Genomic DNA, 55,458 nt, shown 5'->3' with positions numbered 1-55,458 from the left:
CCTTTCTGCCGATGGCGGCTGTGAACGCTGCAGGACAGACGGCACAACCCGAGACGGATAACACGGTCACTCGGATTCATGTCTATCCGAACGGGTCGGCGCAGTGGACGATTCAGATTCGAACTCGGCTCGACAGCGACGACCGCGTCACCGAGTACGAAGCGTTCCAGTCGCGCTTCCGAGAGAACACATCGCGCTATCTCGACCCGTTCCGCCAGCGGATGCAGGGTGTCGTCGCCAATGCGGCCAACGCGACCGGCCGCGAGATGCGTGCCGTGAACTTCACTGCCTCGACGAGCATCCAGGAGGTTCCTCGTCGCTGGGGGATCGTCACCTACCAGTTCACCTGGACGGGCTTCGCCGCCCAGCAGAACGACTCGCTCGTCGTTGGAGACGTGTTCCAGGGCGGTTTCTTCCTGGCAGCGAACGATACGCTCGAAATCGAGGCACCGACTGAGTACGAAATCACCCGCGTAGAACCGACGCCCAACAGCCGGGACGATGGGGTCGTGACGTGGGTCGGTCGCGAGGACTTTGCTAACCGCCACCCTCACGTGGTGTTCAACCCCACCACTGAACCACAACAAACCGGTGGGCAGTCATCGACGCCGAACGGGGCGACGTCGTCGCCGTTCAGTGATACCGGACCGGGAATGGTCCTGGGCGGGGTACTCCTGGTGGCCCTCGTCGGCATCGGTGCGTACATCGGCTGGCGCCGCCGCGACGATGCGAGCGGCAGCGAACCCCCTGAGCCGGTGAACGAGGCTGTGGATACAGATGGTCCGGCGCAGGCACCGACAGGTGATGAGGTGCCGGCAGATGACACGGCAACAGGCGGGGCGGTCATGACCGATCCCGAACGCGTCCAGGAACTACTCGAAGCGAACGGTGGACGCATGCGCCAAGCCGCCATCGCCGACGAGTTTGACTGGTCGGCCTCGAAAACGTCACGCGTCATCGGGAATATGGTCGACGAGGGAACGATTGAGAAACTCCAGCTAGGCCGCGAGAACCTGATCGAGATCGCCGACGCTGACGAGTGACGCGGTCGGGAATTCGTCCCCGTCAACCCCTAGGTCAAGTGGAAGACGTCTGCAGGTTCCTCGACGTCGTCGCAGCTTGCAGTGTCGCCATGTCTGGACTTCACGGGGTCGCCCCCGCACCCCTGTCGGGGGCGATAAACCGACGTGAGAGGTGCCTCCCGAGGCGTGGCCGGCGACTCCCGTTAGGAGTCTGCGTGGGCGTCCGCCCCGGCTCCGTCGCCCGGCCGCGTGAGAAGGCTCACCTCCTCCAGGAGGTCTCTCGCGGTCTCGACTCGCTCTCGATCCGCGGCGTCCAATCGGTCGACGTCGAGTCGGTTGAGATTGCTGAGTATACGATGCATCCGGTAGCCCTGTTTGAACTCTTGCTCCATCGGAAGCGCCTCACCGCTCGCCGGCGCGGAAAGAACACCATCGAGACTGGCGTCGGGCTTTCAGGAGATCCTAGTCTTAACCAACGAACCTCGACGGTACTCGCAGGCTGTTGGTTAATCGATGTCCAGCACTGGCCTTACTCGAGATTGGGGCCGTAGCGAGCCGAGCCACACACCCGGCACTCCCAGATCGGTTGCCCCGTCCACGCCGCATCCGGGACCGACTCGTGGGTCTTGAACCGATGGTCGGTCGCCCGTCCACAGTTTTGACAGTCGAGTTTCTGAGTCGTCGGTACCGACGACGCCTGGCGATCAGCCGCAGCTTCACCAGTAGATTTGGTCAGCGCCATCGCTGGAACCAGCCACACCGCGTCGTCGGCGTCGTCGATGACCATGTCGAGACGCGACGCGTCGCGGATGCCGTCCCCACGCTGGTCGTAGAGCCGCGTCGGGGCCTGCTCCTGACGCTCCGACGCTTCCTGCCCGTGCCACCCAGTCCGGTCACTGGCAGCACTGAGAAGCCGCTCTCCCTCCACTGACGCCACCTGTACCGCGTCAGGGAGTGAGGGCCATTCCTCGGCCAGCTGGCGTGCCGGCGCCTCGTCGAGATCGTAGAGGAGTGTGTAGTCGTCGACGGCCGGCTCCGCCTCGTTGGCGGAGAGGAGGTTCGCCGCGGCGCCGCCCTTCGCGACGGCGCCGTAGAACGTGGTCGACTCGACGACCAGGTGGACGATGCCGACGAGGGTCTGTTCTGGAGCGTCGTTCGCGTTGACTGAGGAAGTGCCGTCAACGTGGTTGGTGAGGCAAAATCGGCACTTCGTCTGCGTCGCCGGAATGGATGACCCACAGGACCGGCATTCGTTCTCCGTAGCTGCCTGGTTGGGATATCCTCTACTGCTCGATGCTACTCGCTGTTGATGGGCTTCTTCCCCTCCGCCGTCGTCTAGGGTATCGTCTGGGATGTGGGAGGCTTCGCCGGTCGGTCGGAGTTCCTTGAAATCAGCGTAGTGGCCGTCCATAGTTCGATCTGCCGAGAATTTGGCTCGTCTTCCGGTTTAAATTATAGCACCGCTCCAAGCGGCCTGTACGTGCTACAGAGTGGTTCTCGATCGTCGAATACTGCCTGCGTCTACGCTACTGGTTCGATGAGTCCGCTCGAATGCGGATCTCGATCTCATCAGGATCGTGAACAACGACTCCCTCATCCGTTTCGGTGGATGGAATATCACCGGCTACGAGCCGCTCCCGAACTGCTTCGAGTGAGTCGTCGTCTGGCAGGAGCACTTCGAACCACGACAGTCCGCGTCCGCTGACCGGTCCCGTTCTGTGGTGCCACGTGTTCGCCCCGAGATGGTGGTGGTAGCCGCCAGCCCCGACGAAGAGGGCGGCTGGCACTTCTGTTTGGATCTCGAACCCGAGTGTGTCCACGTAGAAATCGCGGAACGCCTCCAGCGAGGACACTTCGAGATGAACGTGCCCCACGTCCGTTCCGGCAGGAAGTCCTGACGCTTCTGCGGCTGCGGTTTCCAATGGGCCGAGATCGAGAGGATACGTACCCATACGGATGCGCCCGTTGTCAGCGCGGGGCCAGTCTTCACGGGGGTAATCGCGGTAGATCTCGATGCCGTTGCCTTCTGGGTCGGTCAGGTACAGCGCCTCACTGACGCCGTGGTCGGACGCGCCGCCGAGCTGCCAGTGTTCCTGAATGCGGGCTAACGCGTCACCTAATGCCGCACGCGAGGGGACTCTGAATGCGTTGTGAAAGAGACCCGCTGCCGATTGGTGTCGTCCGAGTGCGTCTGCATCACCCTCTAAGACGAGGAGCGGCGTGTCATCGACACCCAGTACTGACTCGGTGTCGGTTCGGCGAAGCACGCTGAGGCCGACGACATCCTGGTAGAACCCGGTCAGCTCTTCGAGGTCGTTGACGCGAAGCGCGGTCCGCCCGATGTGTGCCTCCTGGGGGAGTACGTCTGGATTTGTTTGCGTTGTCATGGGAGACATCTCAGAGCCCGATGTTGAGCGCGTACGGCCAGGCGGTGCTACTGAATGCTGCGAGAACGAGCGCAGCGCCGAAGAGCGTGGCGTTCTTCAGGAAGTTCGTCATCTCAGACTGCCGCTGTTCGGGGTCATCGACCGTCCAGAAGTCGTGCATGACCGGCGTCACGCCCAGGAAGAATAGCGCGATAACCGCTGCTCCGACCAGTGGGTAGACGCCAAGCGCGATGGCAAGTCCGCCAGCGATGAGCATGAGGCCAGACAGGATGACGGCGAGCCGCGGGGCGGGAACGCCCTTGGCTTCGGCGTAGCCACTCATTCCGTCGAGCCCCGTGAAGTGACCGAGCCCCATGAACCCGAGCAGGACGCCGAAGACGACGCGGCCCACCAGAAACGCGAGCCCACCAGCTGCAGTCTCCAGCGCCATCAGTCCTCGACCCCCGGCTGCCCACCGGTCAGCTGGACGATCTGCCCCGTAACACCCGCGTTCGAAAGCAGGTGAACAACTTCGTCGACGACGGCCTCCGGTGCCGTCCACTCCGAGAAATCGGCGTCGGGCATCGCTTCGCGGTTCCCCGGGACATCGATGAGGAACGGAGCCACGGCGTTGACGCGGGCCTCAAGTTCGACATCGAGCGACTCGGTCAGCGTTCGAACCGCGCCCTTGCCGACGTCGTACGCGAGCGTCCCGCCGACGGGGGTGATGGCGCGGTCAGAGCTGAACAGAACGACTCCGCTGCGCTCGTCGAGGTGCTCCGCGAAGGCCTTAACGGTCAGGAACGCCGTCGTCGCGTGGCGATTCAACGCGGCCTGGAACGCATCGGCGTCGGTATCGCTGACGCCGCCCATCGAGAACCCACCAGCGAGGCCAACGATGTGATCGACCGATCCGTGGTCATCGACAACCGTCTCGGCGAAGGCGTCGACCGCCGCCTGATCGGTTAGATCGACCTGGTAGTACGATACTGCATCGGCGTGTTCAGCGCGGGTCGCTACTTCATCTCTCGCCGTTTCGGTGACGTAGGTACCGACGACGTCGGCGCCGCTCTCGATCAGCGAATCAGTCACGTACGGGCCCATGTTGCCGGTTGCGCCGGTCACGAGCACCGTCGAGTGTTGTAGTTCCATTACATTACCTAGTTTGCTCCCAAACCTATATATAGCTCAGGCAACAATAGTGTGACCAAGTAATGGCGACCCAACCACCTGAGGCTGACACGGGCGAAGACACCGAGGTCGAACAGCGGAATGCGGACGTCTGCAACGTCGTCGGAGCGGTCGAGGAGATGGGGGCGAAGTGGAAGCTCATCGTCCTGAACGACCTGCGCGACGGTGAAAAGCGATTCAACGAACTCAAACGTTCGACGGGCGCGAGTTCCTACACGCTCTCGCGGGTGCTTGACGACTTAGCGGAGGAAGGGTTCATCGAGAACCGGAAGGAGTTCGAGTCACCGGTGGCGAGTTACTACACGCTGACTGAGAAGGGAAACGCCCTCTGTCCAGTGTTCGAGTCGCTCGACGCTTGGGGTGAGGACTGGCTCTGAATGCTGTCAGACCGACGGTAGTCCGTCGGTGATGATCGGCCGCTCGGGGAACAGGAACGCCGATAACCTCCGCTCTCTCTGTCTTCATCTCCGTGGCCCCTGAGGCGCTACTCTCGTGTTAGTCCCAGTACCTGTGCAGTCGGAAGTGACCAGCCGTAGATAAGTGCCGCAATTCGTGTGCCTACAACCATCGCTGCGCACACCGCTGCAGCGGTTCCGGTCGCCCCTCCGACAGCGACGATCATCCAGTATGCACTCCCACCCAGTACCGCACAGCTGGCGTAGAAATCGTCGAGCAGGATAAATGGCGAGCGATCCAGCAGGATATCGGCCACAGCACCACCCCCGACCGCGTTGATCGTCGCAATCGCGACGACGCCGAAGGCGGGGATTCCGGCCTGCGTCGCGACGATAGCGCCTGTCGTTGTAAACGCGGCGAGCCCGATTGCATCCGAGAGCTGTGTCACTGGATGCGTGTCGGCTGACTCGAGGACGGCGCTCACTCCAACCGCTAGTCCGACACCGAGCAAACCGAGGGCGATCTCGGTGGGTGTACTGAGCGCGAGCGGAATCCGATTGACAAGGAGATCACGGGTCATCCCGCCTGCAAATGCCGTAGCGAGGCCGACCACCGTGACACCGAATAGATCGAACTCCTCGCGGATCGCCTTGGTGGCCCCGACAAGGGCGAACGCGACGAGCCCAATCGTGTTCATGACGGCGAATGGATCCACGGACAGTGCGTCGACGAACTCCTGCGTCACTAGTTCAAGACAGGATAACGGGTCTGATGAGCGCTTCGCCTCCGATCTTTCCCGCCTCGCTACGGCGTTACCGGTCACACGATGGACATGCGACGACGGGAGTACTCGATCACCTCCTGCTCACGGCAGGCCTGCTCCTCAGAACTGACGAGATCTTTTGAATACGATGAATCAGGTGGCCAACTCGCGCAGTACGTCTTGATGCGACCGGATGGTTGGTGCAGTGACGCTCGCCGCCGCAGCGACTTCCGCCTGTGTCAGCCATCGTCCCTCTTCGCGACCCGCCTTGTACAGACAGGCAGCTGCGAATCCTGATGGTTTGACGCCCGACGCTACTCCTGTCGATTCCGACTGTTCGGCCAGCCTCCGAGCTCGCTGTCGGATGTACGCTGGAATATCAAGTTCCGACGCAAGCCGGGGGATGAATTCGCTCGGTCGAACAGGCTGGGTCGGCAGTCCAAGTTCTGTATTCAGCGTCTTGTACGCATTTGCGACTCTCGATTGTTCGACGCGTGCTGCGTCGACGACATCGTCGAGTAACCGCGGGTGGCCGTTACAACGACAGGCCCCGTACACGCTAGCTGCAGCTATCGCTTCGATTGATCGGCCTCGAAGCAGGTCTTCATTCTGAGCATTCCGGAACAGTTGGCACGCCTGATCACGGACCGAACCTGAGAGTTCGAGGACGCTCGCGATTCTTCGAACTTCACCCAGGCCGTGTGCGAGATTTCGCTCGGCTTTCGACTGGAACCGACCACGAGTCTGTTCACGCCGCATTCGGGATAGCCGCTGGCGCTTTCGTCCAGAGAGTTCGTTCCCGTTTGCATCTTTCCCGCGACCGATCTCGGTCGACAGCCCTCGGTCATGCCGTGCCGTAGTCAGTGGAGCGCCCGTCCGCTTTCGCTGGTCCTGATCGTGAGTTCTCCATTCAGGACCGTGGTCGATTCGTTGTTCGTCAATAACGAGTCCACAGTCTTCACAGATAGTTTCGACCGAGTTAGTAGTGACTCGGCCATCGCACTCCGGACATGGGTTCGTGCTGGAGTTTGTCTGGACGTCCTCGTCGAAGCTTGTTTCGTAGATATCTCTCGTCGCCATGTGTCTCACCAATTATCGAGATTCGCCCGTACGGCGAACCCTTCACCCATTAAGGGGAAAATAAACGTACGAGGGCTGGCGACGTTTGGTCTTGAGCCAGTGCCACGTTATGAGAGGAGGCTCCACGACACGGTTAGATAGGTAACTGGACGATAGAGGCCCGAATTGAAGAGGTCACCACGCATATTGTCTCTTATGTACCAACAGATTCTGATTCCAACTGACGGGAGCGCGGGAGCGACGAAAGCAATCCATGAAGGCGTTCGATTAGCTGACCTCACGGGAGCAACTGTTCGCGGACTCTACGTCGTCGATACGCGGGATTACAACACACTTCCCGAGTCGAAGTGGCTCACGCTGGCAGACGAGCTCGAGGCTACCGGTGAAACAGCGCTCGAAGCCATCCAGACCGAGGCCGAAGCTGTCGGTGTGCCGAGTGAGACGGCCATTCGAAAGGGCATACCGCACGAGGAAATCCTACGGTACGTAGCCGACCACGACATTGACCTGATCGTTATGGGAACCCACGGGCGAACTGGATTCAATCGGTTCCTCATCGGGAGTGTCACCGAGAAAATCATCCGTCAGACTCCAATCCCCGTTCATATCGTTCGAATCAACGAAGACGACTGACCCTCCTCAACCGAGTAGTTGGACGAGTCCCCACGCTAACCCAATTGCGAGCCCTGCGCCAAACAGATTGCCTCCAGCGTTGCCTACCGCCCGAGTTCGTTCTCCTGTCTCCCAGAGACGGACTGTCTCGAAGGAGAATGATGAGAAGGTCGTAAACGACCCACAGACACCGGTTCCGAACAGCAATAGGAGCGTCGTGTCCGCACCGAGGAACGTGATGAAGCCGAGTGCAAAGCTTCCGAGGACGTTCACGGTGAACGTCCCCGTCGGGAACTCTTCGACATCGACGAGCTGGCTCACGTAGTGACGAAGCAGCGCACCGACCGCTCCTCCGGTGCCGACGACGTGTGCAGGGTCGAACTCGATCATTCGGACCACCGCCGATCGACGCACTGTGCGAGGTATCGTCCGAGCAGTACACCTGTAAATCCGAGTGTATAGTTGGCGGCGATATTCACGACCAACCAGAGGGGTGGTGCCTGACTCGATTGCAATGCAAACGTACTGTATGTGGTGAACGACGAGAGAAACCCGGTGGAGACGACAGCACGAGTTTCCTGGGCTAAGACGCCCGAGTAGAGCGTTTCGTACAGAACGAACCCCAATGCGAAACTTCCGAGCGCGTTGACGGCGAGTGTGCCGTACATCCCCGGCAAGAGAAATCCGGCGAAATACCGGAGGTTCGACCCGGCAAAGCCACCGATTGCAATGAGTGCCAATGATTCGACGCGAACGAGTGGGTGTGCGGTTTTCTCTGCCATGACTCTGTCCTCATGAACAGGAGTCATCAGCCGACGGATTCGGCGGTTGGATTAGGCGGACCCCATCGCCTATTCTATCAGTAGAACGTTCTGCTCGTCACTTATGCCCTCTGGAATCGAGAACTGTCCATCACTATTGAACACGCTTCAATTACGGTCTTCTACCGGTCACGACCTCTCTTAGCTGTCTCTTCAGAGAACGTACGCAAGGATACCGAGTAGGACTGAATATGGGAGTGCGGTCTCTATTGCGATGCGGAAGGTCTCTCCAGTCACGTAGGAAAATACAATCCATCCAATAAGCCAGCAAATTGAGAATATGATCGCCCATCGCAGTGCCGAGGCTCTATCAGACGGTTCAGGTGCGTGGTTCGTATCTAGTGTATCCTGTTGTCCCATCGTGGTGACCTCCACCTTGGGGAGTGTGGAAACAGGAGTCATCAGCCGACGGATTCGGCGGTTGGGGTAAGGCGGACTCCATCGCCACGAGTATCTCGGAATTTGCGTCCCAATACCATAATAACAGGGGCGAGCAGACCCCACGACAGAATAATCCATCTTCAATCTGAGATGTTGCTGTACATATGAACGTCTACGTCACGTCTCAATATGTAACTACGTTCCGCCGGGAGGGTCTCAAGAGTGGTTCGCTGATCGAGGTCTCGATTGGAGTCCATTAAGTGAACGGTGGACTCAGTACACAGTATGAGCGAGGACGACGGAATCGAGTACGAGCCGGTCAGCGTTAAGGAGGTACTCGGAGAGATGAAAGATATCGCCGAGTTGCTCATCGACCTCTCGTATTCGTCGGTCCTCTTCGAAAACGCGGCACTCGCAGAGGAAGTCCTCGCCCTCGAAGACGAGATGGATCTCCTCCAGTTGCAGGCCCGAATGAGTCTCGTGATGGCCGGCCGCCGTCCCGAAGAGGCCGAAGCTCTCGCCCCCGTGTTCGGAATCGTCGGGGCCGCCGAGAAAATCAGTGACGCTGCAGGCGACATCGCGAAGGTCGTCCTCGATGACATCGGACTGCCACCGGCACTCCGTGGCGTGCTCCCCGACGCTGTCGAGACACTCGCCCGCGCGACCGTCAGCGCAGACTCACCGTACGCCGACCGAACGCTCGGCGACATCAATCTGGAGACGGAGACGGGCGTCCGCGTGCTCGCACTCAGGCGCGACGACGACTGGCTCCTCAATCCGGATCGTGAGACACGTCTCCAAGCCGAAGATATCTTGTTCTGTCGGGGAACGGAGGAGGGACTGGCACGCGTCTACGCGACGATCACGGACGAGCCGTTTACGACACCTGAGATGGCCGAACAGCCACTCGAGGATCTCGACCGGGCCGTCGAGACGGTCGCACTCATGAAGAACATGAGCGAACTGGCCGTCGATCTCGCGTACGGGAGCGTGCTCTTCGACAGCCCGGATCTCGCTGAAGAGGTTCGCGAACTCGAAGTCGAGGTCGATGCACTCCAGTCGCGGTTCGAGGTCTGGGCGCTTCGTGCAGCCAAGACGGTCGACGACCCAGTGTCGATCCGAGGATTGCTTCACATCGCGGCCAGTACAGAGGTCATCAGTGACGCGGCCCTCGAGATCAGCGAAGGCGTGCTTCGTGGCGTCGGAAGCCATCCCGTCGTCGAAGCCGCCGTCCAGGAATCCGACGAGATCATCGACCGAACGACTGTCGCGTCTGGGAGTCGCCTCGACGGGACGACGATCAGTGACGCCGAAGTGAAGACGCGAACGGGGATGCACATCGTGGCGATCCGCCGAGAATCGGCAGCGACCGACGGCCGAACGAAGTACCAGATCTCGCCGCCGCCGGACACGGCGCTTCGTGCTGGCGACGTGCTCATTACGAAAGGAACGCGAGCAGGAGCCAACCGACTCGCAGACTGGGCGGCGTGACGATGGTCGACCACTGGTCAGTCCGGTCGATTACGCGAGCGCTCTTGCCGATCCTGCTCGTGCTGACTGTTCTGGAACTCGTTGGCGGCCTCACACTGGGCTCGTTCGAGGCGACGCTCCTCCAGTACCCGACGCTTCTGGTGTTGGTCCCGGTGATGATCGGAACGGCCGGGAATCTCGGCAGTATCCTGTCCGCCCGGCTGTCGACGGCGTTCCATCTCGGGATGCTCTCGTTCGACCCGACCGACGACCGACTCCTCGGAAACACGATCACGACTGTGTTGCTTGCCGTGAGCGTGTTCCCCATCGTCGGCGCTGGTGGATGGGGCATCGTCGCAGTGACCGGTGACCCCCAACTGTCGATCGGGATGGTCGTGAGTGTCGCCCTCGCGAGTGGACTCATCCTCGCGTTCCTCGCGATTCTGGTGACCGTCGTCGCGACGTACACGGCCTATCGCTTCGAACTGGACCCCGACGACGTCGTCATTCCCGTCGTCACGAACGTCTGTGACGTCCTCGGCGTGCTCGTCCTCTTCGCCGTCGTGCAACTCCTCGTCCCATGAACCCGATATCCACTCGACTGAAAGCGAGCAGCTTTTTCAGCCAGAATTTCGTGTCCCAATACAGAACGGGAGCTGTTCAGCCCCCGACCGAATAGTCATGTCTGTCGTCTCAGTCGTCACAAACTCGTATCGAAGCGCCCTTCCGACGGTACTGGTGAGTGCGTTCGGCGGGTTGCTCGCAGGGACGATCCTCGGGGGAATGGACGCCGAACTCAAAGCGGTTCAGGGCTTGCTCGTGATGGTGCCGGCGTTTCTGGCGATTCGTGGGAGCGTCTACGGGTCGCTGGGGTCTCGGTTGTCGAGTGCCCTCCACCAGGGGTTGCTCGATCCGGTGTTCGAACCGGACGACCGCCTCGTGAACGCCGTCGTGGCGGCGCTGCTCAACGGACTGACCGCGAGCGTGTTCGCCGCCATTCTCACCTTCGCGATTCTCTCGGTAATTGGTCACGCCGTCGCACCGCTCTGGGTACTCGTCTTCATTGCCTTTGTTGGCGGTGTGCTCGCTGGGTTCGTGTTGACCGCCGTCATCGTCGTCGTGGTGTTCGTGGGGTATCGTCGGGGAATGAACCCCGACGATCTCGTCGGGCCAGCGATGACGACCGCCGGTGACATCTTCGGGATGGCGTCGTTATTCGTTGCAACAAAACTCGTGCTTGCAGTACTGTGAATTCCCGTCAGGTGAGGACCGATATCGAGATAGTCTGAGCTGAAGGGGATGCTTCAGATCCAATCCTGGCGACGGAAGTGGACGAGCATCATCCCTGAGAGAACTCCCATCCCGATCATGACCGCTGGATAGCCATACGTCCAGTAGAGTTCCGGCATCGCGAACGGCGTGTCGGTGAAGTTCATCCCGTAGACCCCGACGACGAACGTGAGCGGGATGAAGATGGTCGCGACGACCGTGAGCGTCTTCATCACCTCGTTCGTCGACTGCGAGACAGCGTTCAGGTAGATGTCCCTCGACCCACCGGTGAGATCACGGTACGTCTCGATCAGGTCGACGACCTGGACGAGATGGTCGTACACGTCCCGGAAGTACTTCTCGTTCCGATCGGCAACCTCTGGGATGTCCCCCCGCGATAGGTACGACATCGCTTCGCGAGCGGGCCAGGCGATCTTGCGAAACGCGAGGAGATCCCGTCGAACGTCGTTCAAGTCTTCGAGCATCTGGGGGTCCGGTTCGTCGAGGACGCGCTCTTCGACCGCTTCGATGTCGTCCTCGATCTCGTCGAGGAGGTCGAAGTAGTCGTCGACGATGGCGTCCATGATCCGGTAGGCGAGAAAATCCGTGCCACGGTTCACGAATCGTCGTCCGTTTTTCGTCCACTGCGACGCTGACGGGTCGACGACGTCGATCTCCGTCGTCGACATCGTGACCAACCAGTCCTCGCCGATGAAGAAGCCCACTGGGTGCGTTCGAACTTCTTTGTGGAACTCGACATCGTCGCGCTGGCTCAGACGTGCTGTCTTCATCAGCACGAACGTGTGGGTGTCGTACTCTTCGGTTTTCGGCCGCGTTTCTTCGTGCAGCACGTCTTCGACAGCCAACTGATGGATAGTAAAGCGGTCTCTGAGTGCTTTCATCTCGGTTGGTTCGACGTCGTTTGCATGGATCCACGTCTCACCGGGTGCTTCGAGCGCAGTGTCGAGATCGTCGTGACGCTCGACGCCATCAGCCGTATACACCATCGCGTGAAGACTCATGCGCCTCCCCTCGTGGCAGATTGTTGTGCGATTGCGACGAGTGCGATGCCGACCATGAGTACGGTAATCGAAAAGGCCCGGCCGGGATAGGCGACGTATATCCCGGCGACGTACCCAATGAGTCCTATGAGGGAGAGGACGATTCCAGCGATTGTACTTCGATCCATGTGGGCGTGGAATATTCCCACCTAAAAGAACGTGCGGTGAGGACGTCTCGATATGCTCTTCTGCCGGTGTCTGTTGCCCGACCACGCGATCATGCGTGAGAGAGGACCGTCAGGTAGCGGAACTGGTCGGTCAGAGACACTGCGCTGTCAAAGGTAGGAGTTCTCGCTGAAACTGACGACCGATACCTTCTACCCACACACCGAGTTTTTTCAAGTATGAGTCTGGTGACCTCTCTGCTCGTAGGGGCTGCAAACGAGCTCATCTACGTTGTTCCACTATCTCTCATCGTTGGGTGGCTACTGGGCTATCGAGTAGATGCGTTTCAGGTGTTTACCACCGTGGTCGTCGCCATCGCCGTTTCCTACGGCTTCGGCCTGTTTTTCGCACATCCTGCACCCTACCAGGTCCAGCAGACGATCGTGTCCGATACACCCGTTAACAGCTTTCCAAGCCAGCACACGACCGTCCTGTTTGCCTTCGCGCTCGCTGCACTCTGGCAGAAACACTATGCGGTTGGTACAGCCTTCGTGGCTCTGGCGGTAATCGTGGGCGCAGCACGAGTGGCGGTCGGCTATCATTGGCCGATCGACATCATCGGTGCACTCGCTGCCACCATCGTCGCTATCGCGTTTGTCGCTACTATCGAGGCGTCTGTAGAACAGCTCGCCGAGAACGTAATTGAGGTTGAATACCGTGTTCGATCGGCAGTCAGTACCGAGTAATGACTGGCGGTTCCGTCTCTCTCTGTCCTTCGGCGATGTCTATCGGATCGAACAGTGTATCTGTCGAATCCACCGCACCACCCGGATATCTCCCTCACGTTCTCAAGCGGAATGAGCGCCGAAGGCGTCTTCCAGCAACGGGACGACTTGCTTCTTCCGGGACATCACTCCCGGGAGGAACGATTCGTGGTCCGTGAACGTCGTGTCTAACCCCGTTTCGACGAGTTCGATTTCTGGACCAGCGACGAGTGCAGTCGAATCTTCTTCGAGCAGATCCGTAACGAGGAGCAAAAACACCGCGTTGTCGCGTTCAGTAACGACCTCGTTCATGGCCTCAACGACGGCCTCTTGTTGATCCAATACGGCCGACGGCTCTACCGTTTCGATCTGTCCAATGCCGACGTGTTGTCCGTCGAAGTCGAACTCTTTGAAATCGCTGAGCACCATCTCTCGGGGACTCTTCTCCCCGATTTTGCTCTTCTGCGAGAGGAGATCCGTTCCGTACGCTTCGTAGTCCACACCAGCAATATCGGCAAGTCGCCCGGCTACAGTCCGGTCTCGGTCGGTCGTCGTTGGAGACCGGAGCACAACAGTATCACTGAGAATTCCGCTCAGCAACAGCCCCGCGGTCTGCGTGGTGATCGTCTCGTTCGCGTCGTCAAACAGCTGTGTGAGAATCGTCGCAGTCGACCCGACAGGTTCGTTTCGGAACAGAATGGGTTCGCTCGTTTCGATGCCGCCGAGACGATGGTGGTCGATAATCTCGACGATCTCTGCTTTTTCCGCTCCGGCCACCGTTTGGCTGTACTCGTTGTGATCGACGAGAATCAATTGTTCGCCTGCGGCATCGTCGAGACGTGCCGGTACTTCGACATCCCATCGGTCGACGACGAACTGTGTTTCTGGGTTGAGAGGTCCTGCTCGTGCAGGAACGACGTCTGCACCCTGTTTCTTCTTCAACCGTGCATAAGCTATCGCTGAGCAAATCGTGTCGGTATCAGGTTGTTGGTGGCCAACGACGTAGATCGGTTCAGACATAGTGGTGCAAATGGGGTCTCGATTCAAGAGTACTGCTCTTCATGAATGGGTCGTGAACGGTGATCTAACCTCAGTTTTCTCTCTCAGTGATTCGTTCTCGTCGTCGGTGTCAAAGGTCGTGGCTGCGCGCGCAGCGTAGCGAGCACGGAGCGGAGGGTGGGGAGGCGGGGTCAGGGTCGGTCCGGCACGTAGCAAAAAAAGAAGACCGCGACGACCGGCTACTCCCACCACCGACCGCGCTCAGGGAAATGCAGGGTCGTCCACCCAGTGACGGCCAGTGAGACGCGTCCTTCGTACCAGTTCCGTGCCGCCCCGTGAATGCGCACCTGCTCGCCTTCCTCGATCCACGGAGCATTCGATTTCTCCCAGATCGTCACCCGCGTTTGGCCACTGTCGTCCGCGATGAGTCCGACCTGGGCGATGCTCGGATGTGAGGGATCCCACAACGTCTCGACCTGACCTTCGATGCTCACCTCTTTGCGATTGACGTCCTCGAGCTTCCCGATGGGAACCACTGTCCCAGGAGCCGTCTGCAACTCCTCGAACACCCCGACGACCGCACTCATCAGGTCTTTCCCACCGACCACGGCCTCACCCAGCCGCCGACCAATCGCCGCTCGCGACCAGCCATCCAGTTTCTCCGCCAGCCGCATCGACTGCTTGTTCACCGCCGCCAACTGCTCCTGCGTGAGTTCTGCACGGGGATCGCCTCGTTCCGGGTCCGCCATCGGGTTCACGCTCGCCGCCCGCTTCTGAAACTCAGCACGCTGCTCAGCGCTCCGTTTCGCCGCGATCTCTCGCGTCCGCTTTGCCCGACCTTCTTGCGTCCCCATCTCTGCTTGGGCACTGATGCGCTCCAGCTCAGCCTCCCGCGCCCGAATGCGCTCTTCCTGCTCGAGGGTCGCCCCATAGATCCGCTCGTCACTGGTGTCGACCATCCCGTCCGGGTGGTTCGCATCGACCTTTGCCTGCACCTCCATCTGCACCGTCGCCTGGAACTCCGGGGTCTCATCGACGACCTCGAAGCCCTCTTCATCGACCGCCGCTTCGTCCGCTTTTTCGAATGCCTGTTCATCGACCGAAACTACATTACTGGTAGCGTTGTTACTTGACATTGGATCTCACTGATCCGAAGGCGCTCACGCGCCCGACACCGCGATGCTCCTACATCGCGGTTTTCCGACGACAACGACCGACAGAACCATCTGCGCGCTCTCGCTCGCGCCTTCGCGAGCGCCCCTTGGGGCGCGAGCGAGAGCGCGCCAAAGGAAGGTCACCCAACCAGCACCGCGCGCCGACCCGCCCGGAGCGAGCGGCCAGCTTTAAGCCGTTTCTCGTGTCCGGCCCGGACTGCGAGTCCGTGTCCAGGGCGACGGTCGTGAGCACGGCGAGTCGTGGTATGACTCGCCGCGCGGAACGGCCCAAAGCGCTGGAACGCGAAAGCCCGCGAGGGGCGCAACCGAAAACGCGCTTAATGCTGGCGTCGAGACCAGATTCACTTTAGCCCGGAACGCCGAGCTTGCTCGGCGCAGCCCGGAATGGTCGGTCGCGAGCGACGCGGAGGGCGGAATGCGGCGCGCGGTGCGTGCCGTATAGTACCACACCAGTCAACCGATGGGGATCACGAGCCTAGCAACAGACTCCGGGCGGGACTGAAAGGGGCCGGACGCCCGACGTGCCCCGACGACGCAAGCACTGCAGGAACGAGGCGCACAGCGAGTCACGGCCGGCGAGCGTCCGGGGGCTTTCGAGGTGACCGCACCAAACGCTAGCAGCTGTTTGTCCCTCCAGAAGACGTTTGACACAGTGTTGTCCACTGTTCATATGGTCTCGCTGACGCGTCGGCACCTCCTCCGACAGACTGTGGCTGGCGGAAGTGTGCTGGCTCTGGCCGGGTGTACCGCCCCGAACGTCCCCGGCCTCTCAGGTGGGGAGTCGGTGCCGAAGCCGTTCACGAACGACGCGTACATCGCGAGCTACACGACGTCTGGTCGTTGGCTGATGGAGGGACACGATGGCGGCCGAACCGGCTACGCGGCCTCCACAGTCCCACACGGCGACGTCGACGTCGCTTGGCTTCGGCGGCCGGGGAACGACCCACATGGCGCAACGGCCCCGGTCGTCGGCCCGGAGCGTGTCTACCTCGCCTATGTCGAGTCACCGGATGACGCTGAGCATTCGGTCGTCTACCTTGCAGGGTTCGATGCTGAATCCGGCGAGCAGCAACTAGATGTGCAACTTGAAACGGGCCGTGCAGTCGGACTCGCACTCGCGGACGACACACTCCTGGCCGTCACGCGTGGTCCGGACTACGAGCAGGCGGCCTTGACTGCCCTCGCCCGCGACGACGGGTCGATCCAGTGGACGGAGACGATTCCGGACGTGACTGGCTCGCCAGCAGTCGTGGACAGAACCTGTTACTTGGCGACGCGAGACGAGGACAACGCGGTGTACGCCTACACGCTGGATGGCACCCAACAGTGGCGCACACCTATCGACGGGGAGTGCTACACAGCGATCTGTGCGGACCACGACGGCGTCTACGTCGGATTAACTGACGGACGTATTGCAGCACTTGATGCGACGACCAGTGAGAGACAGTGGAGCAAACAGATCGCCACACCTGACGAGTGTTGTCCGGATATTCAGGGCACACCGACGGTCGCCGAGGGCCGTCTGTACGTCCCGGGCATTGCCGAGGAACTCGTCGCCGCCGATACCGCTGATGGAACCGTACTGTGGCGGACAACCGTCGTCGACGAGGACTACGGGAACGCGATACCCTCACCAGCGGTCACAGGAGATACTGCGTACGTGAATACGTATCACGGAGGGCTCGTTGCAATCGATATCTCGGACGGGGCGATTCGCTGGCGGTCGGCCGAGAGTGGGGACAACCAACCCCCTGCCGCCGGTGACGGTGGCGTGGTCGTGCCGCGGAACGACTCCGTCGTTGCCTACGAGACGAGTGACAGTCCTGTGTGGGCCATCGATATCACGGTCCCAGACATCGGGATGGCGGGCTACATCATGGACACAGAGGTCGCATTGGCGCACGGGATGTGCTACGTCGGGATCGCTGATGGGCGGATCTACGCTATCGGGAGCAGCGAGTAAGAGTACACTTCTATAGAACGACAGAAGTTCTATCAGGAGAGAAGAGCAGAATCCGGTAGAGATAGATCTGTTGTATATCGTCGCAATCATCATATTCAACTGCCTCATAGGATTGCATAGATGTCCCGCCTGAATCGCAAATTATCAGCCCTCCGTACCAGCGACTCGATCAAAGACAAGTGGTGGGTTACTTTGGTAGTCCCATATCTGGTACTCGGAATCCAGTTGCTTGCTATAGTGATACTGGGACCTTCGGACTACCCTTCTTCGAGCGCGTATGTCTGGGTGGCTCGATTCCTCTTTGTGGGCTTTTTCATTACCCTCGCACTTGCCATCGTGGGACTGTACTTTGACATAATTTACGTCGCAGAATCTTCTGATTGGAAACCATCGATGTGGTACTCGTTGATGTTCTTCGCGCCTGTTCTCGGCGTGGTTATCGGTCTGCACTACCTCTACAAGCGGAGCCGATATGTAGGGTTATCTCTGGCTCCTTCTCCGCAGGCATAGGTGTAGATTCGCCACCTATCCAACCGCTGCTCCAGCGGGAAGATGTCCAGAAAATAGAATTTCAACAGAGCCAGTGAAGAGTAATGTTCGGGCAAGTACAAGAGTGCAGTATGCCGGCCCTCCATCGGTGGTTCTCGGCGTCGGAAACATGGGAGCGTCCCCTCGCCATCAGCATTGCAGTCAGCGTCCTCTATTCACTCGGTGTGTTCGCGTATAGCCTCCTTCCAACCTCGAATGTTTCAATCTCAGGAACACTTTGGGACGCGCTTGCATTATCTATGGCGTTTGGGTTGGTAACGATAGGGATTCCCGTTTTGCTCTGGCTTCGCTATGAAATCCGTAGCCCGGGGGCGCTGTTGATAGGCATCCTCGTTTTCTGGCATATACTCGTGTATATCCCGCCAATTGGAAGTGGACAAGGGGATTCGCCCGGGTTCCTCTTCGTGTTTGTGTGGGCACCATTTTATCTCGTTGCCTACGGTATTCTGGCGGCGATAGAATACTGGCTCCGTGGTCGTAAATTCTCGCAGACTAATACGATTGACTGATTGGGAGATATACGTGATCTCCCTTTAGACCAACCTCGGAGGGGGCCATGTTGTGTCGCTGATGGCGATAAATCTTGCTGGCGAACAGAAGGAGGACGCTCCAAAACAGGTTTAGAATACTCGTTTGACTAAACGACCACAAAGGTGTGCGACAGTCCCAATCGCAAGGAGGACTCCGGCAAAGGCGAGGAATATGAGCCACGTCGGAGAGTCAGTACTCGGGGGCAAAACGAGGTGGTACCCGATTAAATACACGAAAAGTCCCCCAACCGGCCCTAACGAGAGGAGAACTGCCGTTCCGATGTCTTTACCGTTTACTGATGCGTAGAAGGCACTCACCCCGACGACGAGTAGGACACCGCCCATCACGTACGCCGGTACTTCTCCAAGTGATTGACCAGCCGTTTCGTACAGGAATCGGTCAATCCCGAACGTTGCTAGCGTTACAACACCCAATAGCGCAGCGAGGCCGCGATAGCCAACTCGAGGGGGTTTATCTGCCATGTGGAGGCTTTTCAGGGCGTTCATATACCGAATATTCCACTCATTTGATTATATGCCTTCGGGTCATCCAGGCTGAATCCTCAAGGCCGCCGGTTTAGTCATTCCACTAAATATTGATGCCACCCTTCCGTCAAAGAACCAAACTTCGACCTTTGTGGAGCGCTATCGGACAGGACAATGCGTCGTTCCCGAGGTGGCCAGTATCACGCGCTTGCGGCTCGTTGTTTACGACGAAATTCCAGTCTCCCTGTGAAACCCGCAAGAGCGACGACGCCGACCCAAAGTAGGATATACAGAGCGAATGGTGTCGGCACAGCAGATGGTGGACGAACTGGCCCCGCCAGCCACGAGCCGAATCCTGAAAGGAGCAGGAATACAGCGACGATGATGGCGGGCGATCTGACTTTCTCACCTACATAAAACAGAACTGGAACGAATCCAAGGAGAAACATTCCAAGGACGATATACGCTCCATTGAGTGGTTTGGTCATGAGCAGTTCCCACAGGTTATCGAACCAACGATTCCAGAGCAAAACAGCCACACCTGCGTGGACCAGTCCACCAACCAAGCCGCCGATAATCGAGGTTCTTGTTACGATCGATTGCGTTGAGGTACGTGACATACACGTCAGTTGACCACCAGGGCCCTTAGTACGATGTTTGGGCCAAAATTAATTTTGACAGACGAGGATGTCGACCATCTATCTGTTCCGGGCCCACCACAGGACGACCAGTCCAAGGACGAACAGTCCCCCGAGGAGGAACTCAAGGCCCGGGAATGAGAGGAGTTCTAGTATCGTCGGCGCATCACCTGCACCACCGGGCTGTCCAAATGCCTGAAAGACGAACAGGAAGGCAGAGACGAGAAACAAGAGCCCCGTCGCGCCGACGAGCCGCTTCAGTAGGTCGAGGAGTCCCGTTTTACGTTCCGTGGTGCCGACGAAGACGACGACGGGGTCGTCTGCGGGTGCATACACGTTCATCTCTTTGCCCTTCTCTGAGTACCGGGTATGGGCCACACGGACCACGCCTGCCTCTTCGAGATTGTCGAGGTGGTAGGAGACGTTCTGCAGGGACAGATCGAGTCGGGTAGCAAGTTCAGATGGAGGTGCCGGATCGTCGTAAATTGCAGTCAGGATACGCCGCGCCGTTTCCGACGAAAGGGCCTCAAACACGTTTGCTGTCTCATCTTCCTCCACACCGAGAACTCGTATGTCGCCCTCTTGCTCGGCAGTCACGTCGTCAGTGGAGGGCAACAGAGACATGCTCTCTTGTCCATCTCGTACTGTCATAAGTCCATTGTGTCCGCGTGATACAGCCTTCTCTAGTCAGTAGCCTTATTCTGGAGATAGAGCTGTACTTGGAGTACGTCCGAGTAATGCAAGCGTCCAGCGGGTCGACATCCACTCCACACAATGGAAGCGTCCGCTCGCTAGCGTCAAGGACGCTACGGCGGCACCTCGCGGGTCTGTGCGCTATTCGTTGGGCGACACTGCGGCACCCTCAACGGGAAACCACTGGTGATCGTCCCACTGGAACCGCACGGGCCGTGCCGTCGGCCTGACTGTTGTGTTCGTTGCTCGTTCGAGTAATGTTCTCGAAGCAACGAGGTCGGCGTGGCCGTCGAAACCACACGGACAGGTGAGCGTCTCTCGATGCCGGCGTGTTCGGTCCCGTTCGCCACATTCTGGACAGGTCTGGGACGTCCACGCCTCCGAGATTGCTTCTACGTCGATTCCATACTCTTCACAGACTGATCCGAGTCTATCAATACACTGCCGATGCGCCCAGAAGGTCCGTGCTTTGAGATTCGCCTCCACCGACCAGTACTCACCGAGCACTCCGGTGAGATCGCCGTGGTAGAGCGTTGTAACACCAGCTTCGTCTAACCGTTCAACTACGTCACGGAGGAGCGCGTTCACCGCATGATCGCGCCGTCGAGAGCGCTTGCGATAGAGACGCTTGATTCGCTGACTGGAGTGTTGTCCGTCGGGGAGTTTCGCTTGGGCGTTGGCGATAGCGTTAGTCGTCTCTCGGAACCGATCGAACGGGGTTTGTCCACTGTAGAGATACTGCTCCCCGGTTGTCGTCGTACAGGCCACGAGTACGTTTGCACCGAGATCGAGCGCGGCTACCTCAGAGTCATCTGAGTCACTTCTTTCGACGTCGTCGACGGTTACGGACTGGTGGACACGATACGTCTCTTCGACTGAATCGTACGAGATTTCGAGCCGACCACTATCTCCTCGCCATTTCGGCTTCCCGCGAACTGGTAACCGAAGTCGGTCATACATCCCGAACCCGTACTCGTCTTTGAGGTCCATTCCGATGGGTATCTCCAGTCGTGAGCGCTCGTTCCACTGGAGCGTGTATGCGTCGTTTCGAATGTAGGTCCGGAGTTCTCGACCGTCGTCACGATTTCCCCAGTAGCCGGGTGGACTCGGGTCGTATTCTGGCTCGTCGAGAAGCTCGAAGAAGGAGCGCCACGCGGTATCGTTCACGCGAGCAATCTGTTGGGTCGTCGCACCGCCGAGCACGTCGACATACTCGTCGTAGTAGCCATCGCATTCCCAGACACTCTCTCCTTCGAAGAACTGCTGTCGGCGGTCGTAGGTGAGTGTGTTCCAGAGGCTTGCCGAGGCGTCTAGCACCCGTACGAGGATCTCTTCTGCCGTCTCGGAGTGCGGGACGACATCGAAGGTATTCGTTCGTCTCATGTGTAATCCTCTCTGGTGGAGGCCCGATCACGTCGCGCCTCCGCCCATCGCGGGCGCGAAAAAACAACGGCGAGTCGAACGGGACTCACATCACCGCTTGCTGTTGCCCCACATCCGTGGGACGTAGCCAAGGTCCTCGACGTCGTCCGCGTAGTCACGGAGGAGACCGACGAGGACGAGTTCGGGAACACCGGCCTCTGACTGTTCGACTAACCACTCTTCGAGGTCGACCTCTGCTTGCTCGATCTCGTTGAGGTCAACCGACATTGATCCGGTTCACCTCACGTCGTTGGATACGCTGGTTCATTTTGCGTCACTGAAGTTGCGTCACAGGCCTGTTGAGACACCTGCACCCCTGACTGGCGAAAAGCAACTCTCTATCGGCGAGATTGGAGTAAGTGGTTCTGTAGGTTATCCTCAAATTATGACACGAACCTCGTGCTGAATATAGAGGCTGAGTGTAGTACCTAAGGAAGTCTGCTCACTCGATTATAGCGGAACCAACCAGCAAGTGTGCCTGTATCGCCGTTGAGAGGCGACGAAGTTGACAGAAGACGGTCGATTCAGCCCGCGTTTCGCTCTCTGACTCGACACGACAGCCAGCAGTCGGACGGGGGTAGCTTAGTGGTGGGACGTGTCACGTCTCTGCACCGAAAAATTGAAATTCCAATCATTCAACGCTGCTACACATGCCGCAGGGTTCTCAGTCACTGTACGTTCGAATCATCAGTATATTCGCACGTATTGCGCTGGTTGGGCTGTTTTGTCTGGGACTCGCCATCATCGGCTTTGGAATCTACTCGGCCGCAAGCGGTCGTATGGTGGGCCTCGTCGTCTCAGCAATCGGTATTCCATTCACAGCTATCGGTGGGTACTTTTTGTGGGCGAACTACCTCGCGGACATCGATTGGAGTGAGCACTCGACTGACAATACGATTACTGGTCTTGACGGCCCGGACGATGATTTTTGAGAGTTGAAGAGATCGAATCTCTTGATTGCGTCGTCGGCAGTAACCACCGTGCGAGAGACGTGCTCTGTATTCAGCACGGCTGTCAAAAGCTGTCGCCAACTTGGCGATTACATCGAACCCTCCACGAATGGTCGGTCGCGAGCGACGCGGAGGGCGGCAGCGGCGAGCGGGGCGCGCCGCTACGTACACACCTGTCCAGCCGGCGACGTCGCTCGGTGAGCCATCTACCGTCCTGGCGGACTCAGAAAGGGCGAGGGCGCCTCGGCCGTCCCCCGACCCCGCAAGCACCGCAGGGACGAGGCGCGCAGCGGCGGTCGCGGGACGTCGAGCGGCCGAGGGCTTTCAAAGACGCCTACGGGTCCGTGTTCAGTTCACGGAGAACCTGCGTTGCGACAGTTCCGATCCGAACACCATCCAGTGCCGCCACATCGTGATCTGCAGCGGCCGTCCGAAACGGGACGCCGTCGACGAGGATTCGACGGATGACCGCCTGGACGACTGCGTCCCCGTATCGATCGACAACCGTGGCCATCGTTTCATCGAGATGTGCATCCGGGTGATCCGTTCGCGGAGTAGCCGCACGGTCGAGCAGCCGCTCACAAACCCTGTCGACAGATGGATGCGCGGGATTGCCAGTTCGTTCTTGAACGTCGTACACGGTCGTGTGATCGGTCAGTCCTCGGTCGGTGATTCGAGATACGCTTCGAGTGCGTCGACGACGGTCAGGACGAACGACTCCTCGAGGCGGCCCTGGCGTCGAACAATCGCGGCGTGCTTCGGCGACGCGACGGCCCACGGCGAGGCGTAACTCTGCCGAGGCATCCCGCCCTCGACCCAGTCGGTGTCGTCGAGGGGAATCCCCTCGTCGTGGGGTGTCGTCGTTAGTGTGACCGTCATATACTCCTCTTCACCGAATGGATGCGTGTCGTTGTTGAGAATCAGCCACGGACGAGGGTTCTCTCCCGACTTGAACGGGTCAGGTCCCCAGACGACATCCCCACGCTGATAGCTCATTCAGTCGCCTCGTCCTCGTCGTCGACAGCGTGCTCCAACCATTCGTCTATGTCCTCTTCACCGAAACGGTCGTTGGCCGCTCGCGTACTCTCGAGCATGCTGGCGTACGCGGCGACATCATCGACCTCACCGAGCGCCCAGTAATTGCCCTTGTGCCGGACGAGCCCTCGGTCTTCGAGGCGGGAGAGGACGACACTGATGCTCCCTGCTTTGACGTCAGTTGCGTCGCGAATCTCGCTCTGCGTGAACGCCTGGTCAGGGTGCGCAGCGAGGAAGCGCATCACGCGGTCCGCGTTCGTCTCCCCGGAGCGCTGGAGGTGGTCCTCGGGGGAGGCTTCGAAGGTCTCGATGTCGATGGGCATATGTATTTCTTTGTCGGTGAGTGTATTAGGTGTATCGGCGTATTTCAACGTGATGGTGCGCGGGGCTATCGGGTGAGAAGCCAACTACTGCTCAACCATATGTTCCTCGAGGTCGCGCGTCCAGTACGTCGCGAGCCCGCCCGGACTACAGCGGGCGCACAGCTGCAACGGGCCTTCGAGGTGCCCGAGCTCGACCCAGAACCGGGTGAGCGCCGCAAGCGTGTCGACGACCAGGCCACAGCCGTCACAGGCGACGTGATCGCGCTCGTCGGGATCCGGCTCCGTCTGAATCGCGCAGTCGACGCAGATCGGGTGGGTGACCCGCTCGTCCTGTCCCCAGGTGTGGGCCTCACCAGTCTCGGTGCCGGGTGGGGCGTCGCAGAACGCACAGCCGACGAGGGTCTGCTGCATCACTCGTCCTCCGCGTCGGCGTCGCGGCCGGCCGCCCAACCACGGTGGAAGGCGGCCAACTGTGTCGTCGAGTCGAACGTGGTGCCGCTCGGCTCGTGAACCAGAACGTGGTCCGCGGGAACCGGAGTGACGACGTCCGCGTCGATGAGCTCGTTGACCAAGTTCTCGGCCGTTGCGTCGTCGACGTCCGCCGTGTCGATGCCGGCGGCGTCGCGGTCCTGAGCGAGCTGTGCTTTCTCGAACCGTTCGTAGTCGCGACTCGTGTCGTCGTGAGGATCGGGACCAGGCATAGTGAGTCACGCCGCGCACGCTGTCGCGCGCTGCACGCCTCCCGGCGCCGACAAACAGTCAGGAGGAACAGCGTCAGTCCGGTCGGGGGTCGCGATAGCCGATGACGGCGACGTCGTCGATGAACAGGACGCCCTTCATGAAATCGAGTTTGGTCAGGCTGTGCTGGTAGAGGTTATGCCGGCCGAGATAGTTCACCGGCACCACCAGACAGCCGAACTCGATCTTCGGCCGGCCGCCCTTCTGGGTGCGGTATCCCTTCTGGAACTTGAGGAGGTCGTCGCTGACGTTCTTCCGCTCGCTCTTCTCGACCTCGATGGCGATGCGGACGTCGGCGTCGTAGAGGTCGACGCTGTAGTTAAACCCCTGATGCGACCAGAGCTTACAGTTCGGGTTGTAGCCGCCGGCGGCGTCCCCTTCGTACTCGTACTGCGAGAGCCCATCAGCGATTGCGGCATCGAACGCCCCGACCTCCGTGTGCTTCGTCGAGCCCTCGAAGACGCTTGCTGGGACGGCTTCGACGGCCGCCCGAATCGACGCCAGCGCATCGTCCGGAAACGCCTCAGACGAGGTTTGAGTGCGGCGCGCGCTCAGTTTGGTGACCTCCTCGACGACGACCATACTCGCTCTCGACGAACAGTGGCCCGATAAAACCCGTCACACGACCGTTTGGACCGACTGGTCGTCAGGTCTTCACTCGAGGATCAGGGCGGAGGGCGGGGGCGAGGGTGTGGCTCCGGCCCCATCGTTAACCAACACAGTGTCGATATCGATTCGAAGTGTTGGTTAACTCTTGCCGCTACGGTGTTCGGAGCTCTCGAACTGGCTTCACGGTGAAGGTATCTGGCTTGCTGGCTGCTCCCTCACCTGGCCGTTCCGCCGTCGCCGAGGGCGACCGTGTGAGTTGGGCGATGAGCTCGTCGCGAACGATTCGTCGAGGGACGGTGGTCTCGTGCCAGCCCAGCCGGTCGTCGAAGTGCCGCTTCTGGAACTGCTCGCCGACGTCGTCGGCGGCGACGTACTGCGTCCGCGTCGACCGCCCAACCTGCCGGGAGACGAAGACGGCGCCCACGGCCTCGTGCGTGAGTTCGACGAGAGCACACTCCACGAGGGCAACGACCGACGTGTGATCTCGCTCGGTCGGGACCACCACCTGGAGGTCTGCCCACGGCGCCTGGCCGTCCGGGGTACTTGCCGCTTGATGCGCTGATCGTGTCTCGCTGCGTCGTTCCGAAGCCATCGTCTATCCGGGGGCACATGATGTGCCCCGCCACCCCCTCGTGGGGGCGACAGACACCATCGAAACGCATCCATTCACCCTATGCGCTACATCTGATAAGTTCCAGATTCCAATCTCTGGGTGACGGCCCCTCGGCCTGAGAGAGCCGGCGGCCTTCGCACACTGCATATCGCCTCTTTCTTTGGACGAAAACCGCGATATGCAAGACGCTATGACGGGCTCTAATCGAAGAAGAAACCCGTCGGGCCGATTTGAAGTCGTAGAAAATACCTCGACGAGTTCGGAACTAATACTGGAGTCCCAAAATTTGCTCGACGAGAGGGTAATGATGGTGATCCCGGGCGTATCAAAATTTCACCGGGCCGCCGCTTCACCTGTTCTGAGTCTCCCGAGGCCCCCCGACTCGACACTTCCAATCGTGAAACACCCCGATTCACTCGAATCTGGTTGTGTTAGCCGCTGAATATTGCTCGACGGGGATTCTGAAAGGACTGGCTTCGGTCTGCAACACAATTCTCAAAAATCTGAGGGAAGTCTATTACTTAGAATTGCTCAGTAGGCCCAGCTGATTCCTCGTCCACCTGCTCGTACATCTCATCCGGGAACGGAAGGCTGCCCCAGATCGAGTAGGGACACTGGTCCTGGCCGATGCAGTAGCGCTGCAGATCGTCGTTATCGCAGTTCATCGGCAACGGCGTGTCGCCGTCGATGGTGTTCGAGAACTCGTAGCGGACCTGGTATTCGGTCTCCTGCTCGTCGTACCACGGCCATCGCGAGAAGACGTCCTTGAGGTCTGCGACAATCTCGTCGAGGCTACTGTCCTGGTACTGGGGGAGCCACATCACCATTCGTGCAAAGTTGTAGAGATCCTTCCGCACCGGCTTTTTCTCGTGGAGCCGTTCCTCCATATTCGCCATACAGGGGAGTTCGAAAAGATCCTCGATTTCTCGCACCTCAATCTGTTCGGCGCCGGTTCCGGCTCGCCCGATTCGATACGTATTGACGCGCCCGTCGCGATCGATCGTGACGGCCGAGTGTGACTCGTGGTCGGCCAGCGTCTTCGCGAGACTGCTCGGACTCGAGATCCAGTCCGTTACAGAGGATTCCCAGTCATCTTCAGCGTCGTACGCCGCAACCGCTCGATAGAGTTCTTTTGCCGTGTGGAACTCACCCTTTTGGGCAACGTCGTCGGGCGCGTCACTCAGAGCCCGTCGGAGGACGCGGATCGTCCGTTCGCCACGGTCCCAGTTCCGCCAGATGCGCTCGTGATGGCCGGTCTCGAGGAAGCGGTCGATCCGCTCCGTTATCGCGGACTCGTTCGTCGTCAGCCACGTCAGCTGGTCGTCGGAGAGCCCGTCTTCTTGCACCCGCAGGAGCTTCTTGAACGCCCGCTCAGCATAGTCCCGATACTTGCTGTCGAAATCACCGACCGGGACGTACAGCTTGTTGTCTTTCACTCGCGTCAGTATCTCTCTGCCATCGTCACTCCCCGTCGACCCCTGGTCCTCCCGTACGAGACATTTGCGTGACGCTGCGGCCATCGGGATTTCGAGGAAGAGACCATTCCCGAACTCCGGCATCTCCGTGATGCCCGTACAGACTCGACCAGGGTGTGGGCCATCCTCACCGGGCTCCTTGCTGTACAGCACGTCGGCGATGTCCTGCTGGAGCGATCCATCACCGTGGGCGCGGATGAGTGAGGCGAGATTGTTGACGTACAGCTCCCGGATATCGTAGAGCACCTGGATGTTCCGGGGCGACGCGTGTTCGAACTTCGGGTGCTCCTTTACACAGATCGCACTCAGCGTTGCAAGCACGGCGAGCGTTCCCGGCTCGTCGACGAACGGCTCCTCGGCGGCGTCGGCACGAACCTGCTCTTTGAACGCCGCCGTGCCGAACCGCTCGAGATCGTTCACGAGGTCCTCGGGCTGGTCCTCGCCGTCGACGACGTATCGGTTGTAGCCACGCGTAAACAGCTGATTGATTCGGGTCTCGCCGTACTCCAGCGGGAGTGCCGCAACTCGATACGCTGTGTCCTCGTCGTCGGTGGGCGTACTGGAGCTCATTCGTCGATCACCTCGGGCGTCGCCGACCGAACGTCGAACGCCGGGCTTTCGATTGGTTGGACAATGCTGCAGACGTCGGCGTGGAGTGAGTAGGGGAGGCGAGCAACACGCCGGCGGTCGGCCGTCACGACCGGATCGATGGGGATGTCGTACGTCTCGAGGAGGAGGTCGTTCAACACCTCGCGACTCTGCTCGTCGTACCGGTGAGCCGGGTCGGTATCCAGCAGGTAGAAGTGGACGCCCTGCCCGCTGTACACGACCATCGTCTCCTCGGCACCGAAATCGTCCTCGAAGATGTCGCGCACCTCGAACCCGTACTCGATGGCTTGGTCGACGTCCTCGAAGGCGTACGGATATCCGGTTGGCTCGGCGTCGAGGATGCCGGCGGCGTCAAGAAGCGCCTCGTCATTTCGATCGTCGACGTCGTCCGAGACGGCATCCGCGGCTCGTTCTCGAGCGATCTCCTTGGCGTCGATATCGACGAGGAGGACCCACGGCCGCTCCCAGTGATCGAGTGCGTAGTAGACGGCGTCGGGGCGTGGATCCGGTTGCTCCAAGACTTCTGGATCAGCGAGTGCGAATTCGCTTCGGCCAAGCGGGTCGTTCCGTGCGGGGTGGCGAATGAACTCACCGACGTCCTCGAAGCTGCTGAACTCCGCCGTCGTTCGATCTCCGGATGGATCCGTTTGCCACGTATCCCGCCGGATGAAGTCCTTGTCCGGCACTTCGTCTTTGCGAACCGGGTGGGCCTCGCGGAAGGCGACGGCGTACTGCTTCGGGCCCGTCGCCGAGATGAAGTCCGGCAGGTCATCGACATAGCGGGGAAACTCCTCGGCGTAGTAGGCGTAAATCTCCTCACGAGTTGCCTGTCGCCACGTCATGACTCGAGTTCCTCTTTGAGATTTTTGAACCCTCGAACGGTGGTCAGGCCGTCAGCATCGAATTCGTCGACGGCGTCTCTGATGTTCGCGAACGACCGCGCCGACCGCCCACTGACAGGCTCGTCGATCCTGTCGGCGTCGGCCAGCGCGTCAAGCACGTCGATGGCCGTCTCCCGAGTGTTGAACGCCCAGACTGCGTCGCCGTCAACGGCGCTGAGCTTGTCGTAATCCTCGACCGGGGCGTGTCTGTTGTTACTCGCGAGCTCCGCTTCACCTGCCCAGACCAGATTGCCCTCATCGTCGAACCCGGCTACATCCAACACCGTTCCATCGTCGTATTCGTAGTACGGTTCGACGCGAACGACGTCGTCCTGCTGCTGGAGCCACGACTCGAGGAGCCGGACGCCGACCTTGTGCGGGGTTTTTTCGCCGAGGTCACCCTCGCCGGGGCCGGCGTTCAGTTCCCTGCCGAGGAGGTCACGCCCGTCCGGAAGGACGCTGTAGTACTTGCGCCCAGCGGCTGATCCCTCGTCCAGTAGCTCCTGTTCCGTGAGCCGCTCCAGATGAAGGTCCTCGTAGTCGTCTCGCAGCTGGCGCATACTTTTCAAGAGCGTGTACTCGTCGTCCTCTCTGTTCATGACGTCGAGGACTCGGTTCAGGAATCGCACGTCATCGCGACTGAGCCCGCGGTCTCGAAGCTCGTTATCGGGAACGGGAATGCCGCTGTCCTGAACGGGCGTTGACCCGTTCGCCGGTTGCTCTGGCTGGTCGCCAGCGGGGTCCTCGTCGCTATCAATGGGTTCCCCGAACAACGAACTGACCTCCCCGTGGTCGCCATCGGACTCGCTGTCCGTCTCGGGTTGAGTCGTCGACGTCGACCCGTCCTCGCTCGTCGCGTGGCTGATGAAAGCGGATTGGTTCGGGTCGCCCCCCGTATCTCCATCAACCGACGAGACCGCCGGGTCGGCTCCTGAACTTCCCCAGCCCGTCTCCTCCGGAGCAGGGCTCGATTCAGTCGTCGCTGTCAGCCCGTACTGGGCCGCTGTGCGCTCAACCATCCGCGGCCGGGTCACGGACTCGAAATGGTCTTCCTGCGGCTCTGTGAGTGGCTGGTCGCTTTCTGGATGCCCCGGCGCAATTGGGAGCGGCTTCAGCGAGAACGGCGGCGGCCCAGTCTCCCCGAACGACGGGCTCGGGAGCTGAGCGATCCACTCCCCACTCGGGAGCGTGTTGATCCGGTTGCGGAGTTCGGTCGGGCTGAGGTCCTCGTGGGCGAGCGACTCCGCGAGGTCGCGCTCGATCGAGATGTTCCCGACGAGCTTCGTCTTGATGTTGTTCAACACCTCGTCGTAGGCCCGCTCGTTCCGGTTCCGCACCTGCTCGGGGAACTGCATCACGAGCCCCATACTCAGGCCGAACGACCGGCCTTGGGGCAGTAGCTGCTCGGTGACGAGCTTCGTCGACGCGACCGGCGCCGCCTCCTCGATGATGAGGTTCGTGAGCTTCTCGTAGTCGGTCTGGCCATCGCGACGGCGCACCTGCACGGCGTCCCAGAGGTTGCTCAACAGCAGGAGTGTGATCGCCCGCTGTGCCTCCGGCCGCAGGTCGCCGAGGTCGAAGATGATGGTCGCGTCTTCATCGAGGAACTCGCGGAAGTCGAAGCGGTTGTCGACGTACTCGCCGGCGTCGTTCTGCTCAGGGTCGTGGCTGAAGATCCGCCGGAGATGCGCGTCCTCTTTGAGCTTGTCGAGGCGGTTCCCGACGGCGTCCATCGACACCTGGAACTGGTGGTTGTCCTTCGCAAAGTGGCGCGTCAGCGACTCCTCGATGTTCTGGTTGTCCGCCGAAACCGGCGGAATCGTCTGGTCGCGTTGCATCCGGAGGGCGGCGGCGAAGAGGTCGTCCAGCCCGAACACGTCGTTGCCGTACTCCTCGTCGAACAGCGCCTTGATGAGGTAGCTGAGGATCTCGTTCGCGACGAACGCCTGGCCGTACTGCTCGCGGCCCATGATCATCCGGAGGATGTCGTGGAAGTGGTCGACCTTGTCCTGAATCGCGTCCTCCCGGTTACGGCCCGCTTCGAGCGCCGGCCGAATGTCGAAGAACGAGAACGCGGGGATCGTCTCCGGGACGCGGAAGTGGTAGACGTCGTCCAAGCCACCGAACCGCTCGTAGTGGCAGCGCAGGTAGTTCTCACACATCCCGTCACCCTTCGGATCGACGATGACGACTGGCCCACCAGTCGACTCACGCAGGGAGAGGGCGTCGTTGATGATGGCCTTCGACTTCCCGCCACCAGTCGACGCGAACCGCCCATAATGCGTCGGCAACAGATCCGGCGGGATTTGGATCGGATCCGGTCGCGGCTCCCCGTTATCGTCGAGAGCGTACCCGATCTCCATCCCGTTCTGGAACTGCTGGATCAGGTCGGGATTCGGCCACGGTAGCGGATTGCGGCTCTGCTGTTCGGCCCTCGTTCCCCGCGTCCCTTCGACGGTCAACTGTTCGGAGGAGGGGACGAGGACGAAGTTCGCGAGCTCCGTCCCGCTGAGGACCAGCTCAGGCCGGGTCTTCCCCCGTCCCGTCGTCAGCTCTCGATTGAGAAGACGCTGGAGCGCGGCCCGTGCGTTCTTCTCCTTCGTTTTCTCACGAAAACCACTCTCCCGGAGCCGTTGTCCCTCCACCTCGTAGAACGGCCCATCGAGCGTATCGAACACCGGGAGGAGCGAATCCATGCGAGCATCGAGATCCTCGCGAGAGCCATCAGCAGGCACGCCGACGGCGCGAATGTTCGCCGTGAACGACCGTTTGGCGTTCTTCGCGTCGATGTACTCGATCCGTTTCTCGACGGACTCACTGAGTTGTCGTTCGTCCTGGTCGCTCCGGTGGTCCTCGACCTCGAGGAACGACCCGACGACCTCTTGGAAGAACGTGTCTCGGCCGTCGACGAGGTCCTCTTTCCGCACTTCCGCGTCGGACTGCCAGCTGCTGCGTCGTTGGAAGACAACCTGGAACGCGGTTGGGGCTGTCGCCTCCATCAGGTGGTCGATGAGCGTCGCGAGCGCGGCACCCGGTTGATCGACCGACGAGAGATTCCCGTCTGATTCATCCGCTGTGAACGGCGTCAGCGACGTCATCCAGTCCTGCTTCCGAGACGCGGACCCACACCACTGGACACCGAGCGGGGAGACGGCGTCCTCGGCTGGTCGTGCCAGGATCGTCCCCCTCGGCGTCATCGTCGGCTTCTCGATCGATGGCCACTGCTCGTCCTCGGGGAGTGTCTCGGGTGGGGCAAGTTCGAGGACGGAGTCACCAACAACAACGTGATGGTCGGGGATTGTGGCGGCTACCGTGCCGCCGTCGACGACCGGGTCCGTATTCGCTGAGCCAGCGTCAGCCGGCTCTTCGTCGACGTGCTCGTACTGCTCCCCTGGACCAAACTCGTACTGAAGCCGCCCGGCTTCGTAGTGCTCGACGAACTCCTCTGGTGTCAACTCGACCGATTGAATGAGACGGGCGGCGACGTCGACATCGACGCGTTCGATATCGAACGTGGACGGGTAAATCGAGCGGAGCCGCTTTTCCACAGTATCGAGGTGAGCATCGGCCCCGTAGAAGAACTCCACCGGCTCATCCGGCCCATCACTAATCGCGAGGAACTCGAACCGAGGCGGTGTCTCACCGTGAAGTGGGTTCAGCTTTGCTCTGAGGCCTGACGCCCCCGGCGTAGTCAGTTTGTGGAGGCTGTCAAGGACGCGGGGGATGCTCTCGGCATCGAGTTGCTCAGAGGTCGGAGTGACGCGTAAGTAGTCAGCCATCGTCGGTTCCCTCCGTTGACCCGCCATCCGGCTCGGCAGCGACGGCGTTGGATTCATCCTCGCTGGTGTTCGTTTCGTTCGTTCCATTCGTTACTCGCTCTTCAAGCTCCGCTTGGAATTCCTCCATCTCACTATCGACAGCGCTGTCGCCGGCGCCGGGGAGCGAGGAGCGGACCTGGGCAGTCGGGTCGAAGTCGATGACCTGTTTCTCCTTGGGCATCGCTTTGACCTGGATGCCGCGCCACTCGCCGTCGACGCCGACCAGTGCCTCGGAGAAGCCAGCGTCCTCGTTGCCGGGCACCGCATCCTGGACGAACCGCATCTGTGCGTAGTTCAGACCGAACTCGTCGGCCCAGTCTTCGTCCATCCCGTCGAGGCGGTGGAATTGCTTGACGGCACACTGATCGAGGATCGCTTCGGATTCGGCGTGCTCGAAGAACTCGTCGACGGTCTGTGTGACCAGCCGGATCGAGAGGTCGTGGTGGCGGTGGTGCCGGAAGACAGTCTCGAGGAACGCCAGACTGGCGGCGTCCTGCATGATGTAGCGAGCCTCGTCGATGTAGAACACGACCTCCTTGTCCGAGACCTTCGCTCGCTCGTACACCAGCGAGATGAGGAGCTGCATCGTCAGTGCTGTGCTGCTGTCCACGCTCCCTTCCTGCTGGGCGAGATCGAGATAGATTACCTTCTCGTCTCGAATGTCGAAATCAGACTCCTGCCCGAGATTCGCGTGGCGACCGTCGTCTTCGAAGGGGCGGAGCTGATCGAGCAGCCACGTTGCGTCCTCCTTGATCTTCCCGGATTCCTCGTCGGACCGCACGACGAACTCCTCGGGATCGTCGACCATATCCTCGAAGACGTCCATCATGTCGCGGATGGTCGGGCTCGGATTGCTGTGGGTGGAGATGTCGTCCGTAATGTCCTGGCGCTTGTAGGCGCGCTTTAGCCCGAGTTCGAGCGTTGTCCGCCGGTCGCCGAGCGAGATACCGCGGAGCGCGAAGAAATTCGTGAGGAAGCTCATCGCGTCGTCGAGCTTCTCGTTGAACGGACTCGCGTCCTCACCCATCGCCCGCTGGACGTGCTCTGGGGTCTCCCGGATCTCCAGCGGGTTCAGACCGAGCGTCCCGCCGACCGTGATCCGTTTGGCGTCGAGGGCTTCCGAGACACCGGCCCAGTTGTTCAGCGGTTCGAGGATGATCCCGATACGGTCCTTGCTCTGTTCGATGGACCGGATGAAGTTCTGTTTGGAACTGAACGACTTCCCCGAGCCCGTGTCGCCGACGGTGAACATCGCGTACCCGTTGTCTCGGGCGAACGGGTCGATGACCACAGGGCTCTGGTTGTCCTTGTGAATCCCGAACTCGACGCCGCCCTCCTCGAGGATCGTCGCGTTGTGCGGCGAGGAGAGCAATGCGCCGACAGCACCGCCGAGCGCGATTGACGTTCGGCCGAACTCGTTGTCGCCGATGGGCGCGGCGGATTGAAGGGCGAGGTCCTGCCGACAGATTGCCGTCTTCGGCGTGAGGTTCGCCGGGTCGTCACGAAGCGCACTCTTGACCTTCTGGACGGCGTCTCTGAGGTCGTCCTTCTCGTCGGCCCGAACGGTGATGAACATCCCCTGGTCGAAGACGCTCGCGCCGTTCTCGACAGCTGTGTAGGTCGCTGCGGCCTCGTTGGCCCGCTCTTGGAGGTAGGCACTCCGGACGCTCTGTTCCAAGTCAGCGTCGACCTGGAGGTCATCGGCGATGTCCTGCAGTTCGTTCCGGGCCCGTTCCTGGTTCTTCGGCGTGATGTGGGCCGTCAGATCGAACTGCACGTCGGTCATCTCGAAGAGCTCGGAGAGATAGCCGTCGTTGGGGTAGTCCGGGTAGTCAGCGATGTACAGCGTCGTCGTCCACTGCTCGCCGACTCGTGCGGCTCGCGTTTCCCACTCGGCGGCAGCCGGCGCGGTCACCGTCTTGTGTGACTCGGCGATGTCGTCGAGGAGTTTGCGTTCGGCCTCGCCTTGTTCGAGTGTCTCTTCGTCGAGTACGTCGGAGAACTCGACTTCTTCCGTGTCGTCTTCGGTGTACCAGTCCCAGAGGAGTTTTCCACCGATACCGAGCAGGACGACGATGAGGAGATAGAGCGCCGCGCCCTCCGTAGAGGTCGGACTGGAGAGCCATCTGACGAGCTGGCTGCCCACACCGCCCCCGGCTTGGAGGATCACGCTACGCATCGAACGCATCCTCCCGGCGCGACTGGCCGATGATCGGTTGTTCGCGAACGATACGCTCTGCCTCGTCGTAGTCGTGTTCGCGACCGTTCCAGAAGTCCATATTCAGGACGAACAGTTCGACCGTGCTGAGCCGACGTGCGGACCATCCGGACGCCTGCTGGATGAACTCAGATCGCACGTCGTTCACCCGACTGTCGAGCTTCTCGAACATCTGAGCGCGACGTTCGACGTCGGTGAGATCCTCACGACGGGTGACGAACGGATTGAACAGGAAGCCGATGACGGGGAACTGCGTCAGCTTCTCGGCGGGCGTGCCCTCGTCGCGGAAGCGGTCGTAGACCTCCAACGGGCTGACCTGGATCCCTATGTAGTATCGCACTTGCTGGATGCCGCGCTCTCGCATCTCCTTCGGCCGGGTCTCCCGGTACTCCTCGAGGAGTTCCTTGAAGATCGGGTTCTCCGTGACGTCTTCGTCGTTCAGGCGGTCCTCGATGTTCTCCGTGATCTGCTCCACCGGAAATGAGCGGGTTGTAGCGTGGAGTTTGAGCTTCGAGTCCAGCTCTTTGTTGGCGAAGTCCTCGCCGGCGTCTTGGAGCTGGGCCCAGTCGTCGGACATCGCGAAGTCCATGTTGTCGGGGTCGATCTCGATGAACGCCTCCATCGTCCCGTCGGCCCGCTGAATGGCGCCTGCGCCCGGCCACGCTCGCTCGATGTTCGTGAGGTCCTGCGTACGTTCGTCCGGCTTGAAGGGCGTGTAGTTCGCAAGGCCGCCCTCGTTGCGCTCTGTCTCGTTGGTGGTCCCGTCGGCGTCTTCGGGAGCACTGAAGGTAATCTGCGGCCGCTTGACGTACCGATAGACGTCCTTGGTCCACGTCCACGCGTTCAGGTGGTCGGGAGAGACGTAGACGATGGCGACGCCAAAGCCGAACCCACCGGCGACGAACGGAAGTGCGAGCGATTCGATTCCCGTGAGGCCAGCGATGAACAGGCCGACGATCGGGAAGGCGATCAGGACGCCGACGTCACCCTCCTCGATGTTGAGGTAGGGGATGCGACTCTCCTCGCCGAACTGGTCCATGATGCGTCGTGCGGCTGCGTCTTGATCTATCGACATGGGTTGTTAGTAGCTTCCAGGGTCGTTCTCGGTCCGCCGGTAGGACGGCGTCCCGCTGTCTTCGTCACCGTTCGTCCCTCGAGCTGCTGCTTTCTGGGCCACCGCGTGCCCTGCGGCGGCCTTGGGCCCCCATCGGGCTGCGGTCGTCGCGACGCCAGCCCCACCAACGTAGGCCCCGGCAGCCACGCCGCCGATGAGAGCAACTCCCTTCGTAGCGCCACCTAGAACTTTCGCGGTCAGCGGGGTCGCGTACTTGAACGTCTTCCAGGTGACGTACAGCGCAACCAGCGGGAGCGAAGCCGCGACTAAGTACTTGAGGAACGCTGTCTCTGGTGTTAGGGTTCCGCCGGAGTACAACAAATCATACCCCTTCAGAACCATCGCTGCAGGCAATGGGAGAACAGCAAGCGGAACGAACCGTTTGCTGAACCCCATCGCTACGTCTGATATTACCGGGATGTTTCCGTATGCGAGAGCGAACGCGATGGGCATCCCATACAGATATACGTAGAGGAGAATCCGCCGAATGTAGAACAGCGCCTCAAGCGCCCACATGGAGATACCGCCAAGCAGAGCAAAGAGAAGACCCAACCCAGGATTAGTGATTGAACCAGCGATGAATTGCAGCATCGCTGCTGCGAGGGAGGACAGTTCGGGCATCAACGCGATTGTGAATCCATCGACGAGATAGAGGGCGAGGGCACCAATCCAGTACCAAGTGATTATTAGGAACGCACCCACCCACGCGGTCTTCTTGGTTTTCCGAGCTTCGTATGCGCTCCCGATGTTGAAGATTCGGATGGTGTGGCGTCCCTGAACGCTCATCACGAGCAACAACAGGGCGATTAGCATTATCTCGCCACCCACGAGACCTTCCTGAATCGCCGGCCACGGGGCATTGCTCGGCTGTCCGAAAATGAACGCTCCGTCAGTGTGGGGAGTGGGAGTCCCAAACATCTCTTCAGTCAGAGTCTGATACCCCGACCGAAGGCCGTCCATGAACAGACCGATGAACCAGTCCACAACGCCCTTGATCCCTTCGAGGACGACGTCGATGAGGTCTACCATCGTTAGGCCTCCGTAATGCTGACCTCGCAATCGCTCATCTCAGTCGATCCAGAGTACTGTACATCGAACGTGTTGGAGGCCTGATTCCCACCAATCTGGGTTTCGACTGTCACGGTGAACTGCCCCGAGTTCCCCTCAGGAGAACATCCCATCCCCTCGTCAGATTCGGAACCGAAGGGGTACGAATTGCTGAACAAGTCCCTCGTTTCTCCTGGAGGGATGAGGACCTGCTCAGTCTCGTACATCCCACTTCCGCGGGGATCATCGACTGGATTAGGGATGTCTCCAGAGAAGATCAGTTCAATCGCAGCATCAGGGCCGCTACCAGTATTTTCAACTGTGACGAAAGCCTCCCCGTTCTTTAGCCGGTCCGTTTCAGTATCGCCGTAGACCTCATCCCAGGGCTTGTCGGGGTTGTTTCGGTAGAGTCCGACTTCTCGGACCTGTAGCTCTGGTTGGACTGTAATAGTCGCACCCCCAGCTTCCTCTTCGCCTTTCAGTGCAACAACCTCGTACTCGCCGGGTGCGTAGCTCGTTCCGAGTTCGAAGGAAACCTGTTGTGACCCCGCAGCGACTTCCCGCTGACCGAACAGCTCCCCATTCGGCTGAATGAGGTTGATCTGGTCGAACTCTGAGTCGGCGGCGAACTCGACGACGAGTGCTGTTCCATCGACGGTCACCTGCTGGAACACTCCCGACCCATCTGCGGGGCTCTCGCTCCCATTCGGAGTGGTGCTTCCGTTACTGTCCAGGCATCCGGTCACACTCGCGAGCGCGGCGCCGGCGACTGTTCGGAGGGCGGTCCGTCTGCTGAGGTGGTGATTGTCTCGAGTCATGGATTGTTCTGGAAGATGTCTTCGGGGCCGAGCATTCGCAGGAGCCGCTTCCCGGCGTAGAACATCACAAAGAAGGGGAGCAGCTGCCATCCGACCTCGACGAAGAGAGCAAACCAGCCCTCGATCGTCCCGAGTGGATGCCAGCGGGCCGTCGCCGTATCACTCACGTAGGCGGGATTGTGGCCAAGCCACGACCCAGGATGATACCGGGCGGTGTAGATTCCCGGCTGCTCCACAGTCACGATTGCCACGCCAGACGCGTTCGTTTCGACCCGCTGATCCGCGATGGTGATGTATCCGTTCCGAGCCCCGCCACCGATCGGATACCGGCGACCGCCTCCGCCGAGTCCAATCGGAGTCCCCGTCTGGTTATCTCGAAGCTCGATACGGAGTGTCGCCTGTGACTGGTTTTGCTGGATCACCTCGACGGAGAGGTTACTGCGCCGAAGCTGTCGCTCAGAACCGGAATCAGGGGCGACGATAGAGGCGTTCACACCACGGACGATGCCTGCAACGTGGAGATCCTCACGGTCGACTGTCTCGGCGCGGACGGCGAGACCATACGTCGTCGTGTAGGTCTGGTTGACGATCTCGATGTTGATGTTCTCGCCGAGGGTTCCGACCGGCGATGGACGGTCCGTCCCCCAGGTATCGATGATCTCGGGACCATCACGGACTGGCTCAGCACGGGGACCGATCCGGGAGGGATACGCGTGAACGTAGACGGGAATCGCGTTGGACTGGACGGTCGAGCTCCCCGTCCGGCTGGACTGCACGAGCGTATCCCAGTTCGTGTTCCGGGCGGTGTAGAACCGCCAGACACCGCGAACGCGAGCACTTCCGTTCTCGGTTAGCGTGTAGCCCTGCCAGGGACGGGACTGGAAGATCGCCACTCCTGCATCGCCGTTCGGGTATTCGGCGTAGTAGGGGTACGCCGTAAGGTCGTAGATCTCGACATCGATGGAATCTGTGACGTTCAGAGACTCGGTCTGGTACGTGACATCGACGTCCGTCTCATCACCTCGGTCGATCCGGACGGTCTTCTTCAAGCGAACGTCGATCTCGGCTTCGAGGGTGAGTGTCGTACTCCAATCGTCCTCAATCTGGTACTCCAACGCAGGGGTGTGCGAGCCCTCCTGCTCGACGATGGTGGTCCCATCGTTGATGAGCCGGACCTCGTCGACCTCGTGGTTCGTCAGCGACCACTCGACCGTCCGATTCCCGGACGAACTCCCATTCGGGACACGGACACGGTAGTCGACGAACCCACGCATCGTTCCGTTCGGCGCGATGTAGAGCGGGGTTTCACCCGACTCCAGATGGCCTCGCGTCGATGGTTGGACGGCGAATATCGTGGCGTGTGCATCTTCGATGTAGACGCCGTCCTCCAGCGAGGCGTGTGGTGGGTGAATGGAGGTGTCCGACCCGCCTGCGTTCAGATCCTCGAAGTCGTTCCGTGTCCACGTCGCCGCGGTCGCTGGTGGGCGCTTGAACGTGATGTCCGTCCCGTTCGCGAGCTGTTGCATCGCAGTCCGAGATTCGCCGTACCGCTCTTGGTACGCCTCTTGACTGATGTAGTCGTCCGCGTCGCGAGACCACAGCGTCGCCGATTCGTTCTCTGTGAGCCCGTTATCCTCCGTTCCTGGCCGTGGTGGAGTAGCCGTGACGATACCCGTGACTACACTCGTCACGCACAGCACGGCCACGATTATGGAGAGCTCTCGACGTTCCATAGGGCTCACAGCGGGGGTGGGAGCGGTTTACCAGGGGACGAGGTCGACACACTGGGCCAGCGGGAGGCCCATCATCGAACCGGCGACGGTGTACAGCGGGCCGAGTACCACGAGGACGACCGCGGATTTCATCGCGGAGCGTTTGTGGCGCTTGAGGCCCTTCTTCTGCTCGGGATTGAGGGTAAACATCTCGATGAGGGAGTCAGCCTGCCAGACGATAGCGAGGCCGACGATCCCCAGCGCGGTGGTGAGCTGGAAGAATCCCTCAATCATACTCGGGAGGTTATCCGCGCTGCAGACCGCGTTAGTCTGCGCGGCAGCGGGTTGAACGGCGAACAGGCTCAGCAGGACAACCGTAACTACGGCTTGTCTGTGAAGACTGCTTCCCGACGACGAGTCTCTTTCGGAGCTACGCTCAGGGTCGGAGGGAGTACTATCCTGTGTCATAGCGGGTTAGTCGTTGGAAGCTTCTCCAGCCGGTGAGCAGCCCCGTGGCTCCTCGACGAGCGACTGGAGATCATCGAAGCGGTTCGTCTCCTCTGCGATCTCTTCGAGCGTGTAGCCCTGTTCGCGGGCCCGGTCGAGGAGGTCGCGGAGTTCATCGGGGTCGACACCGCGGACGTCCATTTCCTCGCGGAGGGCGCGACGATAGAGGGCAGAGGCGTTGATGTGGTCGTTCCACATCAGGTACAGGTCATCGATTTCCTCGATGGTGACTGACCGTGTAATCATACGTGCGGGTATGGGTATGCACCGGCTGAATCCCGGTACATGTTGACACGATAGCTGGAACGCTAGTAAATACTTTCTGGCCAACACGGGCGCAATAATTTAAAGTAAATTATAATCGATGGACTCGTTCACCACGGATAATAAAGTTAACCAACAAAAGAGGGTGGTCCGAACAGAGTGTTGGTTAAGGCCGGTGCGAAAATTTACTCGATCTCGACGACGTTCCCACTACCCTCGCCAAGGATTTCCCGCACCTCGGCCAAGAGTTCCTGACCCTCGTCGTGTAGCCGCGTACCCTCCTCGAGGTCACAGTCGTCGGCATCGAGTTGCTCGATTATCTCCTCGACGCGGCTCAGGCGGTCGTGGATCGCTGAATCGTTTGCCACGCTTAGATCACCCCCAGCCACAGCGCAGTGATGACCAATAGCAGCAACAGCAACACACCGATGGCGGCTTTGTAGTAGATCGGCGGAAGCCCCTCGGAGGCGGCCGCCTCGTCGACTGCTTCGGCGAGCTCCCGCTCATGTTCGTGTTCCTGACGGAACGTTTCGTACGCGGCCTCAAGCTGTTGCTCCAGCGGCTCGATCTCGCTCGCGAGGAACTCCTCACGCGAATTCGCGGTATACTCGCCGGCGGCTGTCGGCGTGATCGTTGCGACATCCGCCACCTGATCGGCGATCAGTCGGTCGTCAGTGTGCCCGATCGCGGTGACGATGGGCGTGTTGGCGGTGAAGATGGCCTCGGCGATCCGGTCGGTGTTGAACGCCTGAAGGTTCGAATCGCTCCCACCGCCGCGGCCGACGATGATCGCGTCGACGTCCTCCGAGCGGTCGAGATGGTGAATCCCGTTCGCGATGGATGTCGGCGCCTCTGAACCTTGGACCGTGGCGTCCTTCACCAGAATGTCGACGGTGGGGTCCTGCTCGTGGATTGCGTTCTGGATGTCGTACCGAGCGTCTCCTCGAAGGGACGTGACGACGCCGACTCGCTCCGGGAACGCCGGCGGTTGCTGTTTCTGCTCGTCCTCGAACCAGCCACGCTCTTCGAGTTCGCTTCGCAGTCGCTCGACGGCTTCCGCCTGGTCGCCGTCGCCGACGACGATAACCTCCCACGGTTTGAGGTCGATCTTCCCACCTTCAACCCAGTAGTCGATATCGCCCTCAAGGATGACTTCGGTCCCGTCCTCAAGGTTGGCGTCCATCTCCCGGTAGCGGTTCGCCCAGATCATACAGCGGAGCTCGGCGTCGCCGTCGGTGAGCGCGAAGTAAAGCGCCGTGCTGTTCTGGTGGAGGTCGGTGACCTCGCCGATACAGCGGACGCCGTTGAGGGCAGGCGTGTCTTGGACGACCGACGCGATCCGGTCATTCAGCTGTGATACGCTAAGGACCTCTCTCGCACTGGGTTCGACCGCCTGCCGTTCGGTATCCGGTGCGTCCGCCATCTCTGTTTCCTACCTTCTGATCAGGAACCTCAAAAAGCTACGTTCGAGTGGGGGGTTAGCTGCGTTACGCAGGCCTACAGATCGCGGGGCTGGACCGTCTTTCGGTCGTTGGCCTCGGCACGCTCTGCGGCGTCGTCGAGCAGTTCGGCGACTTCTTCGTTGAGGGCGTCGTAGAAATCTGCCGAGACGTTGTGGTCCGAAAGTGCGTCCTTCACGGTTGCTTTGACGATTAGGTCAGACATTGCGTAATAGGGTTCACCAGGTGATATATAAACGATTGTTCTTTGTGTCAACCACACATCTTGGAGACTCAGCATGGAAGAACTCGATTTGGAGAACCCTCTAGCACACTTATGGCGTCGCAATTTTGCATTCGGCTACTGGGATAATCGAATCAAGAAACTCAACCCCTACAATCGCTACGACGGAATGGACTCGCTCTATATTCTAGCTCAATTATCCGATCTATATGCCCACCTGTTCGCGGTGAATGCTCGGAATCCAGAGCAGCCCTGGATGATGGTGAAAGAGGATACCTATACACGGGATATCGCCAGTGTCCTTGATGAGCTTACAGTGGAGATTGATGAGGGCGAGATGGTTTCAGTTAGCCGCTTAGCGGAGGAGCCGGAGAATCTAATCGACTTTGAGCAGGTCATCGATGAGATAGATGCAACAGACCGGGAGATGATCGCACGAGAGTTCTTAGGATGTTCCGCAGTCTACGACGACGGAACAAATGAATTGGACTTCGTTGAAGATCCCGACCTACATATCGCAGCTGCGAATGCCGCCCTCAATTTTTGGCGAGGATTCCGACCGTTACTGAATGATTTGAAGCACGGGTTTCGCGTTCTACCAGTCACGATAGCGGATATCGAGTGGCTTTGGGAAGGGGGACTTTTCGGACAGCTAGATACCGAGGTTGAAGACCTAATAGACGACATGGAAGCTGTACAGCAGGATCAATGGGGCTTCTTTTTCCTTAGACTCCAAACGGAATCGCTGGGGAACCGACATTACGACGCCGAGTTAAATCTCTATTATGTGAACAGTAATGTGTGCAAGCAGATGTCGGAAGTGATTTTGAATCTTGTCTACAACCTGATTATGGGACGAGAAGGCGGACAAACTATAGCAGAACCGATGTCAGAGGCAATAGAGGAGTCCAGTTCCACTGATTCCTACTCAATCCAAACCTTAGAGCATCTAATTACGATGAGTCTCCAAGTAGAAGAGCCAATGTAGCACCCCATATCGGCATATGGCACAAATTTGTGGTATGCGTTTTCAGAGATAGTCTACCCGACCATCCTACCTTGCTCATGGATATAGTCCAAGAGACGACGATACAGATCGGCACAACTTGTAGAAGTATCGCGGTGGGGAGCGATTGAGGAGAGTGTATCCCAATCACCAACTAATACGAGTCGCTTCTTTGCACGAGTGAGTGCAACGTTCAATCTACGAGGCCCTTCATTTGGGAACGCCAAGAACCCCGAGTTGTTCCGATCATTACTCACGGTAAAAGAGACGATGATTACCTCTCGTTGACCTCCTTGGAAGGAGTCAATGGTTTGGACCTTGATTTTCTCTGCTGCATCTGCATCAAATTCTGAAGCCAGCTCACCCTCTACTAGACCTTTCTGACCAGTATATGGCGTGATCACTCCAATGTCACTTGCATCAACTCCGGCGTTCAGCGATCTCTGAACTTGTGCAACGACTACCTCCGCCTCGGATGGATTTTCACGCGAATTCCCTTGATTAGATTCCTGGTTGGAGATATTTATCCCAACTAGCGGTTGTAACCCGGAGATAGTCGCCGATCTGTTCGGTTCCCCGTGGAGCAAAAGTCCATTGTAGAACTCCTTATTAGAGAAATTGGCGATAGATTCGTGCATTCGGTATTGCCTTCTAAGTGTGGTTTTCGCATCGTCTCCGAATCGGTCCAATATATGCTCAAACAATGACGGATAGAACGCTTCATCTGACGCGGTTTCAGCAGAATGGTACGGCGGGAGCTGCTTATGGTCGCCAGCCAACACGAGCTTTGATCCAAGCTGAAATGGGACTGCAGTTGCCGGGATACTCGCCTGCGTTGCCTCATCAACCACAATCAAGCTAAATCGGGCCAGATCAAGTCGATCTGCGCTGTTGGTCGTCGTTGCAACAATTTGAGCCCGGTCCGTCTCTTCATCAGCATAGTGGGTGGAAACAACTCGAGACGTGATTTGGTCTCGCCGGCCGATTCGTGCCATTCGGTATCCTTCTGCTTGGATTATCCCGTGGAGAGACTCCTCGTCAGGGTTATCCGGACTGCTCTCTCCAGCGATCAGATTATCTACTGCTTGATTTGAGTGCGCACAGACTAAGACACGTTCCCCCGACTCAACTGCGGACTGGATGACCGCTGTTAGCGTTCGGGTCTTTCCTGTTCCTGGTGGCCCATGAATACAGTACGCATCCTCCGCTCGAAGAGCATTAATCGCTGCCCGACGCTGGTAGGAATTCAATTCGAGCGAAGTATTCAGTGAAACCGATAGGGGTGCATCGAACGAGAGAGATGAATCACCTGCTAGAAGCTGCTTGCCCGAACTGGAGTCGGCCATCTGTCGGAAAGCCGAACGCTCGCGCTGGAAAGCAATATTTCGGTCGAGGATCGCAACAGAAACCCGGTCTGCCCGTCGGAGATCATCCTTCGCTTGAGAAGTCCGAGTTGTCGCCTCCCAGTCAAGCTCTATGTTGAAATCACTCAACCCGACACGCGTAACGATGCCCGGTACGATCGGCGAATTCGAATCACCACCTGACGCAACCCCGACAATGTTGCCCTCGTGGATTCCGTAAGTCGATTGGACTGGATTACGGTGCGTTCCAGACCCTGGTGCTGAAACAGAAATACGATCCTCAGCTAAACGGGAGTATCCCGCAGAAGCGATTCCATCTCCGCCTTGTTCCCGCTGCAGTCTATCGATAGACATTCCTCTATTGGAATCCCAGACAGACCGTCGTTCCGCCTCCAACTCATTCGCCATCGCCTGCTCCGTTGCGTCGATAAAGTCATCATATTCATCATCCGATAGGGGATCAACAGCCGAGAGTTCCCGTGGTGGTTGTGGCGGACGATCATCGAAATACTCAGAAGGCAAGTATGAGGGTTGCTCAGATGGCGAATAACTAGAGTGCCAGAACCGCATTCGATACGCTAGATACGTCGATGCAGCCTCTCTGACCTCTCGGAAATCATCCCCGCCCGTGTTAGCATTCAAAAAGTGTAGCTCATGTGGGTCAGAACCCTCACTAAGTAGGGTCTCGTCAGTTTCTCGGCGATAAATAAGATATTCTCCAGTCAGCTCTGCCGAATCATCCTCGTGGAGAGGAATAAATACCTGACCACCTTGCTGAACCAGTGTCTTTTGGACGCGAAAGGCATTGATGATCTCTCCGACTGGAATCGGTTCCTCGAGGTTCCAAGCGTCATCGGACTCGATCACAGACGTAGAGACAGACAACTGGGAGAGCTGATAGTCGTCTTCAAGAAATGACTCGGTAACTGAATCCAAGTAGGCCTCCATAGTCGAGGAAGATACGCTACCGTAGTAAAAAACACGGGCAACGCACCGCTAGGCTAATTTCCCTGATGAGAGGTGCATTACCTCCATCTCTGAGCTAATTTTCTCTACTTCTGACTACCAGCCCTATGGGTCTATCTGAAAGCAGTCTGGGCAATAGTCCCAGTCCGCTTGTTCGTGGTGAGATCGATTGTTACACTTTCGCGGATTTCCGTTTAGGTGGTCCAATCCCCAATCCGGGTTTGGAGCTTTTCCGAACAAAATTGCCGCCTCCGTCTCCCCCTCCCCGGTATGGTTCGTGAGAAGGTGAACAGGGCAGTGCTGGCATTCCCAGAGCGCGACGTCGGCGCGATCATCGTACCTTCGTTTGATGACTTCCTTTCTCGTCCATTCGTGAATGCCGTGTGGTCCGCGACACGGTGCGACATCAGTACGGTTTGCTAATGCTCCCTCAAACGACCGTTCACGACCAAACGAATCGCCGTTCTTCCAGTCGTCAAAATCGTTCGCAACATCTGGATAGGGGATAACAGCGTCACGAAGAACTTCGATGTCGACCTCTGGTGCGAGCACCCCCTCGTAGTCGTACACGAACTTGGTTAGTTCGTGATCGTACCGCCGGCGTGATCCGCACCACCAGCAGTATTCGTATTCGTACCCGTCCGGATGCGCATATCCTGGGACTTGGCTCCAATTGTGGCTCCCGTATTCTTCGACGAAATGGCAGCCTCGAGATTTTTCCTCCCAGTCGAGATTCGCTTCGACACGAGTGTCGAACTCCCACAGGTCGTACTCACGGATGCTGAAAGCCCGACCGTCGTCGGCTCGGAACGCGTCGTCGACGACGTTATATTCCAGCTGCTCGTCACCAAAATCCTCAGACTCTAACCACGCGACTGAGTACCCCGCTGAAAGGTAATCGTGGGTAGTTCCTTCGATATCCTTACTGTGGTGCTTGTGTTGAACCTCAATGATAAGGCCGCCTCCGAAGAAGGGGTTTTCCTCATCGAACTCAACGAGGGCGTCGGCCCGTCGGGTCTCGGGAGTTGTTGGCGTCCCTGTCGCGTCGATTGTGATTTCAGCCCCGACGCGTGCTGCATTCGGATACTGGTCAGCAAGCGTAGCGACTGCCAATGCCGTACAGCGAACGTGGGTATCTGATTCCCCCTGGCCCGCCTTTGAACAGGACTCAGCTGCGTCGTCGGCAGCGTGAAAGAAGTGGCGGGCACGGTGGTCACCGTCGCGAGGATAAAGGATACTTCGGCACTCAGGACATTCGACGGGCTGCTGGTCATTGACCTGTATAGGGGTAACAATCTTCCCGTCGTCGAGCGCTCTGAACGGCACGGTCAACTGAACCAAAATACGTGGTCTGCTTGAACTTTCCGCTGTTCCGGATTACAGATGACAAGAGAATATGCCGAGATAAAATGGGAATGAGGATTCTATTTTTCAGAGAACGGATGGTGTTCTCCGTGGCATTCTGCACAAAGTGTCTCTAAGTTCTCTACAACATCGGCATTGGCCGGGTCTTCGAATTCTGCAATATCAGTCAAATGATGCACGTTCAATCCGACACCAAATTTCTCTTGATGCTTTTCTTCAGAAATCCCACACGATTGGCACTCATAGTCATCTCGTTTTAGTGCCTGTGTACGGAGTTCTTTCCACTCTGCGCTTGCGTAGTGCTTCTGCCGAGAGTCACGATTTGCCGGAATGGACGGGTCTGGGCCGTCAATATTCGCTCTATTCAGGGCTTCCGACCAGCTCCCAAATCGGTACTGGTAGGTTTGACTACTGTACTTGCCGGCGTGATCCATCATTCGAACCGACGCTTTGCCTGTCAACTCAAAGATTCGCCAGAGCTCACTAATGAGATCCCACTCGCTGTATTGTTTCGATCCATCCGCATCATGATCGTACCTTCCGGGTTCAAGATCAGTCAGCCCAGCGAAGACAGCTGTACCGTACACGGAGCCGAACTCATTGATATAGTCTTCGCGACTGTATCCATCTATCTCATCTAATTCGTGAGGCGTCGGCATTCGTCCGAGTACGTCATATTGTCGGCGGAAACGATTGAGCATCACCTGGCGGTCCGAGTTGGACGCAGCATCCTTTCCAGGCGAATTTGCTGGAGTTTCCTCCTGGTCAGAATCTCTAGAATCAGAAAGTTCAATAACCCTCTCTCTAGCCTCAATTCTTGAAATATTGTGGGCGTTCGTCAGATGAGTAACCAGCCCATCTGAATTCGAGAAGGATTTTGAGCACTGAGGACAATCCATCTGTTCTTATTCGAGCAGGGTGCTGAATAGAAATATTGGTTATTGAGAGAGGCGGAATACCAACCTAAGAATCGATTTCATTGAGAGCTTCCGTCGCCACATCTCCAAGTTCTCCCGCTTCGATATGTGAGTAGCGCTCCCGAACCATCTCCTCGGAGTTATCTAAGTAGCGGGCAGCGACCGTGTACCCAAACGCGCGGACAAGTACCTCCCCCATCCCACGTCGACCACCGTGCGGAGCAAGATAATCGTGTTTCGGATGGTCGATATCGATCTCTGCGCTCTCCGAGAGCCGTTGGAGAATCGACCGTGCGCCGTCCGTCGTGATCGACGGCGGCCGAATATCCTCATCGAGCGCCAGCAGGAGGTCTCGAGCGTGCTCATCACGCCGCTCAGTAATTGCCTCTGGGGGTTCCCCTCGGTCGGCGAGCTCTTCCCGGACGAGCTCCGCGAGCGTCCGTTGGTCGAACGTCGGAAACACCGGCCACCGCTCGGTCGGCGGGTCCATCAGCTGGCGATAGCTTCGCAGCGGGGAAATCACTGGATCGGGGAGACTCGCGGCGTCCCACTGCTGTTTCTTCCGGTAGACGTCCATACTGCCGTCGTCGAGGGAGAGGTCCTCCCAGCGGACGCCGCGCCGGCGCGGGTCGTTCGGATCGCGGAGGAGTTCGCCGACGCGGACGGCGGTATACGCGAGGACGAACACCAGAGCCCGGTCACGAGCCGCCTTCAGGCCTGCGTAGCGTCCCCGCTGCTTGTCGAGGGGGTCAGTATCCTCTGGGAGTATCGTGTACGCCTCGACGGCGTCGCGGGCCCGTTCGTCGACGTGGCGGGTGAGGGCGTGGCGCTGTTTGGACGTCCAGGCCTGTTGGTCGCCGGGCTTGCGGCCGTCGTCCTCCGGGAGCGGCGCCATCGCACTCGCCCGCTGCGCGTAATGCGCTTCGAGATATCCCTCGTTGACGCACCAGCCACACCACGCAGAGATATAGCGGTAATAGGTTTGTACCGTGTTCTGCTTGAGTCCCCGATCTCCACCGAGATGCCGGGCGTACTCCCGGAACACGCGTTCGTCGAGATCGTCGAAGGTCGGCTCCCGGTCGACGTCGTCGGGGACGATCCCGGTCCAGTCGTCGTCGCCGCGGTCGCCGGCGGTCCACTCGGCGAATCGCTCCAGCTCGCGTGCAGCGTTTCGTCGATAGTTCCCGCCGTCGCCTCCGCGGCCTTTCCCCTTGTCCTGGAGGTAGCGCTCGAAGCTGTCGTCGAGCGGCGTCGAAAGCGCTCGATCAGGCATCCACCGGCCCTCCACCGTCCTGCGGGACCGGTCTCGGGTCCTCTACCCCGGGGGAAGCGCCGTCATGAGGCGGTTGCAGCATTCGTGCTTCACCGACGGCGTCGGGGTACTTCAAAGTGGTCGTGATTACGGGCATAATCAGGACCACTTGCTGTATTCGGCCCATCGGGAGAATTCGAGGATCTGGAGTCTCTTAGCGCCGGAATTCGGCACTACAGGAAAATATAAATCGTATATCGCTATACAAAATATCGGCCCTTTGGAAGTTGCGACTACACCGGGTTTAGCGGGCCTATGATGCGTGTTTTCAGCCGAATCAGTGAACAGAAGCTGCTTCAGATCACCCTTCGTTCGCTTCTTCCTGTCGTACTAACAACCAGATAGTCGTTTTCCCGAGATTCTCGATAGCGTTGCCACTCGGGAATCTGCGCTCACCCAGGAGCGAGGGCCCTGCTATCCGATCCCAGTTTCCTTCTTCAGCAGCGTCAATGTGTTATAAGCCGTCACGATCGGCGAATGCTCGTACTCACCTGTCAACTCGACCTGGACGAGCAAATCAACCGCTCGCCAAATCGAGTACAGGAGACACGCAAACGCGAAGTAGAAGAAGCGGAGTCCGAAATTTTTCGATGTCGTCGCGGCCATGAATCGCTTAATCGACCTGTACCCACTCTCGATTTCCCACCGGTAGCCGTACTCCGTGAGGTGCCCGCTCCCTCGGTTCGTCATGAACACCGAATACTGACGGTGGTCGTCGTGGTCTGAGTCCTCTTTTCGCCGATAGATCAGCGTCGTCTCGTGCCACTCATTCTTGCCGAGATGGAGTTTACGGTCCGTCTCGTACCGATCTTGATCGCACTGGAGTAACCGCTTTGCCTGGGCCTTCTCGCTGGTCTGCATCCGCTTCGGAACGACGTACGTGAGCCCGCGTTGGCTGACCATCTCTAGGACGTGTTGGCTGTCGAACTCCCGGTCCATCAGCACATTGTCGACGTGGACGAGTTCTTCAGCCGAGTCGAGCAGGTCTTCGACAATCTCCAAGCGACTCTCGCCTCTACGTACGGGACGAGCGTCCAGGACAATCGGGACCGCATTGCCGACTAACTGCACCGTCGCCCACTGATAGGCGTACTCATCGCTCTGCTCTTTGGTCCCGAGAATCTCGTCTTCATGGCCTGTGCGGTCGCCTGTGAACGGCTCGGCTTCGGTGATGTCGATGGCGACGATACCAGCTCGAAGGAACTCCTCCGTCTCCGCCGCCTCGCCCAACAATCGGCCGATAGCCTGTCGGTACATTTCCCGAATCTGTTCGATGGAGAGGTCTCGAAGGTGTTCACGATGAGCGTGGCCCAGTGGTGTTCGCTCTCTAGTCGATTCGTAAGTGAAGCTGCGAGCGCCCTCGTTGGCGGCTAAGTTTTCTCGGAGGCCCAGATACGTTTGTAGGTCCCAATATGCGTTCTCGTGTATCTCACAGCCCTCGTCACGGTCTAAGGAGAAGGCGGGAAAGACGACGCGACTGACGTGGTCAGTGAGCTTCTCCGCCTGCTCAAGGACAGTCTGATCGTCGGGTTTCGGTTCGTCAGAATCGTCGAGGCGGTGTCGAAGCTTTCGCTCCGGTTCACGGGGAACGTCGACGCCCTCGTTCTGGGCTTTAATCAGGACCGTTCGAGCAGCGGCCTCGACCGTCTCGCGAAGGTCAGCTGTGAAGCGTTTGTTCCAGCTGCGCCACAGCGTTGACTGGTCTGGCACCGTGTCCAATCCAAGTTCCTCGCAGAGGTTGGAGTGGGAATCGAGATACTCGACCAAGGGTGTTTCGTGGTCCCACCCGTGGAGTTCCTTCAGGACGAACACCCGAAAGAGAGTGTCCATCTGATAGCGTGTCGCCCCTCCATAGCAGTCGTGAGCGTCGAACCGGAAGTAGGCAAGCGGGAGTGACCAGACGAACTCCACGACCGAGTTATGGCTCTCGGAGCCGAACCACATCTCCGAGACCGTCCGGACATCAGATTCTAATCCGGCAAGCGAGGTTCGATCGTACAGCGGTGTCGAATCATACACCGGCCACTCGACAAAAGAACGTTGGGCGAGCCGTCGAAAGACCGTTCGGCGAGATACAGGCGTCGAAACCACTACGAGACACTGACGTACTATATTGTGAGCCCGACTGTCTCACGAGTCAGAACGTTCGCGTATCCCGAGACGGACATCCGAAGGGACGGCACCCCAGTAAACGAAAGTGACTGGAGTGCGAGCATCGGATTACCGCCTGTCGCCCCGAGTTCATTGACGGCGGCTTCGATCTCGCCGAACGCCTCCGCAGTTTCGGCCACCTCTCGATCTGCACACCGTGCCCCAATCGGAGTCGGGAACGTCGCTCGAACCGAGTCCTGACCGACGACCGCCCAACCACCGTTCATTTCGGCAACTTGGTTGACCGCAGTTTGCATCGCGTCGTCGCTTGCGCCGACAGCGACCAGTCCCGGTGTTTGCCATGTGTGAGTGGTTGCAACGGCACCTTCCTCAAGGCCCAGCCCGGTGATGAACCCAGTAAACCCTGTTTCATCGTGTTCTGGCTGCCTGTCCAGGAGCGAAATCTTGAGTACGTCTCGTTCGGGTGCAGCAACGAGCTGTCCGTTCTCGACTCGTGGTTCAACTGTTGTTTCGCTCGATATCGGTCCGTGCTCGTGTTTGATCGCTCTCACGGCACCTTCCGTCGCTGCGGTTTCGGGAACGTGAAGTACGTCGTTCAGGTCGACGTTCACCGAGTTACAGAACGATTCTGGATACTCGTGTGGTCGGGGCTCGACGCGTGGTTCTCCGTCACGAACAACGACATCACCACCGCTGACCACGGTATCGACCTCGACTGTTTCGAGGTCATCGAGAAGGACGATATCGGCGATATGGCCAGGAGTGAGCGAGCCGCGTCCGTCGAGACCAAAGTGACGAGCAGGATTGAGCGTCGCCATTCGGATTGCGTCTGCTGGGTCGACGCCCTCCTCGATAGCGCGGCGAATCACTGCGTCCATGTAGCCATCATCGACGATATCCTCAGGCCAGATCCAGTCAGTTGAGAGCGACAGTTCATGCGAGCCGATTTGTTGATAGGCGTCTGCCAGTATCCCGATGTCATCCCGGAACGATCCGTATCGCCCAACGGCGTGTATCCCGTTTTCCAGCCGTTCGATCAGCTGTTCGCTCGAAATGGCCTCGTGGTCGTTCGTGACGACCGATGCGAACGCCGTCAGTTCGTCACCCGAACACCCTGTCCCGTGCCCTCCAATCCGTTTGTTCTCCTGTTGAGCGCGTTCGTATAACGCCTCGGATGGCGAGTTACGTCCGACTATCTGAACCCAAGCGGTCTCTCCGACGCCGACGACTCGCTCGACTGTGAGCAGGTCGACGAGTTCGTCCGTGGCTGTCTCGTCAGCTCGTTGGGGGTCGAAGAGATCGAACAACTGCTGTGGCGGCACGGTCGCGAAGACCGCAACAGGTAGCTCGGCCGTCGCGTCGAGGAGGTGGCGGACACCAGCCGCGCCAAAGCTACTCCCGAACTCACTAGTTTCGGTAACGACAGCCGTGGTCCCCCCCGCGAGTGCATAGTGGTACGTCTGTTCGAACGGCTGGAAGGAATCAACGTGTACGTGGGCGTTGATGAATCCTGGCGTGACGACCTGCCCTGTGGCGTCGAGAACCGTCGTGTTTTCCCCGATGATCGGCGTCGCATCGTCGGGAAGCGCTGCGACTCGCTCGTTTTTGATGGCGACGTCACGTGCAGACAACTCGCCCGTCTCAGGAATCAGTACGTCTCCACCTGAGATGATGAGGTCGGCATTCGACTCTCCGAGTGCAACGGCTTGAAGCGGATTCATCTGCCTGGCCCTCCCGAAATTCGGTTTCTCGAGAGTTCGCTCACTATGGGTTTCAGCGTTCCACAGCGGTCGATCGTCCTATTGTTGGTAGTAGCGTCGTGCATATCAGAGAGGTTGTTCGGCTGGTAGTTAACGTTATAATTGCGTATACGCAACGACGCCCGCAGTTTCATCTGTAGGCGTGCGAAAACTGTTTGATTGTTCGACTATGATATTGCATATGCGCGAGTACGTCTTGTCCGCTGAGTACGACCGTGGAGCCGATCCAGTGATGGATATTTTCATCGACAATCCGGATCTCATCGGTCGTGCGCTACGCGTCTCAGTATCCAACACGGGATTGTGGCGCGTCGACCGCTTTGTGGGTTCAAGCGAGACGTTGAATCGATTGGAAGCGGTCGTGACAGACACCACGATATGCAACGAGTGTCTCGGGGAGCATCCAAACTGTAGCTACGAGACCGAGTACGAGGTGATCGAGGACGGTACCGAGAGTCTCCTTGTGTACGCGTACACCTCCGGCGGGCGGTACTGTCACTCCGTCCCGCACCTCGTCACCCGAACGATTGGCGAAGGACCACTGTTCGACGCACGACGGCGGAGAAACGTGTACGAGTGGCGCGTCCTTCTCCCCGGTGATGCTTCTGGTGGGGAGATTTTCGACCGTCTTCAAGATGGACTGCCGAGTGGCGTCAGCCTGTCGTTGAAACAAGCTGGAGCCCCTTCATTGTGGTCGACGGTTGATGTCTCGCAGACTGTTCTCTCCCCTGACCAGCGCCACGCGATTGAGACGGCTGTTGAGCTTGGATACTACGAAACGCCGCGGGGGGTATCACTCGGCGCGGTCGCAGACGAACTCGGCATCCCAAAGTCGACGCTTCGATACCGTCTCCGCCATGCGGAGCAGTGGGTGATCGAACAGGTCTTCGGGGAAAGTCGGACACCCACAGAGCGTACCGACCGCATCCGCTCACAGTGAGACACACTCACACTGTCTACCGATCACAGTACTGGAGACAGTAGCAATTCCCCACTGCATCCGTTCCATGCATTGAGAGCACTAGTCTCAACTCCTCTCGGCCCTCGCTCTGCGCGAGGTCATTCGTCTCCGAGTTCCGATAGCCGAGCCTGAATTTCCTCAGCATCCGCATCAGAGAGCGCTTCTACCCCGAACTGGACGAGTAGCGGGTAGAAGTGGCGGTTCTTTTTGAACTCGTCCTGCCCCGCCTTGCGGAGCTTTAGCTGGGACTCAAGGTAGGTATCCTCCATCTCGTCGAGGACATCGTCGGGAATGTAGATCGTCCGCCCGTTCCACTCGTCCTTGATGTTCGTCTTCGTTTTGCTCGTTTCGTTCGTTTCACTCGTTGAAGTCGATTCGGTCGTTTCGGTTGATGAACTGGTTTCCACCGTTTCACTCACCTCACTCGTTTCGCTGGTATCGACCTCATCGTCCTCCTCTTCGTAGTTGCCCTCGATGCCGGAAGCATCACCCCAGCCGTCGCTCATGCTTTCACCTCCTCGGGTGCGGTCTTCTCGAACGTCTCGTTGAACAGGTCGGCGATCTCGTTGAACAGGTCGCGTGCATCCTCGACGCGCTGGTTCTCTTTGCCGAATCCGAAGACGGACACCCCATCACCGATCGACTGGGAGAGGTCGGTCCGCTTCGGAATCTCGAACACTGGGAGGGAGTACGCCGACTTGATCTCCTCGATGGTGTCGCGGTGTTCAGCGTTCTGCTCGACGCGGTTACAGACAATTGCGAGCCGATTGATGTCTCCGTACGCCTGTTCGAGGGAGCTCAGCTGCTTTGCGAAAATCTGGAGGCTGTTGGCGTTGAGCTTCTCTGGGATGACGGGGATGACGACGTTGCCGGTCGCGACGAGGGCGTTGTCGGTGAGGACGTTCAGTGATGGCGGCGTGTCGACGATGATGTAGTCGTAGTCCTTCTCGAGTTCGTCGAGAGTCATCTCCAACCGCTCGCGACTTTTCGGCGCCTCAAGCAACGTCTGGATGTTCTTGTTGTTCGCCAGCTTCTCGCTGGCGGGAAGGATGTCGAATTCCTGGTGCTCGACGATGATGTCGTTCACCGACTCCATCTGGTCGAAGTCGAGGACGTCGAACAGCGTTGTGCGGTCGGTGTCGTAGTACAGATCGTTGTAACCAAGCGAGCAGGTGAGCCCTCCGTGGTAGTCGATATCGACGAGGAGGACGTCGTGGCCTCGGGCTGCGAGTGCGCCGCCAGTATGAATGACGTCGGTTGTCTTCCCCGCGCCCCCCTTCTGATTCGCCACCGTGATTCGTGCGGTATTGGTATCGGCCATTATCTTCGTTCCTTTCGTTATGTTCGTTTTGTTCGTTTTGGTCGTTTAGTTCGGTGCGTTCGGTGAGGGTGTTTCACTCGGTGAGAGGATTACTACGGTGTTAAAACCAACTGTTCGTTCCACTCGTTGAAGTAAACTCACTCGTTGCCATCAACCCATTCGTTCTATTCGTTGCGTTCGTTTCTTTCGTTTTGTTCATCGGGC

58 protein-coding genes and 2 riboswitches (1 of these 60 only partly in view) are annotated in these 55,458 nt (G+C 59.0%); of the genes, 12 read left to right on the top strand and 46 right to left on the bottom strand.

The features are described from left to right. On the top strand, nucleotides 1-1,043 hold the 3' portion of the coding sequence (locus K6T36_RS15525) for a DUF7345 domain-containing protein (protein ID WP_225935250.1). The gene continues 73 nt to the left of window position 1, outside the view; only the last 1,043 of its 1,116 coding nucleotides appear in the window; its start codon lies beyond the left edge, outside the window; its stop codon occupies nucleotides 1,041-1,043. A gap of 182 nt (nucleotides 1,044-1,225) precedes the next feature. Here the strand turns inward: K6T36_RS15525 and K6T36_RS15520 are convergent, their stop codons facing one another. From K6T36_RS15520 to K6T36_RS15500, 5 genes are all read right to left on the bottom strand, one after another. Then, nucleotides 1,226-1,414, bottom strand: a complete 189-nt coding sequence (locus K6T36_RS15520; RefSeq protein ID WP_222923617.1) for a DUF8012 family protein — start codon at nucleotides 1,412-1,414, stop codon at nucleotides 1,226-1,228. Nucleotides 1,415-1,551: 137 nt separating this feature from the next. Beyond that, nucleotides 1,552-2,433, bottom strand: a complete 882-nt coding sequence (locus K6T36_RS15515) for a biosurfactant protein 1 (RefSeq protein ID WP_222923616.1) — start codon at nucleotides 2,431-2,433, stop codon at nucleotides 1,552-1,554. Nucleotides 2,434-2,548: 115 nt separating this feature from the next. Then, the gene (locus K6T36_RS15510; RefSeq protein WP_225935249.1) at nucleotides 2,549-3,409 is read right to left on the bottom strand and encodes a VOC family protein; all 861 of its coding nucleotides are present in this window, start codon (nucleotides 3,407-3,409) and stop codon (nucleotides 2,549-2,551) included. Between the two features lie 10 nt (nucleotides 3,410-3,419). After that, nucleotides 3,420-3,839, bottom strand: a complete 420-nt coding sequence (locus tag K6T36_RS15505; RefSeq protein ID WP_222923614.1) for a DoxX family protein — start codon at nucleotides 3,837-3,839, stop codon at nucleotides 3,420-3,422. Beyond that, nucleotides 3,839-4,540, bottom strand: a complete 702-nt coding sequence (locus tag K6T36_RS15500; RefSeq protein ID WP_222923613.1) for an SDR family NAD(P)-dependent oxidoreductase — start codon at nucleotides 4,538-4,540, stop codon at nucleotides 3,839-3,841. The genes K6T36_RS15505 and K6T36_RS15500 overlap by 1 nt, the downstream gene beginning before the upstream one ends. Nucleotides 4,541-4,602: 62 nt before the next feature. On the opposite strand from K6T36_RS15500, the gene K6T36_RS15495 reads away from it, so the two are divergent. After that, entirely contained in the window at nucleotides 4,603-4,956 is a 354-nt protein-coding gene (locus K6T36_RS15495; RefSeq protein ID WP_222923612.1) for a winged helix-turn-helix transcriptional regulator, read from the top strand. A gap of 107 nt (nucleotides 4,957-5,063) precedes the next feature. Here K6T36_RS15495 and K6T36_RS15490 read toward each other — a convergent pair whose 3' ends face one another. Then, nucleotides 5,064-5,720, bottom strand: a complete 657-nt coding sequence (locus K6T36_RS15490) for a trimeric intracellular cation channel family protein (RefSeq protein WP_390182304.1) — start codon at nucleotides 5,718-5,720, stop codon at nucleotides 5,064-5,066. Between the two features lie 171 nt (nucleotides 5,721-5,891). Further along, entirely contained in the window at nucleotides 5,892-6,818 is a 927-nt protein-coding gene (locus K6T36_RS15485) for a transcription initiation factor IIB (protein ID WP_222923611.1), read from the bottom strand. Nucleotides 6,819-7,013: 195 nt separating this feature from the next. Between K6T36_RS15485 and K6T36_RS15480 the strand changes: the two genes are divergently transcribed. Then, on the top strand, nucleotides 7,014-7,451 hold the full coding sequence (locus tag K6T36_RS15480; RefSeq protein ID WP_222923610.1) for a universal stress protein: 438 nt from the start codon (nucleotides 7,014-7,016) through the stop codon (nucleotides 7,449-7,451). A 6-nt stretch (nucleotides 7,452-7,457) separates the two neighbouring features. On the opposite strand, the gene crcB is transcribed toward K6T36_RS15480, so the two are convergent. Further along, entirely contained in the window at nucleotides 7,458-7,820 is a 363-nt protein-coding gene (gene crcB / locus K6T36_RS15475) for a fluoride efflux transporter CrcB (RefSeq protein ID WP_222923609.1), read from the bottom strand. Then, nucleotides 7,817-8,212, bottom strand: coding sequence for a CrcB family protein (locus tag K6T36_RS15470; protein ID WP_222923608.1), 396 nt, complete (start codon nucleotides 8,210-8,212; stop codon nucleotides 7,817-7,819). The genes crcB and K6T36_RS15470 overlap by 4 nt, the downstream gene beginning before the upstream one ends. Nucleotides 8,213-8,222: 10 nt before the next feature. Then, nucleotides 8,223-8,291: riboswitch (Fluoride riboswitch) on the bottom strand. 345 nt (nucleotides 8,292-8,636) lie between these two features. Next, nucleotides 8,637-8,706: riboswitch (Fluoride riboswitch) on the bottom strand. A 211-nt stretch (nucleotides 8,707-8,917) separates the two neighbouring features. Here K6T36_RS15470 and K6T36_RS15465 point away from each other — a divergent pair. The 3 genes from K6T36_RS15465 (at nucleotide 8,918) to K6T36_RS15455 (ending at nucleotide 11,353) form a co-directional block, all read left to right on the top strand. Beyond that, nucleotides 8,918-10,123 (top strand): potassium channel family protein, encoded by a 1,206-nt coding sequence (locus tag K6T36_RS15465; protein WP_222923607.1) that lies wholly within the window; start codon nucleotides 8,918-8,920, stop codon nucleotides 10,121-10,123. Nucleotides 10,124-10,125: 2 nt separating this feature from the next. Further along, nucleotides 10,126-10,686 carry a magnesium transporter gene (locus K6T36_RS15460; RefSeq protein ID WP_222923606.1) on the top strand — a complete coding sequence of 187 codons (561 nt, stop codon included), beginning with the start codon at nucleotides 10,126-10,128 and terminating at the stop codon, nucleotides 10,684-10,686. Between the two features lie 97 nt (nucleotides 10,687-10,783). Further along, nucleotides 10,784-11,353 (top strand): magnesium transporter, encoded by a 570-nt coding sequence (locus tag K6T36_RS15455; RefSeq protein ID WP_222923605.1) that lies wholly within the window; start codon nucleotides 10,784-10,786, stop codon nucleotides 11,351-11,353. Between the two features lie 53 nt (nucleotides 11,354-11,406). Here the strand turns inward: K6T36_RS15455 and corA are convergent, their stop codons facing one another. Continuing rightward, nucleotides 11,407-12,393, bottom strand: a complete 987-nt coding sequence (gene corA, locus K6T36_RS15450) for a magnesium/cobalt transporter CorA (protein ID WP_222923604.1) — start codon at nucleotides 12,391-12,393, stop codon at nucleotides 11,407-11,409. Further along, on the bottom strand, nucleotides 12,390-12,560 hold the full coding sequence (locus tag K6T36_RS15445; RefSeq protein WP_222923603.1) for a hypothetical protein: 171 nt from the start codon (nucleotides 12,558-12,560) through the stop codon (nucleotides 12,390-12,392). The genes corA and K6T36_RS15445 overlap by 4 nt, the downstream gene beginning before the upstream one ends. A gap of 216 nt (nucleotides 12,561-12,776) precedes the next feature. Between K6T36_RS15445 and K6T36_RS15440 the strand changes: the two genes are divergently transcribed. Beyond that, entirely contained in the window at nucleotides 12,777-13,283 is a 507-nt protein-coding gene (locus K6T36_RS15440) for a phosphatase PAP2 family protein (protein WP_222923602.1), read from the top strand. 102 nt (nucleotides 13,284-13,385) lie between these two features. On the opposite strand, the gene K6T36_RS15435 is transcribed toward K6T36_RS15440, so the two are convergent. Both K6T36_RS15435 and K6T36_RS15430 read right to left on the bottom strand, forming a co-directional pair. Beyond that, a complete protein-coding gene (locus K6T36_RS15435) occupies nucleotides 13,386-14,321 on the bottom strand; it encodes a manganese-dependent inorganic pyrophosphatase (protein ID WP_222923601.1) in 936 nt (311 codons plus the stop codon). Nucleotides 14,322-14,539: 218 nt separating this feature from the next. Continuing rightward, entirely contained in the window at nucleotides 14,540-15,436 is an 897-nt protein-coding gene (locus tag K6T36_RS15430) for a DNA-binding protein (RefSeq protein ID WP_222923600.1), read from the bottom strand. An 886-nt stretch (nucleotides 15,437-16,322) separates the two neighbouring features. Between K6T36_RS15430 and K6T36_RS15425 the strand changes: the two genes are divergently transcribed. Both K6T36_RS15425 and K6T36_RS15420 read left to right on the top strand, forming a co-directional pair. After that, nucleotides 16,323-17,438, top strand: coding sequence for an outer membrane protein assembly factor BamB family protein (locus K6T36_RS15425; RefSeq protein WP_222923599.1), 1,116 nt, complete (start codon nucleotides 16,323-16,325; stop codon nucleotides 17,436-17,438). A gap of 620 nt (nucleotides 17,439-18,058) precedes the next feature. Then, on the top strand, nucleotides 18,059-18,496 hold the full coding sequence (locus K6T36_RS15420) for a hypothetical protein (protein ID WP_222923598.1): 438 nt from the start codon (nucleotides 18,059-18,061) through the stop codon (nucleotides 18,494-18,496). Between the two features lie 111 nt (nucleotides 18,497-18,607). Here the strand turns inward: K6T36_RS15420 and K6T36_RS15415 are convergent, their stop codons facing one another. The 5 genes from K6T36_RS15415 to K6T36_RS15395 form a co-directional block, all read right to left on the bottom strand. Further along, nucleotides 18,608-19,024: a hypothetical protein gene (locus K6T36_RS15415; protein ID WP_222923597.1), complete on the bottom strand. Its 417-nt coding sequence runs from the start codon at nucleotides 19,022-19,024 to the stop codon at nucleotides 18,608-18,610. Between the two features lie 179 nt (nucleotides 19,025-19,203). After that, nucleotides 19,204-19,623 (bottom strand): hypothetical protein, encoded by a 420-nt coding sequence (locus tag K6T36_RS15410; RefSeq protein ID WP_222923596.1) that lies wholly within the window; start codon nucleotides 19,621-19,623, stop codon nucleotides 19,204-19,206. Nucleotides 19,624-19,701: 78 nt separating this feature from the next. Beyond that, nucleotides 19,702-20,265 carry an ArsR/SmtB family transcription factor gene (locus K6T36_RS15405; protein ID WP_222923595.1) on the bottom strand — a complete coding sequence of 188 codons (564 nt, stop codon included), beginning with the start codon at nucleotides 20,263-20,265 and terminating at the stop codon, nucleotides 19,702-19,704. Nucleotides 20,266-20,475: 210 nt separating this feature from the next. Next, a complete protein-coding gene (locus tag K6T36_RS15400; protein WP_222923594.1) occupies nucleotides 20,476-21,717 on the bottom strand; it encodes an RNA-guided endonuclease InsQ/TnpB family protein in 1,242 nt (413 codons plus the stop codon). Nucleotides 21,718-21,807: 90 nt separating this feature from the next. Continuing rightward, nucleotides 21,808-21,984, bottom strand: a complete 177-nt coding sequence (locus K6T36_RS15395; protein WP_222923593.1) for a hypothetical protein — start codon at nucleotides 21,982-21,984, stop codon at nucleotides 21,808-21,810. Between the two features lie 422 nt (nucleotides 21,985-22,406). Here K6T36_RS15395 and K6T36_RS15390 point away from each other — a divergent pair, with 422 nt between their 5' ends. Further along, complete coding sequence (locus K6T36_RS15390; RefSeq protein ID WP_222923592.1) at nucleotides 22,407-22,688, top strand: hypothetical protein; 282 nt, start codon at nucleotides 22,407-22,409, stop codon at nucleotides 22,686-22,688. Nucleotides 22,689-23,040: 352 nt separating this feature from the next. Here the strand turns inward: K6T36_RS15390 and K6T36_RS19255 are convergent, their stop codons facing one another. From K6T36_RS19255 to K6T36_RS15290, 20 genes are all read right to left on the bottom strand, one after another. Continuing rightward, complete coding sequence (locus tag K6T36_RS19255; protein ID WP_486606366.1) at nucleotides 23,041-23,346, bottom strand: DUF8158 family protein; 306 nt, start codon at nucleotides 23,344-23,346, stop codon at nucleotides 23,041-23,043. A gap of 14 nt (nucleotides 23,347-23,360) precedes the next feature. Further along, entirely contained in the window at nucleotides 23,361-23,702 is a 342-nt protein-coding gene (locus K6T36_RS15380; protein WP_222923591.1) for a type II toxin-antitoxin system PemK/MazF family toxin, read from the bottom strand. After that, the gene (locus tag K6T36_RS15375; protein ID WP_096396394.1) at nucleotides 23,699-24,064 is read right to left on the bottom strand and encodes a MarR family transcriptional regulator; all 366 of its coding nucleotides are present in this window, start codon (nucleotides 24,062-24,064) and stop codon (nucleotides 23,699-23,701) included. Before K6T36_RS15375 ends, K6T36_RS15380 begins: the two co-directional genes overlap by 4 nt. An 84-nt stretch (nucleotides 24,065-24,148) precedes the next feature. Continuing rightward, nucleotides 24,149-24,475, bottom strand: coding sequence for a DUF7558 family protein (locus K6T36_RS15370; RefSeq protein WP_222923590.1), 327 nt, complete (start codon nucleotides 24,473-24,475; stop codon nucleotides 24,149-24,151). Then, nucleotides 24,475-24,765, bottom strand: coding sequence for a DUF8069 family protein (locus K6T36_RS15365; protein WP_222923589.1), 291 nt, complete (start codon nucleotides 24,763-24,765; stop codon nucleotides 24,475-24,477). The genes K6T36_RS15370 and K6T36_RS15365 overlap by 1 nt, the downstream gene beginning before the upstream one ends. Before the next feature lie 73 nt (nucleotides 24,766-24,838). Then, nucleotides 24,839-25,384: a hypothetical protein gene (locus K6T36_RS15360; protein WP_222923588.1), complete on the bottom strand. Its 546-nt coding sequence runs from the start codon at nucleotides 25,382-25,384 to the stop codon at nucleotides 24,839-24,841. Between the two features lie 178 nt (nucleotides 25,385-25,562). Then, nucleotides 25,563-26,003: a DUF8030 family protein gene (locus K6T36_RS15355; protein WP_222923587.1), complete on the bottom strand. Its 441-nt coding sequence runs from the start codon at nucleotides 26,001-26,003 to the stop codon at nucleotides 25,563-25,565. Between the two features lie 542 nt (nucleotides 26,004-26,545). Then, nucleotides 26,546-28,069 carry a primase-associated protein gene (locus K6T36_RS15350; RefSeq protein WP_222923586.1) on the bottom strand — a complete coding sequence of 508 codons (1,524 nt, stop codon included), beginning with the start codon at nucleotides 28,067-28,069 and terminating at the stop codon, nucleotides 26,546-26,548. Next, on the bottom strand, nucleotides 28,066-28,950 hold the full coding sequence (locus K6T36_RS15345) for a bifunctional DNA primase/polymerase (RefSeq protein ID WP_222923585.1): 885 nt from the start codon (nucleotides 28,948-28,950) through the stop codon (nucleotides 28,066-28,068). The genes K6T36_RS15350 and K6T36_RS15345 overlap by 4 nt, the downstream gene beginning before the upstream one ends. Further along, a complete protein-coding gene (locus K6T36_RS15340) occupies nucleotides 28,947-32,768 on the bottom strand; it encodes an ATP-binding protein (protein WP_222923584.1) in 3,822 nt (1,273 codons plus the stop codon). Before K6T36_RS15340 ends, K6T36_RS15345 begins: the two co-directional genes overlap by 4 nt. After that, nucleotides 32,761-34,986: a VirB4 family type IV secretion system protein gene (locus K6T36_RS15335; protein WP_390182306.1), complete on the bottom strand. Its 2,226-nt coding sequence runs from the start codon at nucleotides 34,984-34,986 to the stop codon at nucleotides 32,761-32,763. The genes K6T36_RS15340 and K6T36_RS15335 overlap by 8 nt, the downstream gene beginning before the upstream one ends. Beyond that, a complete protein-coding gene (locus K6T36_RS15330; RefSeq protein WP_222923582.1) occupies nucleotides 34,979-36,100 on the bottom strand; it encodes a TraC-like domain-containing protein in 1,122 nt (373 codons plus the stop codon). Before K6T36_RS15330 ends, K6T36_RS15335 begins: the two co-directional genes overlap by 8 nt. A gap of 6 nt (nucleotides 36,101-36,106) precedes the next feature. Beyond that, complete coding sequence (locus K6T36_RS15325; RefSeq protein WP_222923581.1) at nucleotides 36,107-37,168, bottom strand: TrbL/VirB6 family protein; 1,062 nt, start codon at nucleotides 37,166-37,168, stop codon at nucleotides 36,107-36,109. A gap of 2 nt (nucleotides 37,169-37,170) precedes the next feature. Beyond that, nucleotides 37,171-38,004, bottom strand: coding sequence for a hypothetical protein (locus K6T36_RS15320; RefSeq protein ID WP_222923580.1), 834 nt, complete (start codon nucleotides 38,002-38,004; stop codon nucleotides 37,171-37,173). Further along, nucleotides 38,001-39,737, bottom strand: a complete 1,737-nt coding sequence (locus K6T36_RS15315) for a DUF8186 domain-containing protein (RefSeq protein ID WP_222923579.1) — start codon at nucleotides 39,735-39,737, stop codon at nucleotides 38,001-38,003. Before K6T36_RS15315 ends, K6T36_RS15320 begins: the two co-directional genes overlap by 4 nt. A 27-nt stretch (nucleotides 39,738-39,764) precedes the next feature. Then, a complete protein-coding gene (locus tag K6T36_RS15310) occupies nucleotides 39,765-40,184 on the bottom strand; it encodes a DUF7985 family protein (RefSeq protein ID WP_222923578.1) in 420 nt (139 codons plus the stop codon). Nucleotides 40,185-40,190: 6 nt separating this feature from the next. Beyond that, nucleotides 40,191-40,469: a hypothetical protein gene (locus tag K6T36_RS15305; protein ID WP_008458695.1), complete on the bottom strand. Its 279-nt coding sequence runs from the start codon at nucleotides 40,467-40,469 to the stop codon at nucleotides 40,191-40,193. 203 nt (nucleotides 40,470-40,672) lie between these two features. Next, entirely contained in the window at nucleotides 40,673-40,855 is a 183-nt protein-coding gene (gene xseB / locus K6T36_RS15300; RefSeq protein WP_222923577.1) for an exodeoxyribonuclease VII small subunit, read from the bottom strand. 2 nt (nucleotides 40,856-40,857) lie between these two features. Beyond that, nucleotides 40,858-41,910 carry an exodeoxyribonuclease VII large subunit gene (xseA, locus tag K6T36_RS15295; RefSeq protein ID WP_222923576.1) on the bottom strand — a complete coding sequence of 351 codons (1,053 nt, stop codon included), beginning with the start codon at nucleotides 41,908-41,910 and terminating at the stop codon, nucleotides 40,858-40,860. A gap of 74 nt (nucleotides 41,911-41,984) precedes the next feature. Continuing rightward, the gene (locus K6T36_RS15290) at nucleotides 41,985-42,152 is read right to left on the bottom strand and encodes a DUF1931 domain-containing protein (RefSeq protein WP_222923575.1); all 168 of its coding nucleotides are present in this window, start codon (nucleotides 42,150-42,152) and stop codon (nucleotides 41,985-41,987) included. A gap of 73 nt (nucleotides 42,153-42,225) precedes the next feature. Here K6T36_RS15290 and K6T36_RS15285 point away from each other — a divergent pair, with 73 nt between their 5' ends. Next, nucleotides 42,226-43,158: a hypothetical protein gene (locus K6T36_RS15285; protein WP_222923574.1), complete on the top strand. Its 933-nt coding sequence runs from the start codon at nucleotides 42,226-42,228 to the stop codon at nucleotides 43,156-43,158. 53 nt (nucleotides 43,159-43,211) lie between these two features. On the opposite strand, the gene K6T36_RS15280 is transcribed toward K6T36_RS15285, so the two are convergent. From K6T36_RS15280 to K6T36_RS15255, 6 genes are all read right to left on the bottom strand, one after another. Then, the gene (locus K6T36_RS15280; RefSeq protein WP_222923573.1) at nucleotides 43,212-45,488 is read right to left on the bottom strand and encodes a DEAD/DEAH box helicase; all 2,277 of its coding nucleotides are present in this window, start codon (nucleotides 45,486-45,488) and stop codon (nucleotides 43,212-43,214) included. Between the two features lie 123 nt (nucleotides 45,489-45,611). Then, nucleotides 45,612-46,619, bottom strand: a complete 1,008-nt coding sequence (locus tag K6T36_RS15275) for a hypothetical protein (RefSeq protein ID WP_225935248.1) — start codon at nucleotides 46,617-46,619, stop codon at nucleotides 45,612-45,614. Nucleotides 46,620-46,930: 311 nt separating this feature from the next. Continuing rightward, a complete protein-coding gene (locus K6T36_RS15270) occupies nucleotides 46,931-47,770 on the bottom strand; it encodes a homing endonuclease associated repeat-containing protein (RefSeq protein WP_222923571.1) in 840 nt (279 codons plus the stop codon). A gap of 64 nt (nucleotides 47,771-47,834) precedes the next feature. Further along, nucleotides 47,835-49,061, bottom strand: a complete 1,227-nt coding sequence (locus K6T36_RS15265; RefSeq protein WP_222923668.1) for a phage integrase SAM-like domain-containing protein — start codon at nucleotides 49,059-49,061, stop codon at nucleotides 47,835-47,837. A gap of 453 nt (nucleotides 49,062-49,514) precedes the next feature. After that, complete coding sequence (locus tag K6T36_RS15260; RefSeq protein ID WP_222923570.1) at nucleotides 49,515-51,191, bottom strand: transposase; 1,677 nt, start codon at nucleotides 51,189-51,191, stop codon at nucleotides 49,515-49,517. 17 nt (nucleotides 51,192-51,208) lie between these two features. Then, on the bottom strand, nucleotides 51,209-52,933 hold the full coding sequence (locus tag K6T36_RS15255; protein ID WP_222923569.1) for an adenine deaminase C-terminal domain-containing protein: 1,725 nt from the start codon (nucleotides 52,931-52,933) through the stop codon (nucleotides 51,209-51,211). Between the two features lie 220 nt (nucleotides 52,934-53,153). On the opposite strand from K6T36_RS15255, the gene K6T36_RS15250 reads away from it, so the two are divergent. Then, nucleotides 53,154-53,912: a helix-turn-helix domain-containing protein gene (locus K6T36_RS15250; RefSeq protein ID WP_222923568.1), complete on the top strand. Its 759-nt coding sequence runs from the start codon at nucleotides 53,154-53,156 to the stop codon at nucleotides 53,910-53,912. A 119-nt stretch (nucleotides 53,913-54,031) separates the two neighbouring features. Here K6T36_RS15250 and K6T36_RS15245 read toward each other — a convergent pair whose 3' ends face one another. After that, nucleotides 54,032-54,439 (bottom strand): DUF8160 family protein, encoded by a 408-nt coding sequence (locus K6T36_RS15245; RefSeq protein WP_142987584.1) that lies wholly within the window; start codon nucleotides 54,437-54,439, stop codon nucleotides 54,032-54,034. Continuing rightward, the gene (locus K6T36_RS15240) at nucleotides 54,436-55,254 is read right to left on the bottom strand and encodes a ParA family protein (protein WP_222923567.1); all 819 of its coding nucleotides are present in this window, start codon (nucleotides 55,252-55,254) and stop codon (nucleotides 54,436-54,438) included. Before K6T36_RS15240 ends, K6T36_RS15245 begins: the two co-directional genes overlap by 4 nt. Nucleotides 55,255-55,458 lie beyond the last annotated feature (204 nt).

The organism is Halobaculum roseum, assembly GCF_019880245.1.
Taxonomy (GTDB): Archaea; Halobacteriota; Halobacteria; order Halobacteriales; family Haloferacaceae; genus Halobaculum; species Halobaculum roseum.
The sequence above is the reverse complement of the archived record's forward strand: the minus strand, read 5'-3'. Positions and strand labels throughout refer to the sequence as shown.

Coding starts and splice junctions, on each gene's coding strand:
- K6T36_RS15305 (WP_008458695.1), bottom strand. CDS start 40,469: ATGATTACACGGTCAGTCACCATCGAGGAAATCGATGACCTGTACCTG.
- K6T36_RS15280 (WP_222923573.1), bottom strand. CDS start 45,488: ATGGAGGCCTACTTGGATTCAGTTACCGAGTCATTTCTTGAAGACGAC.
- K6T36_RS15265 (WP_222923668.1), bottom strand. CDS start 49,061: ATGCCTGATCGAGCGCTTTCGACGCCGCTCGACGACAGCTTCGAGCGC.
- K6T36_RS15465 (WP_222923607.1), top strand. CDS start 8,918: ATGAGCGAGGACGACGGAATCGAGTACGAGCCGGTCAGCGTTAAGGAG.
- K6T36_RS15320 (WP_222923580.1), bottom strand. CDS start 38,004: ATGACTCGAGACAATCACCACCTCAGCAGACGGACCGCCCTCCGAACA.
- K6T36_RS15335 (WP_390182306.1), bottom strand. CDS start 34,986: ATGCGTAGCGTGATCCTCCAAGCCGGGGGCGGTGTGGGCAGCCAGCTC.
- K6T36_RS15435 (WP_222923601.1), bottom strand. CDS start 14,321: ATGTCTGAACCGATCTACGTCGTTGGCCACCAACAACCTGATACCGAC.
- K6T36_RS15520 (WP_222923617.1), bottom strand. CDS start 1,414: ATGGAGCAAGAGTTCAAACAGGGCTACCGGATGCATCGTATACTCAGC.
- K6T36_RS15250 (WP_222923568.1), top strand. CDS start 53,154: ATGCGCGAGTACGTCTTGTCCGCTGAGTACGACCGTGGAGCCGATCCA.
- K6T36_RS15420 (WP_222923598.1), top strand. CDS start 18,059: ATGCCGGCCCTCCATCGGTGGTTCTCGGCGTCGGAAACATGGGAGCGT.
- K6T36_RS15390 (WP_222923592.1), top strand. CDS start 22,407: ATGCCGCAGGGTTCTCAGTCACTGTACGTTCGAATCATCAGTATATTC.
- K6T36_RS15500 (WP_222923613.1), bottom strand. CDS start 4,540: ATGGAACTACAACACTCGACGGTGCTCGTGACCGGCGCAACCGGCAAC.
- K6T36_RS15245 (WP_142987584.1), bottom strand. CDS start 54,439: ATGAGCGACGGCTGGGGTGATGCTTCCGGCATCGAGGGCAACTACGAA.
- K6T36_RS15470 (WP_222923608.1), bottom strand. CDS start 8,212: ATGGCAGAGAAAACCGCACACCCACTCGTTCGCGTCGAATCATTGGCA.
- K6T36_RS15240 (WP_222923567.1), bottom strand. CDS start 55,254: ATGGCCGATACCAATACCGCACGAATCACGGTGGCGAATCAGAAGGGG.
- K6T36_RS15510 (WP_225935249.1), bottom strand. CDS start 3,409: ATGACAACGCAAACAAATCCAGACGTACTCCCCCAGGAGGCACACATC.
- K6T36_RS15415 (WP_222923597.1), bottom strand. CDS start 19,024: ATGAACGCCCTGAAAAGCCTCCACATGGCAGATAAACCCCCTCGAGTT.
- K6T36_RS15375 (WP_096396394.1), bottom strand. CDS start 24,064: ATGCCCATCGACATCGAGACCTTCGAAGCCTCCCCCGAGGACCACCTC.
- K6T36_RS15405 (WP_222923595.1), bottom strand. CDS start 20,265: ATGTCTCTGTTGCCCTCCACTGACGACGTGACTGCCGAGCAAGAGGGC.
- K6T36_RS15395 (WP_222923593.1), bottom strand. CDS start 21,984: ATGTCGGTTGACCTCAACGAGATCGAGCAAGCAGAGGTCGACCTCGAA.
- K6T36_RS15290 (WP_222923575.1), bottom strand. CDS start 42,152: ATGTCTGACCTAATCGTCAAAGCAACCGTGAAGGACGCACTTTCGGAC.
- K6T36_RS15445 (WP_222923603.1), bottom strand. CDS start 12,560: ATGGATCGAAGTACAATCGCTGGAATCGTCCTCTCCCTCATAGGACTC.
- K6T36_RS15515 (WP_222923616.1), bottom strand. CDS start 2,433: ATGGACGGCCACTACGCTGATTTCAAGGAACTCCGACCGACCGGCGAA.
- K6T36_RS15325 (WP_222923581.1), bottom strand. CDS start 37,168: ATGGTAGACCTCATCGACGTCGTCCTCGAAGGGATCAAGGGCGTTGTG.
- K6T36_RS15495 (WP_222923612.1), top strand. CDS start 4,603: ATGGCGACCCAACCACCTGAGGCTGACACGGGCGAAGACACCGAGGTC.
- K6T36_RS15255 (WP_222923569.1), bottom strand. CDS start 52,933: ATGAATCCGCTTCAAGCCGTTGCACTCGGAGAGTCGAATGCCGACCTC.
- K6T36_RS15485 (WP_222923611.1), bottom strand. CDS start 6,818: ATGGCGACGAGAGATATCTACGAAACAAGCTTCGACGAGGACGTCCAG.
- K6T36_RS15355 (WP_222923587.1), bottom strand. CDS start 26,003: ATGGCTTCGGAACGACGCAGCGAGACACGATCAGCGCATCAAGCGGCA.
- xseA (WP_222923576.1), bottom strand. CDS start 41,910: ATGGCGGACGCACCGGATACCGAACGGCAGGCGGTCGAACCCAGTGCG.
- corA (WP_222923604.1), bottom strand. CDS start 12,393: ATGAGTCTTCACGCGATGGTGTATACGGCTGATGGCGTCGAGCGTCAC.
- K6T36_RS15370 (WP_222923590.1), bottom strand. CDS start 24,475: ATGCAGCAGACCCTCGTCGGCTGTGCGTTCTGCGACGCCCCACCCGGC.
- K6T36_RS15410 (WP_222923596.1), bottom strand. CDS start 19,623: ATGTCACGTACCTCAACGCAATCGATCGTAACAAGAACCTCGATTATC.
- K6T36_RS15315 (WP_222923579.1), bottom strand. CDS start 39,737: ATGGAACGTCGAGAGCTCTCCATAATCGTGGCCGTGCTGTGCGTGACG.
- K6T36_RS15340 (WP_222923584.1), bottom strand. CDS start 32,768: ATGGCTGACTACTTACGCGTCACTCCGACCTCTGAGCAACTCGATGCC.
- K6T36_RS15430 (WP_222923600.1), bottom strand. CDS start 15,436: ATGTCAAGTAACAACGCTACCAGTAATGTAGTTTCGGTCGATGAACAG.
- K6T36_RS15505 (WP_222923614.1), bottom strand. CDS start 3,839: ATGGCGCTGGAGACTGCAGCTGGTGGGCTCGCGTTTCTGGTGGGCCGC.
- K6T36_RS15345 (WP_222923585.1), bottom strand. CDS start 28,950: ATGACGTGGCGACAGGCAACTCGTGAGGAGATTTACGCCTACTACGCC.
- crcB (WP_222923609.1), bottom strand. CDS start 7,820: ATGATCGAGTTCGACCCTGCACACGTCGTCGGCACCGGAGGAGCGGTC.
- K6T36_RS15480 (WP_222923610.1), top strand. CDS start 7,014: ATGTACCAACAGATTCTGATTCCAACTGACGGGAGCGCGGGAGCGACG.
- K6T36_RS15425 (WP_222923599.1), top strand. CDS start 16,323: ATGGAGGGACACGATGGCGGCCGAACCGGCTACGCGGCCTCCACAGTC.
- K6T36_RS15360 (WP_222923588.1), bottom strand. CDS start 25,384: ATGGTCGTCGTCGAGGAGGTCACCAAACTGAGCGCGCGCCGCACTCAA.
- K6T36_RS15310 (WP_222923578.1), bottom strand. CDS start 40,184: ATGACACAGGATAGTACTCCCTCCGACCCTGAGCGTAGCTCCGAAAGA.
- K6T36_RS15400 (WP_222923594.1), bottom strand. CDS start 21,717: ATGAGACGAACGAATACCTTCGATGTCGTCCCGCACTCCGAGACGGCA.
- K6T36_RS15285 (WP_222923574.1), top strand. CDS start 42,226: ATGGAAGAACTCGATTTGGAGAACCCTCTAGCACACTTATGGCGTCGC.
- K6T36_RS15350 (WP_222923586.1), bottom strand. CDS start 28,069: ATGAGCTCCAGTACGCCCACCGACGACGAGGACACAGCGTATCGAGTT.
- K6T36_RS15440 (WP_222923602.1), top strand. CDS start 12,777: ATGAGTCTGGTGACCTCTCTGCTCGTAGGGGCTGCAAACGAGCTCATC.
- K6T36_RS15270 (WP_222923571.1), bottom strand. CDS start 47,770: ATGGATTGTCCTCAGTGCTCAAAATCCTTCTCGAATTCAGATGGGCTG.
- K6T36_RS15380 (WP_222923591.1), bottom strand. CDS start 23,702: ATGAGCTATCAGCGTGGGGATGTCGTCTGGGGACCTGACCCGTTCAAG.
- K6T36_RS15365 (WP_222923589.1), bottom strand. CDS start 24,765: ATGCCTGGTCCCGATCCTCACGACGACACGAGTCGCGACTACGAACGG.
- K6T36_RS15330 (WP_222923582.1), bottom strand. CDS start 36,100: ATGTCGATAGATCAAGACGCAGCCGCACGACGCATCATGGACCAGTTC.
- K6T36_RS15460 (WP_222923606.1), top strand. CDS start 10,126: ATGGTCGACCACTGGTCAGTCCGGTCGATTACGCGAGCGCTCTTGCCG.
- K6T36_RS15455 (WP_222923605.1), top strand. CDS start 10,784: ATGTCTGTCGTCTCAGTCGTCACAAACTCGTATCGAAGCGCCCTTCCG.